Here is a 57,172-nt window from a genome sequence, read left to right as displayed (position 1 = left end):
GGTCTTGCCATTGCGAGGCAACTAGCAGAGCATCAGGGTGGTTGCCTTACACTCGAGTATGAGAATGGTCAATATGCGTTCACATTGGAACTCCCCCTTGCCTAGGGATGACAAATGGAACAGCCGATTATATGAAATCGGCTGTTGTTCATTTGCGAGTTATAATCAGCGCCAAAAAGTAATTTGCTCGCTGCCCAAACGTACAGATTCATGTCCCTCTTGCGAGGCTTTGCCGATTGAGAGGATCATAACCGGTACATAACGTTCATCGTCCAGATCGAATGCGCGGACAATCGTATCGCGTTCAAAGCCCGCCATAGGATTGGTATCATAACCATGCGCGCGGGCAACCAGCATCAGTTGCATGGCAAATAAACTTGCATCGATTTTGGCGACCTCGATTTTAATTTCTCTAGGGAGCAGAGGGAACATGTCCATAATTTGCGTGACTTGCTTATCGCGCAAATCCTTCGGCATTTTCCCTTGTTCTACAGCTGAATCATAAATTTCCTCTACGTAAAGTTCGCTTTGAGTGTCGCCCAAAATAATAAGCATAGCGGCTGATGTAATATTTTGCCCCGTATTGAATTGCACGAGTGGCCGAAGCTTGTTTTTACCTTCAGGGGTATGAACGATGATAACGCGCCATGGCTGCATATTCGCGGAAGAAGGCGCCAGGCTCGCTTCCTTGATGATATCCAACATTTCTTCCTTTGAAATCTTAATGTTCTCATCATAATGGCGTACTGACCGCCGGCCAGTGATGATGTTGTTAAAATCGTTGTTCGGTATTGGTTTCGGCATGAGATCTCTCCTTTTGATAGACCAGTAAAATTGACTTTCGTTATGTCACTGGTTAACATGTGCTTATTGTGAACTATGAACCTTGGTTCATAGCAAGTAAGAATTTATTTTAGGGTTCAGAGGGGGATAGGTAATGAAAGCGAGTGAAGTATCCAAGCTGACGGGGCTGCCGATATCCACCTTGCGCTTCTATGAACGCAAGCAGGTGATTCCGGTGCAATTTGTATCGAGGGATGAAAATAATTATCGCGTCTACGCTAAAGAAGTGGTGGGCTTTCTCGAAGATGTAAGAACGCTGCTCTCCGTAGGCTTTACGATTCAGGAATTAATCCTGCTCATCAATGAAAGCGAAAATTCGTATACGGAGAAGAAAGCCTTGGTACAGGAGAAAATTCAACATATTCAGGAGCAAAAAGCAAAGTTGGAATCATCAAAAATATTTTTAATGGACGTGTTGGAGGGTAAAGCGAGTTTTCAGACCCATTGCCAATCTTAAACCAGCGTGCTCGCCGCATCCTTGAAGCCATTAAAGGCAAGCGATCGTGAGGATCGCTTGCCTGTTCGGGTCATCCTATTTTAATTGATAGCTAGATTTGCTATGCACTTACCCCTTGACTCCATTTGAAAAAGCCGTATCCCAGCCCCTCATACAACTCTAAAAAACCATTTCCCGCTTGTATAGGTTCAAGTATTACCTTAATCGTTTTAGTGGTGTCACGCAAATGAATGAGCTTACCCACCCATTCTCCATTTAACATTTCTTCTTTCACCTGTTGCATCGTTTGACTTACGTACATGCAGTTCCACCTTCCCTGTGTCTCTTATTAGTGGCGGCAACTTTCAAATACACGCTACCTTGACTATCATTTCGGTATTCATAGTTTTTGCCGCTACTCGATTATATAGAAGGTGGCGGATAAATAATGTCACTTCCCGTTGTCGCATATTAGGTAGTTTTATCGACGTTTTTTGAAGAAGTTGGCGATATTGACATCTTCACTACTGCGTGTTACTTTATAGTGGTAGTAAGTATTGCTGAATACTGGCGGTGCAGAATAGCAAGGAGTGATTGTGCTGGAAAATCTAACGGAAATGCTTAAAGGCGTGCTTGAGGGGTCAGTCCTTGAAATTATAAGCCGCAAAGAAACTTACGGCTATGAAATCACGCGGCGGCTGAACGCACTTGGCTTTACGGATGTTGTGGAGGGGACGGTGTACACCATCCTGATTCGGCTTGAAAAAAACAAGCTGGTGGAGATTACGAAGAAACCCTCCGACATGGGACCGCCTCGGAAATTTTTCGCGATCAATGACGCGGGGCGCCAGGAATTGCGGAAGTTCTGGGATAAGTGGGAGTTCATATCATTAAAAATGAACGAGTTAAAGGAGGAGAAACGATGAATTTCTGGGAAAAAATCACGGGCAGCGACATGACTAAAGAATTCAAAGCTTTTGAATCGCGCGCCAAAAAGCTGCCGGCTGATTATCAAGCGGCATGGAAAGAAATTTTATCCAATCTATTTCAGTATTCCGATTTTACCGGTCGTAACCTCATGCCGATTCTTGATGGCGTTCTGGGGCTGCTTGAAGAAACGGCTGCGGACGGTCAGAGCGTTCGGGAGGTTTTGGGTGACGATATCAAAGGCTTCTGTGCGGCGCTAGCCGGCGAAGAAGGAGCAAAATCTTTCCGCGACAAATGGCGTGAGCAGCTGAACAATAGCATCGCCAAAAAACTAGGCAAATAGGAGGGTAAAATGAGCATACGGGATATTATCGAAGGCAAAAAAGAGTGGCGTGCGCACGTGGCGCGCATCAAAGCCCTCCCGCGTGATTATCAGATCGTTTATAAAGAGATCCAAAAGTATCTCTTTAAGGTCGGCCCTGTCGAGCTCACCGACTGGATGGGGGGGCTGTCGGGGATTATCGATCTTTTCGAAGAGGGGGCAGCCTTGGGGAAAGGCGTGCTTGAAGTGACGGGTAGCGACGTTGCCGCTTTCTGCGACGATCTGATTAAAAATTTAAAAACCTAAGCGGATAGCATTCAGTAGATGAAAGAAGCCGGTCAGCATGCGCTGAACCGGTTTTTTTCTTGATGATCGCGGATTAATCACGAAAAGGCGACTTATGAACTTGGCTAGGCAGCAGCGGCTTATAGGTACTGCAGAAACCAACCGCATGGGTGACGCTGCCGATATATACCCAACCGGTCGTCATAACGAGGTCCCCCTGCCGGCGGAAATGGATAATCTTGCAATGCATGCAGAAATAAGTATCGGTATTGACTAACAATCGTTTTAACCACCTTGTTCAATATATTTACAGAACTATACCATAATTAGTTTATGTTGGGATGTGGCTAGATATAGGAGTGAGGTAGAGAAAATTAAGATTGTTTGAAGCGTTAACCACAGCTGTGGAGTCATTCGGCAGAGATCACTGATTATGCTATGAGAACTGCACTAAAGGGTCTGCTGTTACCGGCGTATGCGCTCATGTTAAGATAGAAGTAAAAACTTTTTCGGAACGGAAGCAAATGGAGGAACCTATGGCAAATACGCATGTCTATTCGAAAAAAGAAGAAGCAGCTAACGCAATCACCCATGGCATTGGTGCCGGATTGAGTATTGCCGCATTGGTGCTGCTCATTGTCAGGGCGAGTTACATTGGTGAAGCATGGCATATCGTATCGTTTGTCCTGTTTGGATTTTTTATGTTTATTTTATATATGTCATCAACCCTTTTGCATAGCTTTCCGGAAGGAAAAGTAAAGGATTTGTTTGAAATTTTCGATCATGGATCGATTTATTTGTTTATTGCCGGCACATACACACCGTACTTGCTCGTTACGATACGAAGTCCGCTGGGTTGGAGCTTATTTGGCGTTGTTTGGGGGCTTGCGATCGGCGGCGTGGTGTTTAAATGCTTCTTTGTTAAGCGATTTCTATTCCTATCTACGCTTGGTTACGTCATTATGGGGTGGATGATCGTCTTTGCATGGGGAGCTTTAGTTGATCATTTAGCCTATGGCGGTCTTGTATTTCTGGTCATCGGCGGCGTGTGTTATACGGTAGGCAGCGTCTTTTACGTATGGAGAGGATTCCTTTACCATCATGCTGTATGGCATCTCTTTGTTATCGCCGGATCGATTTGCCATTTCTTTTCGATTTTCTTATATGTCTGAGAAACATATGAATTCATGAAAGCCGCGAAAATCGCGGCTTTTTTGTGTTGCTGATATTCGGTTTATTGGACTTTTCTAAAATACGGACTTAAATAGATCCCTACGCAACGAAACCCTATATTGGCTGCCAAGAACCAAAACATGCATGTTTGCAACCTGAGGAGGTATATTTTGAAGAAGAAAATTTCCTATATATTAATCGGTGCTTTAAGCACAATTATGCTTTCTTACGGCGTTGTTGCCTACGCAGACTACGATTCTTCCGCAATAAAAGAGGACAACCGTGCAGCAAGCGATTCATACGTTGTGCCGTCAAAGACGGCTGAGGCTGAAGTTAAGTTTGCATCAGCTCAACCGACCGCCAGCGAAGCTCCAATTCAGCTTGATCAGCTGAAAGCACTGGAGTTGAAAATCGATGGCAATAACGTGAAAGTTAAGATCGAGCTTGAAAAGGAAGAAGCAAAGACCGAGTCCAAGGTAGAAATTAAAATCGGCGAGGATCAGAAAAAATATTTGACGGGAAATGAAGCGACTCAATTCATCGAGCAGCTGCTCGCGGCACTCAAGCTGCAAGCAAACATGGACAAGCAGCAAGTAATGGATGCGTTGTTCACTCATTTTGCCGTCGAGCCTGCTAAAGTCGACATGAACATCGATATGAAATGGAAGGATCGTTCGGAAGAACTTAAATTCAAGGACGAGAAAGACGACGCTGACGATGAAGCTGACAAGGACGAGACTGAAGCTCAAACGGTAAAATCAACGGTGCAACATAATCAGAAGGCACAGCTTGCAGCTAAGGAGCAATCCGTGAAGCAAGAGCAGAAAAAGGCTTTGATTGCACAGAAAAAAGCGCTGCAGCAAGCTTGGCAGAAGGCTCATAAAGAGCAGCAAGAAAAGAAGAAACAGCAAAAGCAATTGAATCGCAGCGACCGGGACCACGACCAGAATAAAGGTCAAAAAGATGACGAAGACGATGATGATCAAGGCGAGGACCACGGCCATGACGGCAATCATGGTAAACACCAAGAACATGAAGAGCATGACCACGAGGATTAATACGAAACTCAAAAAAGAGCCGGAGTAACGATGTCCGGCTTTTTTTTGAAGCAAAAATGATCAATTTTCCGAGCGATTAGCGTCCGCCGCAAATTCCTTTTTGCACATCCGCATACTTATTCATATAGAATTCCTTGTTAGAAGTGATTTGTTGCAACGCCATTATTAGTCGATCGACTTCATCAGATGTATTGTAAAAGCTTAAACTAATTCGGACTAAGCCTGGAGAGGGAATGACGGGATCTTTCCGTATTTCATCCAGCCTCTCATCGCTTAGCCGAAGGAGCTTCTGCACATAGGGATACGCACAGAAAAAGCCGCTCCGGACGGAAATGCCCGCTTCTTTCGCTAAGAATTGCGCAATGTCCTGATGATGCAGCCCCTCAATGGTAAACGAAAGAACGCTCACTTGCGGCAGATTGTGGTTCGAAGCACGGGCTTCATTCCACTGAACTAAAGATTTCAAAGCGATTTGAGCGGTTCCTCCTCCTTTAAGCAACGGCTCCGCTTCTTGAAATTCATCTTTTCCTCCAATCAGCACAGCCGTTCCGACGCATCATTTCGATGGATTCAGGGGGAATGAGCTGGGCGGCATCGACGTGTAGTTTTGCTCCGTATCGGTGTGTCAGTTCGGCTGCCTCATAAATCGGGTTTACGCAGCCTGTCACGTTCGATGCCCCCGTTATGGAGACAAGCCCGATTTGTCCCCGCAATAGCTGAACTGCTCAGGATAACGGGTTGGTCAAATCCCTGTACGATACTTGCGTTCACTGGAGGAATCCCGTTTCGTGCGGTCTTTCTCCTTCTCGTCCTGCTCCTCAATCGTCTGGTCCTCGACCGGAATGGGATCAACGGTGCGTTCGCTGGCAAACTTGTCGAACAGACTCTCTTTCTCCGTTGGAACGCCCTCCGGATTGTCGCGCTTGCCCTGCTGTTTGCACCGGTGGTCGGCGCTGCGCTCGAATGGATTCATCGCCATCACCTCACATCGTTTATGATTATACTTACCCGCTTTTTCACTATTCTCAAACGATTGCAGGAAAAGCTTCCCTGTGCTTCACTAGCTTTCCCGGTTTATCGATTGCATCACTGCCTGGCGAATTCCAGTCGGATACGCATTTTTGTAGTGCTCTTAATTACTAAATGTGTTACTTTTATAAGTAATTTACATAAATGAATTGGAGGCAGAACGATGAATTTTGAATGGATGAATGAGAGCGAAATCATTGAAACGGATGGAAGAATAGAGATACTGGCGACAGAGAAGAGCGACTTTTTCATTAACCACGGGGCAGTAGCCGATGAAGGGATCACGCCGGAATCACTATGCAATGCGCCGTTTTATTATACGCATATATCCGGGGATTTTGTTATGCGGGTGAAGGTGTCGCATGATTTCAAAGATACATACGATTCTTCTTCCATTATGGTCATGAAGGATCTCACGCATTGGGCAAAGGCTTGCTTTGAATTAACGGATTTTGATACTCACGCGGTTGTTAGCGTTGTTACGAAGGAAGAATCGGATGATGCGAACGGCTGCAATATCGAGGATAACACGGTATGGCTCCAAGCGTGCAGAAGCGGGAATTCCTTTGCCTTCCATTATTCCACGGATGGCGAGAATTTTTATATGATGAGGTTTTTCGCCTTGCCAGCGGAAGAGACCCTCAAAGTCGGTTTATTGGCACAAGCGCCGTTAGGAAACGGCGGCAAAAGAATTTACGAGAATCTGACCATTGAAAGAAAAACGGTCAAAAATATTCGCATGGGTAAATAAGGTTTGGGACAAGACAGCAGCCGGGAATTTCCGGCTGCTGTCTTTGTATTCCTCGCTGCAGCATGGCAGGTTGATTAAGCCCAGTCGCGGACCCACTTTTTCATCTCGAGCAAAATGCCGCTGAATGCTTCTCCTTTGGCTGTCAGCCGGTATTCAACGGTTGGCGGGACGGTGGCATGGATCGAGCGAATGACGACCTGATTTTCCTCCAGGTGGCGAAGCGTCTCCGTAAGGGATTTGGAGCTGATCCCATGAATAGCGCTCTTAAGCTCGGTGAATCTTTTTGTTCCATGAAAGAATAGCTCGCGAATAACAAGAAACGACCATTTGCCGCCAATGATACGCAATGACTTTTCAATCTCGCATTCATAGATTTCAGGGTTTCCCATTGCTGATTGCCTCCTACGTTTAGGTGAACATTTCCTTGATAGTATTCGAAGAAGCGGGCCGGATTTCCTTCCAATAGTCACCGCAAGGTAACAAACTATGGTTAAAGTGCGTACTTACGGAAACGTTGAAGTTCGATTAAGATAGGGCAGAACGCTATCTTAAGGAGGTTTGTCATGTATACGAGAAAGCTGGGCAAAACGGGAATGGAAGTATCCGAGATCGGTTTTGGAGCCTATGTATCCGCCTCTCTGTTCGTCCGCTATTATCCGGGGATGATTTGAAGATCATCGAACAAATAAATTTAGCTACTTCATAGGGAGGAGCGTCACACGATGAAAGTACTAGTAACTGGCGCATCCGGCAATGCGGGACAAGCGGTATGCCGGGAGCTGCTGCAAGCGGGCCATCAAGTGAGAATGGCGGATGTTATGCCTTCCGGGGTAATAAATGAGGGAGCTGCCGAATTTGTCCGCTGCGATACGCGGACGGTCTCGGATGTTCAGCAGGCCGTGCGGGGGATGGACGGAGTTATTCATTTAGCGGCTTGGCATTGCGCCCATCAACCGCCTGTCAGCGACGATACGATTTTCGCGGTTAACGTGGACGGTACCTACAATGTATTGGAGGCATGCAGAAAAGAAGGCATTCGTTCCATTGTTTACGCGTCGTCGATGGCTTATGGCTGGGGGTCTGTCTATGGCGTCAGCAAAGTAATAGGCGAAGATCTGTGCCGGGCATATCATGAGATGACGGGTGCTTCCATCGCGATGCTCAGATACCATGAATTTATTCCTCGGCCGTATCTGGAGTTCGGAGCGAGACTGCTCCGCAACGGCGTTGACCGCAGGGATATTGCTTCGGCGACGGTTAAAGCGCTGGAAGCCGCGGCTGCGGAGAAATTCGGGCTGTTCCAGACGATTATCCATACGAGCCATGGCATGCCCGAGTCTATCCGGGCTGATTTTGCGCGATTAGGGGCGGGCTGGTGTGAACAGCAGGTTCCGGGCAGCGCCAAATTGCTGGACAGCTATGGCATCGAATTGCCGCAGGAAGTTGAGCAGCATGATCTATCCGAAGCCAAAAGAGTTATGGGGTGGCAGCCACGGGTTGGATTTATCGATTTCCTGCGGGATCTAAAGCTGCGGGATGAACAGGGGCTTCGAATACGAGGACTTGTCGTGCCTTCCGAGCTACCGAATTAATGGTTGAAATACGAGAATGGCAGCGGGACTCCTATCCGTTGCCTTTTTTATTTTATATGCAAGTTGCCTTGCCGCAATAAAAATTGCTTCAGTCAACATAGTTTGTCCGGGTTTACAATGTTCGCTTATTGAAAAAACGTTTCTCTAGACCCACTTGAACTTTGGCTGGTACGATTGAAAAAGTCATGGATGAGCCGAAGGGAGTTTTTGGAGAAGCATGGAGCAGCAGCAACGATATGAAAATCTTAAACTAGGCGAACGCGGAGCTATTGTCAGTATTATTGCCTACATCTGTTTATCCGCACTCAAGCTGATTATAGGGAATATATCGGGATCGGAAGCCTTAAAAGCGGACGGATTAAACAATGCGACGGATATCGCGGCATCTATAGCAGTGCTTATCGGTTTAAAGCTGGCTCAAAAGCCGGCCGATAAGGATCATCCGTACGGCCACTGGAAATCGGAGACGATCGCCTCCTTAATCGCTTCTTTTATTATGATGGCGGTTGGTATAGAGGTGTTAATAAATGCTGTTTCATCCGTATTTAGAGGCAGCGGGCAATCCCCGGACTTCATTGCGGTATGGACAGGATTATTTTGCTCAGCGGTTATGTACGTTGTTTATCGTTACAATATCAATCTGGCTAGAAAAATTAAAAGCCAAGCCGTTATGGCTGCCGCCAAGGACAATATCTCGGATGCTTTGGTGAGTATAGGCGCAGTAATTGGCATCGTGGGTTCTCAATTCAAACTGCCTTGGCTTGATCCCGTTACAGCCGTCGCGGTTGGTCTCCTCATTTGCAAAACGGCATGGGATATTTTCCGTGAAGCCTCCCACCACTTATCGGACGGTTTTGATGAGGCGGCTCTACGGGACTTTAGAGAAAAGGCAAAGCAAGTTGAGGGCGTTGAGGATGTTAAGGATCTGAAGGCGAGGAACTATGGCAGCAATGCAGTAATTGACGTGGTTCTGTCGATTGATAAGAACCTCGATTTCCATAAAGCGCATGATGTAGCGACAGAAGTAGAGAATGAATTGAAAAAAACGTCGGAAGTACTTGAAGTACACGTGCATTACGAGCCGGCGAAATAAGGGATGAATCGGCGGCTGAAAGAGATGAACTGCACTCTAACTAAGATACCGTGTTGTCATTAGAGAGCAGTTCATGAACAAGCCGTACTCACCTGATTGTGCCCATCGAAATGATTTTAACGTGAACGTCGAAATCAACCTCCGCATGCGAGAAGACCTCGCCCCATTCCTCCTCTAACGGTTTGAAATGCTGGTATTGGTATGCGCGCGCATAAATACCGAACCCCACCGGATCGATTCGATTACGCTGGAATTTGCGAATTAATTTCTCCAATTGATCCTGCATTTGCTGCGTGAGCTGCGCCTCAAGTATATCTGCGTGTTTTTGGATATCGTACTTGAACAGCTGTTCCGTCAAAGCCGCTGACACCTTCATTTGAACCCGGAAGCGAAACCGATTATCCGAATAGGAAGATACGATCTTTGTCTTAATCTTTCGAATTCCAAAGCTGGCCCTGTCCAATTCAAAGACGTCTGCATTAGGCTCCCCGGGAATGGCGAAGGAGAGATTAACCCCTTTGGTTGCCTTTTTCTTGAGCAGGTTTAGCAGTACGCTCTCTTGATAGCCGAGCGAGGCCGCATATTTCCCCTTATGGGTTAATAAGGCGGTTCCTAATAAACGAAAGCTTTTCTGCTTGGAGTCATAATCGACCTCGCTCAAAACGGGCGTAAGTCCTTCTTCGTAAATTTGCCGGTGCATGTCCTGAAGGGTGGTAAGGACCGTTGTTCCCCGTTTGCTTTTGGAATCAACCATCCCGCGCAATATTGCAGGCAAGGGAGGCTGCTCTTTCGGTTTTACGGCAAACATTTCTTCCACGGGGCCGTCGAACGCGACCATCCGGTCGAGAACGGTGTTCCGCGCATCCCGGAAAATGACATCCAAAATTTTAAACCAGTCCTCGTGCTGCAGCAGCTTTCGCCCTACGACATAAACCTGATAATTCCTCCCCTCCAGGGCACCCGAGGTGTATGCATCCTGCAAGCTTCTAGATTCGCGGAGGCTGGTTACCGGAATGTTGTATTGCTGAACGTCATTGCTCTTATCCCCGAATACCGGGTTGGAGACGTAAAACCGCAGCTTATTGTTCTCATCGAGATCAATGCCCGCTGCTAGCGGTACAGCCGCTTCTTCGAGATCAATCTTATCCCCGCACCCGGAAAGAAACAAAAGAAACAAAAGAAACAAAAGAAACATAAGAAGAATCATCGTTATCCTCATTGATTTTCTCATCCCGGCTGCCCCTCTTGTCGCATACGTTCATTGATGACGAGACAGATCCAAATCGCTATCGGGAGGATATACTCGACAACGATTCCGAAATTGGTCAAATGATGCTCCAGCCAATCGCTTTGGTTGAACGTCGGGATGAAGATGTAGGTTCCAATCCCGATAAGGATAAGCAGACCAATGAGGTATTTTCTCTCGCCGGAGCCGTTTCTCACCCAATTCAGGCAATAGGCCATATAGTAAAGACAAGGGATCCAAACCAAGGAATAGATCCCGATGTAGAGTGAGATAAAAATAACCTCGATCCTCTCCACGAACTTGAATTGAATCGTTTTGAGCACGGTAATGACGGGCTGATTAATCTCCACCATCTCGTTGGGACTGAAATACATGAAGCAGACGATCGCAATAAGCAAATTGGTAGCCATCGTAATCGTATTGGCAAGCAGAATCCCAACCCCGGCGTACTGTTTGTTCGTTAAGTGAGGATACAGGAAGAAAGCGACGCTAAAGCCCGTATAGGCAAAGAGAACGCCCGGAACCGCCGAAAGGATTGGCCCCCATCCTTCCTTTGCTATGGGAATAAGGTTTAACCATCGTCCCTGCTTCATTGGGAGTAAATAAACCAAAGGAAGCCAGAACAAAAAATAGAAAATCACCTCGGCATATCGTCCGAGCAGCTTGGGTCCTTCTCTCGCGACGATGTAAGTCGGAATAAACAGAAGCAGCAGAACGACGAAGGGTGACGTATTTTGTAATAACCATACGCGGATAATCAGCAAAGTTCGAAGTAATCCGATATAGGCCATAGCTCCGAGATATACAGCCATAATTAGAGTAAAGAGAATGGCTATCCACCTGCCGAGCTTCTTCCGAAGCAGATCCAGAATGGTGCCCTCGGAGCTGCGCTGCATAATCTTAAAGACCACAAAGCTGGGAATGCTCGTAATCAACCAACCAATGATAATCGTGATCCAGCCATCCGTCCCCGCGATAAGGGAGACTTCTCTTGGCGTCGAGAGAACGGCAATGCTGATTTGAATACCCGCGATGATGAATACGAATTGCAGGAACGACAAAGAGTGTTTTTCTAATTGGTTCATTTGCTCTTGTCTCCCTCCTGATGGCCGGTGTCGCCTTGCCTTTTGTCCTGTTGCGCGTTAGAACTGGTTGGACGATTCTTCATCAGCCACAGCGGCAGTCTCACCATCGTATCCTTCCAATCGCTGAATCGTACGGGACCAAACGGCGTGCTGTAAGGAACGCCAAGCGATTGAAGGGAGAGAAGATGGGCAATCAAGGTCAATAGTCCGATAACGATCCCAACGAAGCCGAACAGGGAAGCAAACAGCATCATCGCGAATCGGACAAGCCGAACCGCAGCACCCATATCGTAATTGGGCAGGATAAAGGAAGAAATGGCGGTAAAAGCGACAACAACGACCATAATATTGCTGATTAAGCCAGCCTGTACGATAGCCTGGCCGATGACGATACCACCCACGATTCCGACCGTTTGACCAACGGGCGCGGGCAGACGGACGCCAGCTTCCCGCAGCATTTCCAGAGTCAGTTCCATGAAGACGGCTTCCATGTAAGGAGGGAAGGGAACCTTCGCTCTTGACTGGCCAATCGTCGACAACAGCTTCATTGGAATAACCTCGAAGTGAAATGATACGACCGCGATGTAGATTGCGGGCAGCAGAATGGCTGCAAAGAAGGCGAGAAGCCGCAAAAATCGAATAAACGTAGCGATCGTCCAGCGCGTACTGTAGTCGTCCACACTCTGAAAGAAGGAAATAAAATTCGCCGGCCCAACCAGCACGCTTGGCGAACGATCCACGACAACGACGAATTTGCCTTGGAGAATCTGAGACGATGCGGCATCGGGGCGCTCCGTCAGGATGAGTTGGGGAAAAGGCGAGAAGGGAGAATCCTCGATGAGCTCCGCTAATTCCCCCGTATTAATAACGGCATCTACGTCCAGCTTGCGAATTCGGTCTTCCAACACGCCAAGCGTGTGGGCATTAGCAACATCGGACAGGTACAGGATAGACAGCCGGGTCTGGCTTCTGGCCCCAACGGTGAATTCTTTAATCTTAAGCTCTCTATTCTGGATATACCGTCGGATTAATGCGATATTGGCGCTTCCGGTCTCTACGAAGCCTTGATGGGCACCCTTCAGCGACGTTTCCAGCTGCGGATCCTCAATCGCTCGCTGCGGCCAGCCCTGCGTCCCGCAGCCGTATGCAAGGCTTTGCCCATCGACAAACAGAATGCTGTATCCGGCGAATAACAGGCGTTCGATCTGCTGCCAGCCGCTTACCCGATGGATCTCTCCAATGGTTGCGGGGAAATCATTCTCTTCATTTATTTCCGCAGCGCTTTGCTTAAGCGGATGAAGGATATCGCGATTTATGGCGTTTTTATCCGACAATCCTTCAAGGTAAACGAGAAGTGCCTGACATTGGTTAGCCTTTAGAATAAAATGCCTGTGGATCAGATCCGGGGTATTCGAGAATATTTGCTTAAGCCTTTCCTGATTAAGTCTTAGATTGGCCTCCAGCGAATCGGAATCCGCAGGTTGGATGCGAGCTTTCGGTCCGCGATACTTCCGAAATCCTCTCGTTAGAGATTTCCCGTACATAATGCCACCATCTCTTCCGTAATTTCCCTTATTGTTTCCGTCACGTGAGGGCATATGCATCCGGAATCGCAATGGCAGCAAAAAGTTAAATAGTCGGCCGGTTCATTTTCACGGGTATAAGTTTACTATTGGTTAAATAATAAATATAATCTATATTTATAGTTATTTTCATTACTAGAATAAATGAGTTTAGACCATAGGAGCGTAGACAAATGGAACTGACCCAATTGGAATATTTTTTGAAAGTGGCAAGAATGGAGCATTTAACAAGGGCCGCTGAATCCTTATCCATAACTCAGCCTGCTCTCAGCCATTCGATCTTGAAGCTGGAAGCGGAGCTTGGAGTTCCTTTATTCGAGAGGAAAGGTAGAAATCTAAAGATCAACCGGTACGGCATGATGTTCTCGAAGCATGTGGAGATGATTCTGCAGGAAGTAGAGCGCGGGAAAAAAGAGATCGAGGAGCATTCCAATCCGGAATCCGGCGTGATTCATCTCGCTTATTTGAATATACTCGGGGTTGATCTGATTCCTAAGCTCATCCGGGAGTATCAGCTTATAAACCCGGCAATCACCTTTGAATTATCGCAAGGCGATAAAGGCGCTATTCTGAACCAGGTGGAGGAAGGCTATTCGGATCTTATGATTACTTCCGAACAACCGGTAAACGAAACCTATGAGTGGGTACAAATGTTATCCCTTCCGCTATACCTTGTCGTCTCGAACGAGCATCGGTTAGCGGATCAGGCATCCGTTCATTTAAGAGAGATTACAGGGGAGCCGTTTGTCGGCCTGAAGCATAACTGCAGCTTGAAAAACTCGCTGCTGGCTCGGGTTCATCATGAGAATTTTACTCTTGCCGCCACCTATGACGCGGAAGATCTTCAGACGGTGGCTGGTTTTGTGGCGGCTGGACTTGGTGTATCCGTGCTGCCGAGAACGGCCGGTTTAAATCTCGAAGGGATAAAGTGGATTCCGATTGCTGAAGAGGGATGGCGCTGGGAGGTTGGATTGCACCTCAAAAAGGAACGATTCTTGTCTCCCGCGACTGCGCGGTTTGTCGCTTTTATTAAGGAAAAAGCCGGATTATAACGTTATGCGCCGGATTTATTCCTAAATAATTATAAATAAAATGAACTTTTTAAGCCTCAGCTTGCTCTTATCTATGAAAGGGGAGAGAACTTTGAGGGTAAGCCGGTTAGTCAGACAAGCCCAGAATGGCAATAAAGAAGCGTTATTGCAGCTAATCATGGCCGACCAGGACGCATATTATCGCCTTGCCTATACGTACATGGGGAACGAGCATGACGCGATGGATGCTATGGAGGATATGATTGTCACTTTATACGAGAAGATTGACCAGCTCCAAAAGAGAGAAGCCTTTTACAGTTGGAGCAAAACGATTCTGGTTAATCGATGCAGGGCCATGCTTCGCAAGAACGGGAAGTTCACGCCTCTTGAGGATGAGCAGGATGCGGTAGCCTATGAGTTAATGGCAGAAAATCCGTATCTCGGCACGGAAGCCGAGATGGATATGAAGACGCTGCTCTCCCATCTGAATGCCCATCAGCGGGAAGCTATAGAACTTCGGTATGTCCATGATTTTCCTTATCAGACGATTGCCGACATGACGGGTGCTCCGCTCGGAACCATCAAGTCAAGAATTTCGCAGGGCATAGAGAAATTAAAGGTCATTATCGGAGGTGATCGTTATGAAAGCGATTGAGGATAAAATCCAAAGGCATAAACAAAATTTGAATCAGATCCAGGCCCCTGCTGAATTGGAGGATCGGCTGCGGCAGGCTCTCCATCGGATTCCCGAGAAAAAACGCAAGAATAACAAGCCTCTTATGTGGAGCATTTCCGCAGCAGCGGCTCTGTTGATTATCGTATCCTCGTATCAATACCCGGCATTCGCATACATTGGAGGTAAGCTGCTTAACCGAATGGAATTAATCTCGCTTAGCTTCTCCGAAGTCGCGGAGCAAGGGTACGGACAGACCGTTAATAAGAGCAAATCGTTCAAAGACGGTACCGTTATTACAATTAACGGAGTTATTGCCGACGATAATGCCTTTTTAATGTATTACACCATCAAGCTGCCAGAGGGCTTAACCTTTAAGGAGGATGAATTTATCCGTTACGGCGTAACCAAAGTAAAAGGATTTTTGACCAATTCCAAAGTGACGGAAGGCGGAGGCAATTACAACAAGGATAAAACGCAATTCCAAGGGGTTTATAAATTCGAGCCCGTAAACCCGTTTTCCCGAACATTAACAGCGAACTTTAGTGAGAGGCTGGATAGCGGCGAACAAGAAATACAACCGGTCTCCTTCAAGTTTGAAGCCAACAAGGCTATGAAAAGCATCATTAACGAGAAAGTCTCGAAAGCGGTGCCTGTTGATACAGGAACGGTTCATTATGACTCCGTTATAGCTTCTCCGACTTCAACGGTCATTAGAGGACATTACGAACTGAATAATAACGGAGGGCACCCGATGTTCGCGGGGAAAACAAAGCTTTTTGTTAATGGTACGGAGGTGGAATACTTCGGCTACCGGTCGGGCGGGGTAGACGGAAAAAACAGTCCCACGTTTGAATTGAATTACGATGTGCTCCCAACGGATAAGATTGAGTCGCTGGAAATCGTACTCGATAAATTCAGCGGTTACGAAAAGATAACGGAACCGATTCCGCTTACGTCGCCTTCCGATCAATCCATTAAAATCAACAACGAGAAGTTATGGATTCGCAGCGTAACGCAAACCGGAAGCGGCTATGATATCGTCATCGCCAGAAAAGAATTTACGATCTTGGACACGACCCATATGCTTGTGCAAGCCGGCGGCAAAAAAGTTCCCATCGCTCCGGTATCCGCATCGCGTCCTTGGGATTTGGGGAACGGGAATGTTTTAAGAGAGCAGACTTACTCCGTTCAGACGCAGGACAAACCGGAATTTCTGCTGTTAGAAGGATTCCATTACATTAAGGAGTATAATACAAGGATATCCATTCCAATTGTTCATAAGTAAGGCCGTATTCGAGAAGGGAGAGGGAGGATTTGACTTCGTTTTTTGCCCGGTACGTGGAAGAAGAATTTATTCCCTACTCCACTTCACATACCGTTGTGCTTGCCGCATTGGTTGTGCTGGCGCTTCTTCTATATGGCTTTCGGGCGGGAATCCGGAGGAATACTCTCGTTAAAACCATGATCCGGTACGGCATCCTTGCGGGTCTCCTCGTACCTCAAATCGTTCTTTATTATTGGTACGCCAGCGTGGGCCTCTGGAGCGTTAAATATACGCTCCCGCTCGAGCTTTGCAGCATATCGCAAATGCTTGCGATTATCATGTTGTTTACGCGAAGCAAACTGTTGTATCAGATTGTATTTTTCGCCGGTATCGGCGGTGCGATGCAAGCAATGTTGACGCCGGATTTGGATTATCCGTATCCGCATTTCCGGTTTTTCCACTTCTTCCTTGTTCATATTGCCATTATCCTTGCCCCTCTTTATATGACTTGGATCGAGAGCTTCCGGCCGACTTGGAAATCCGTTTGGATTACGATGATTTTTCTGAACATTCTTCTCGTTGCGGTGGGAGGAACGGATTATTGGCTGGATGCCAACTACATGTTCCTGAGGGAAAAGCCGGAAGGCGCGTCCCTATTGGATGTATTGGGGCCCTATCCGTATTATATAGTTGCGGAAGAGGGGATTGCTCTTGTTCTATTCTCCTTGATGTACCTGCCCTTTATTCCATGGAGAAGAAAGCAGATGTAAGGTTTATCGAAAATGAAAGAACCCTTTAGCCCATCGCTAAAGGGTTCTGCTATTTAGTCTTCCTTAGGTATAAAATCGAATATTTCACCGGATTCGAAAGAATCGATTAAACGGTGCAGCCAGCGGTAGTATTTGAGAGCCTCGTTAATTTTCTGCTCGTCCACTGAAGTGATTTCCTGCAAGGTGTTGTTGTCGGGATCTGATGCTTGAAGCGCGTGTATCTCTTTTAATGACTTTTGCAGAGAGGCCATGTTGCTTTCCACGGCTTTCCGCCATTTAATCGAGAAGAAGTCCGTAAAGTTCTGGTACCAGTCGGGAACCACCTCGTAAAAGTCTTTCCTCGAGCCTTTGCCCCATACCTTATCGATCATCTTCAAATCCATTAACGTGCGCATGCCGGTGCTCATGGATGTTTTGCTCATTCCCATCTGCTGGCTCATTTGATCCAGGGTAATGGGATCGTTCTGAAAATACATATAACCATAAAGATGACCGATTGATAATGTTATGCCGTAAAGATCCATATTTTTACCGATTGAGTCAATCACACGCTGGCGGGATACGTGCAGCGACCGTGATTGCTCAGGCGTTAGACCGCCTATATTTTCGTCCATAATTGCCTCCTGGGTCACCTTGTCACACTTCATTTGTTATTGTAAGCCGATCTGAAATTAAAAGTAAAGCATTCATTTCCATAAGCATTATGGAGGAAATGGAAGGGATCAGGAGTATTCGCATCGTACAGTTTAAACTGTACGTAAATTACGTACGGATATTAACGTTGACTAATCGAGGTCACAAGGCCTAAACTGGCGTCAGACCAAAAAAAGTGAGCTTATGCTTACGAAGCAATAGGGAGGGAAAGTATGTCCATCATCGAAGCCAAACAACTGACTAAAATATTCGGGAGTCATCCGGAGCAAGCGATGCAGTTCCTCAAGCAGGGATGGACGAAAGAACGAATTCTAAAAGAAACAAGAATGACAGTAGGGGTAAACCAGGCTAGCTTCTCGATTGAAGCAGGCCAAATCTTTGTCATCATGGGTTTATCCGGAAGCGGCAAGTCCACCTTAATCCGCTTGTTGAATCGATTGATTGAGCCTACATCCGGTCAACTCTTGTTTGAAGGGCGGGATATCGTTCAGATGAGCGCCAAAGAGCTCAGGCAATTCCGCCGCAAAAAAATGGGAATGGTCTTTCAGAAGTTTGCTCTGTTTCCTCACCGGACGGTTCTGCAAAACGTAGAATACGGCCTTGAGATTCAAGGAATCGAGAAGCAGGCGCGCAAGGAAATGGCTGAGCAAGCTTTGCAGCTTGTAGGCCTGGGCGGATGGGAGAACAGCTATCCGGATCAATTAAGCGGAGGCATGCAGCAGCGTGTCGGCTTGGCCAGAGGGCTGGCCAACGATCCGGACATTCTGCTAATGGATGAAGCGTTTAGCGCGCTTGATCCGCTAATCCGCAAAGACATGCAGGATGAATTATTGCAGCTGCAATCCACCATGAAGAAGACGATTATCTTCATTACCCACGATCTTGACGAAGCGCTGCGCATCGGGGACAAGATTGCGTTAATGAAGGACGGCGTTATCGTTCAGATTGGCACGCCTGACGAGATTTTGATCAAGCCGGCTACCCCGTACGTTGAAAAATTTATAGAGGATGTAGATCTCTCCAAAGTGTTGACCGCTGCTCATGTCATGAGGAAGCCTGCAACGATTACTTTAGAACGCGGTCCGCGTGTTGCGCTTCAGCTTATGAAGGAGCAAGGGGTATCGAGCTTGTATGTGACCGATAAAGGGAAGAAGTTGCTTGGCGTCATTACGGCAGAGCTTGCTTCCGCGGCACTGAAAGAGAATTTGTCGATAGGAGATATTCTGATTAAGGAAGTACCGACTATAGACTCGGCAACACCGATTAATGAATTATTTGAACCTATGGCGGCCTCGAGCATTCCGCTCGCGGTAACGGATGACACGAACCGGCTGCTTGGCATCGTCATTCGCGGAGCCGTGTTTGCCGCACTTGCCGGAAACGCTATACCAGAGGCAGGTGGTGCAAATTGAATAACATTCCTAAGCTTCCGTTAGGCAATTGGATTGAATCGTTGGAAAGCTGGTTAGAAAATCATTTTACCCCTTTGTTTGACTTCATCCGCCTGATCATAGGCTCCATCGTTGATTTTCTGCATCATGTTCTTCTCTTCAGTCCTTCAATCCTTATGATTCTGATTATTACGGCATTAGCCTGGTTCCTCGGAAAATGGAAGGTTGCCGCATTTGCGCTTATCGGACTGCTGCTGATTGATAATCTAGGCTATTGGGAGCATGCCATGGAGACGTTAGCCATCGTGCTTACGGCATCTTTGCTCTCCATTATCATTGGCGTGCCAACCGGTATTTTGTGCGCGAGAAGTTCATTCTTGCAAGGTATTATAACTCCTTTGCTTGATTTAATGCAGACGATGCCCGCATTCGTGTATTTGCTGCCGGCCGTATCGTTCTTTTCGCTTGGAGTTGTGCCCGGTGTCATCGCATCGATTATTTTTGCGGTACCGCCAACGATTCGCCTGACGAATCTCGGTATCCGCCAGGTACCCTCGGAGCTGGTGGAAGCAGCCGACGCGTTCGGCTCCACGCCTAACCAGAAGCTGTTCAAGCTGCAGCTGCCTATGGCGCTTCCTACCATGATGGCGGGAATCAATCAGACGATTATGCTGTCGCTGTCCATGGTCGTTATTTCTTCCATGATCGGGGCGCAGGGACTAGGGGCCGACGTATACCGCGCGGTTACCCAGACCAAAACCGGTATCGGCTTTGAAGCGGGCATTTCCATAGTCGTATTGGCCATTTTACTTGACCGGATGTCTAACCATATCGTGAAAAAAAATAAACGCTAGAGGTGAAGCACGTTGAAGAAAAAATGGGGATTGGCATTAACTGCGGTAATCGTGTTGGCGGCTGCGCTGGCAGGCTGCTCACAGAAAACGGACTCGAAAAAGATTAAACTGGCATACGTGGCTTGGGATTCGGAGATTGCAAGCACGAATGTCGTCAAATATGTTCTGGAATCGAAATTGGATTATTCCGTTGAGCTCCTTCAGGTAGATGCGGGCCCAATGTGGGCGGGCATTTCGGACGGCAGCGCCGATGCGATGGTAGCGGCGTGGCTTCCGACAACGCATGCGTCGTATTTGGAGAAGTACGGCAGCAGCGTAGAGGATCTTGGTCCTAACCTGGAAGGAACAAAAACAGGGCTTGTTATTCCTTCTTATATGAAGGAAAACTCGATAGAAGATCTGAACAACGACGCCACCGGCAAATCGGTTGATTATCAGATCATCGGAATCGAGCCTGGGGCCGGCATTATGCAATCAACCGAACAAGCGCTGAAGGACTATGGCCTGGATGGCAAATGGAAGCTGATCGAAAGCTCCTCGGCCGCAATGGCAACGGAGCTGCAGAAGGCCTATGAAGCGAAGAAGCCGATTATCGTTACCGGTTGGACGCCGCATTGGATGTTCGCCAATATGGATCTGAAATATTTGGAGGATCCAAAAGGCGTGTACGGCGGTGAAGAAAGCATTCATACCGTTGCCCGCAAAGACCTGAAATCGGATAAGTCCGATGCTTATACGCTGCTGGACCAGTTCACGTGGACGGCGGACGATATGGCGGAGGTTATGGTTGCCATTCAGGAAGGGCAGTCGCCGGAAGAAGCAGCGAAAGCCTGGGCCGACAGCCATACGGAACAGGTCGACAAGTGGCTGGAAGGCATTAAGTAATCTTGGCGGCAAGGTTGCGGCATGCCCCCCTATCCATTATGATAATGGCAGACTTCAAAGGGGGAAAATGTCATGGCGATTCCATTTGACCGGCCGGAAGCGGTAATCTTCGATATGGACGGTACCTTGTTTGAAACAGCTACCCTGCTGGAAACGGTGCATGAGCGATTGTTCCGCACCTTGCGCGAGGAAGGGCTTTACGACCGGACGCCTCCGCTCGATGATTTGCTTGGCTGTCTCGGCATGCTGCTCGACGATATTTGGCGGAAGCTGATGCCAGGCAGCTCGGAAGCCGCGCGTCTTCGCGCCGATGAGCTGATGGTGCAGTATGAGCTGGAGGAGCTGGAAGCGGGAAGAGGCAGATTGTACCCTCAAACCGCCGAAACGCTGAAGAGCCTGAAGGAGCAGGGCATTAAGCTGTTTGTGGCAAGCAACGGGCTGGAGGCTTACGTGAAAGAAGTAGCGCGTTTCCAAGGCATTGCGGAGCTGTTCGACGGCTTGTACAGCGCAGGCGAATTCCAGACGGCGAGCAAGGTTGACCTCGTCGCCAAGCTTCTAAGCGACCATCAGGTTAAGACGGCGTGGATGGTCGGCGACCGTTCCTCGGACGTGGAAGCGGCCAAAGGAAACGGACTTGTCGCAATCGGCTGTGCGTATGCAGGCTACGGACGAGACTCCGAGCTGGCAGACGCGGACGCGTGCATTCAGGCTATGCCGGAACTTTTAGCCTTATTAAAATAACGAATAAGATGGCGTCACAGGGAATACATACTGTGACGCCATTTTTCTGATTATATCCGTTTATAAATTGTTTATATGTTGTTTGCGGTCTTGTTACACCTTTCTGTTATGCTTTAATGGGCACCATTCCTAAAATCGCGTTTAGGTTATGCCGAAATAGCTTACACTTAGCAAAAATAATACAGAGTGCGGTGATGTACATTGTCCTTGCGATTCAGACTGCTCCTATCGTTTACCTCGGTCGTCATTGTATCGGTTATTCTGTTTGTCTTGTCTTCCTATTTGCTGTCCGTTGCCGTAACGGGAGATGTGCGCAGCTTCAATAACTTCTACAAAATTCATTATTCGCTCCATCCGCTATCCGAAGAAGAGGAGAGCCTCTTCCTTGACCTGAAGTATTTGGCGAAAAACGATCCGGAGCAGTTAAAAAACATGCAGCTGCTGGAGAAGTACAATACCGATCTGAAGATGGAAAAGGCGGCGCTTGTTGTCCGCGTAAACGATTCGATTCTGTATGCGGCGCCTTCGCTTAGCAGCGTTGATTTTCCGTCTATCCTGCCGGAATACGATATGGGAAACAACGTGATCCGCAATACGCTTAACGCCGGAAGCCGGTTTTTCTCTTATTCCAAGTTTGATTTTTATTTTTCATCCGAAACGAAGGAGAAAGGCAGTATCTTTGTCATCCACGAGAGAAGCCCGTTCGCCCAGGTTATCCGCAGAATGCTTCCGATTCTGATCGGTTTGTTTGCGGTCATCTTATTGCTGACCGGCTTTCTGCTGTACCGTTACGTTACCCGGAAAATCATTAAGCCGCTGGACCAGCTTAGACGTTCCGCCGAGCATATCAAGGACGGGGATTTGACGTTTGAGCTTAAAGCGGCATCGAAGGATGAAGTGGGCCAACTGGTTCAAACCTTTGACCAGATGCGCCAAAGGCTGTACGAATCGATTCAGCTGCAGCTTCATTACGAGGAGAACCGCAAGCAGCTGATCTCGAACATCTCTCATGATTTGAGAACGCCGATTACAACTATTAAAGGTTATGCCGAAGGGATCCGGGACGGCGTCACCAACACGGAAGAGAAGCTGAACAAATACGTGTCGGCGATTCATACCCGCGCTTCGGATATGGAGCGGCTTGTAAACGAGCTTCTGTACTTCTCCAAGCTGGATTTGAAGAAGGAGCCTTTTTCGTTCCAGAAGCTGGAACTAAGCGCCTTCCTCTATAATACGGCGGATGACATGTCGATTGAATTCCATAATCAGCATGTGGATGTAACCTGGGAGAACATGCCGGAGCAGCCCCTGTTCGTGCTTGCGGACCGCGAGAAGCTGAAGCGGGTTCTGATCAATCTGTTTGATAATTGCCTCAAGTACATGAATCAGCCGCCAAAGCGCATAACGATTGCAGTTAATCACGATGAGGACGATGTGGTTATTGCGATAACCGATAACGGACCCGGCATTCCCGAGGAAGCCATTCCTCATATTTTTGAACGCTTCTACAGAGTGGAGCCTTCGCGGAATCAGGCGGTCGCCGGAGGGAGCGGGCTTGGCCTTGCCATTGCCCAGCAGATTATAGAAGGACATGGCGGCAAGATCCGGGCGAGCAGCGAGCTTGGCCGGGGGACAAGCATTTCTTTTACGCTCAAACGAGTGCGATAACGATAACAGGCGGTGACGGCATGACGCGCATTTTAATTGTGGAAGACGATCCTTATATCGCGGAGCTGCAGAAGGACTATTTTGCGCTGCACGGGTATGAGGCGGAGATTTGCCATGACGGGCAGGACGGACTCAATCAGGCTTTAAGCGGGGATTTCGATTTGATCATACTGGATATTCAGCTTCCGGGCATGAGCGGGTTCGAGATTTGCAAGACGATCCGGGAGCGGCTGGATGTGCCGATTCTTATTGTGTCCGCCAAAAACGAAGAGCTGGATAAGATCCGCGGCTTTGGCTTTGGCGCGGACGATTTCGTGACCAAGCCCTTTAGTCCCAACGAGCTGGTGGCAAGGGCCAAGGCCCATCTGGCACGGTACGAACGGTTCAAGAGCGGGCAGAAAATGAATCCTGACGATAGCCTGCGCATTCGCGAGCTGACGATTAATCCATCCTCCCATCGCGTATTTGTGCACGAGCAGGAGGTATTTCTTACGGCGAAGGAATTTGAAGTTCTCGTCTTTATGGCGACGAATCCGAACCGGGTATTCAGCAAGGATCAGCTGTTCGAGAAAATTTGGGGGCTGGATTCGAATGGCGATATTGCGACGGTGACCGTTCATATATCAAGGATTCGGGAGAAGCTTGAGGCCGATCCGTCCAATCCCCAGTTTATCGAGACCGTGTGGGGAGCGGGGTACCGCTTTACGGTCTAACGTCATTTTGTAAAAAGTTATCGAACAATTTATAGTTTGTTTATACTTTCTTTTCAGCGAATTTAGAGCGGCGGCCTAAGATAGATTCAGGAACAGGCCATCACTTTAAACGGGAAAGGAAAGATGAGTTATGAAGAAGATCCAGCAAAAGGCGGCTATCGCGGCGCTAACCGTACTTATTGGAGGGGGAGCTTTGCTTCCGGTTCAATCCGCGAAAGCAGCTTCCTTCGATCAGCCTTTGGAGCAAGCCATCCAGCAGCTCGTCAGCCAAAAGGTGCTGCAAGGCTATGAAGACGGAACGATGCGCGCGGAGAAAAAGATAACGAATGCCGAGCTTATCAAGATGATTGTGCTTGCGCTTGATTTGGAGACGACTTCGGATTCCAAGCCCGCTAATCCTAAATGGTATACCCCTTATGTCGACGCGGCCGTAGCTGCCGGACTGCTCGAAAGCGCGCAGGGCTTCCAGCCTAATCAGCCGGCATCCAGCGCGGATGCTGCCCAGTATATTGCCAAAGCGCTGCAGCGGGATGCGAAATCGGTTCAATACTGGATGTCGGGCATGAAGATTGACGGCAAGCAATTGAACCGGGGCGATGCGGCCAAGCTTCTCGTCCTGTCGGAGCAAGCGATCCGTTCCTCTAACGCGGAGATTGTATCCATCAAGGCTCTTAATAAAATCACCTTCGAGGTCACCTTCACGGCCCCTCTTACTATCGCGGACGAAACAACGGACCAAGCCAATGCCAATTTCGCCTTTAGCGATGGCATTAAGCTGGTTAACCAGCCTCGCCTGAAGACCGGAGCGATCGCGACTTATATTATTCCCGTTCAGACGATGAAGCCGGGTACAACGTATTCCTTGAACTATAAAGGCAAGCAGGACTTTACGGCTCTGGCAAGCGATGAAAGGATTCAGCTTCAAAATGCACGCCAGGTTACTTCCGATACGTTTGAAGTCGAGTCGTTCCGTACCGATGGCGTTATTGATTACGGCTATCTGATTTCGGCTTATGCCGGCGGCCGCGGTGCCGATGCCGTTGTATTGGATGACAACAATAAGCTTAACGGCCAGCAGATGCAAATTATTTCGTCGCTTGCGACAAGACAAGCTGTCCTTACATCCGAGACCGGAGAGCAGATGTCGGTTAATTACGTTGGCTTTACGCAATCGACCGACGGCAAGCAAGAGCCTAAATTCCGCCTGCCGGCGGGCAAGACTTTGCAGCCGGGCGTGAAATATACGGTCACTTCGGACTGGTTCGCCGTGAAGAACAGCACGTTTACCGCGCAGAGCATTGCGCCTCTTGAGATTGGAGCCGTCGACAAGGTGAACGACACAACCTTGAACGTTACGCTGACGGCGGATCCCGGCGACGAGCTGTTTGCTTACCGTTCCATTGCCCTTAAAGGCTCTGACGGGACAACCTTGACGGCGCAATACAAAGTGCAGACCCGTAAAGGCGCCGTTGGCGTGTTTGAGCTTCAGAATAACGGCAAGCTTGGGGCTGGCGTTCAGTATGAGGTTGCTCCTGTCGGTAACTGGGCAACGGCAAACAACGTAAAGCTAAGCTCGAATTAATTGGACGGTGAAGTCCGAATAACAAAAGGGGCTATCCCACGTCATATTAATGACGGCGGGATAGCCCCTTTTTTCTCTTCTTGCGACCACTCGAAACGCAGCGTTGGCTTGCCGGTTGGTCCGGTCGACATGGATACCGCCTTCATGCCAAGGCGGAAGAAGAGAGTTAGGCTTGGCACGTTGTCGAGCGCAACCTGACAGGTCAATTTCCCCAGCTTCTTCATAATGGTGTCCATCACCGCGTACCCGATCCCAAGGCCGCGAGCCTCGGGATGGGTTACGATGACGCAGCATTTTTCGCCTGCTTCCTCGGCATAACCAAGTCCTACTATTCGGCTGCCAAGCCGCGCGACCGCCATAACGGTCCCGCTGTCCTTTTGCGAGAGCAGCTCGGGTGGCAGGCGACGAAGGGAGTGGATGGCTGCAACCGTCAGCCGCTTCTCCCCGAAACGGACGGCAAAATCAATCAGTCTCTTCCGTTCTTTCGCCCACTGTTCCGGGGTAAGCAGCTGCAGTTCCATTATCTCGTCGCCTCCTGCCTTATTCGTTCGTTTCTCATTCTGGCCAGATAGGTGCTGTATTGGAATATCCGCTCAAGCGACTTTTGCCGGATATGCGGCTCGTCGAACTTCATCGGCTTCGAGTTGGCTTCGAAAAACCAGATATGTCCCTGGCTATCGATGCCTAGGTCCATGGACATCTCGCCGAGCATAAAGCCGGAGCCCTTCTCGATCTGTCTGGCGATCATAATCGAGGTTTGCTTCGCTTTAATCAGAATCCTTCTCGCCTGATCGGCATTGAAGGAGCTTTTCAGCAGCTTCTCGGGATCCTCGATGGAACCGCCCCTCGGGACATGGGTCGTAATGCTGGAGGAGCCCGCTACCCTTGCGCCAATGCCGGTCAAATCCCATTTGCCGCGATCGTTTTTTTGCACGAGTGCCCTGAGATCGAACCGGCGGTCGTTAAAGGAAGCAAGCTGAATGCCTTGCTGGGCGATATAAGGCTCGCTACCGCATTCCTTCTTGATTCGGTTCCACAGCTTTTGAAAATCCGCGCAGCTAAAGGTAGAGCTTTTTTTGTTCTCCTGCACCTTAAGCAGATACGGGAGTGGCTTGTCGGGCTGCACCATGACGGTCATGATGCCTTTGCCGGCTTTGCCGCTTTCCGGCTTCAGGTAGAGAAAGGGATGCTTTTGCAGCATTCTCTCCAGCCTTGCGGCCGTTAGCAGCTTGCGGGTTGCCGGGATAAAAGGTTTGGTCGACTTGCTGCCGCGCAGCCATTCGAACAAATACCATTTGTTGAAGAAGGAAGGGTTGAACAGTTTGATCCGCGGATCCCGCATGCATGCGGCAATTTTGTTCCGGACGGCAGGAAGCATCTCGTCTTCGCGCTGCGGAATCCGGTTGTAGATAATATCCGGGAAAGGCAGCAAACGCTGCTGCCATGTATCCTTCTGTTCAATATAGACAAATCCCCGCAGGGTGGAACGGTTCAAGACCAGGTTTTTTACGGTGAGCACATAAACAAGAAATCCCTTTTCTTGACCCGTTTTTATAATGTCCGCGAAGTTATTCCGGTTGCCCCGGAAAAATTGTTCGTCGTTCTCAATCGTCAGTATGGCGAGTACCAGGCGTCCAGCCGGCCGATCATACACCTCTTCTTTCTTCGATGCTCTTAGCTCCATTAGCTGTTCCCTCCTTGAAACTTGCTGAGGTACAAGCAATGATCAACGATGCATTCTACGGATGCACGGCCTTCCGCTTCAAGGGAAGGGTGCTTGAAGATAGAGCGTCCCGGCTTTGCGTTGGCTTCAAACATCCAGATGTCGTTATCTTTGTCGATGCCGATATCGAGGCCCAGCTCGCCAAGCCGGTGCGGATAGTTACGCTCAATCGCCTCAGCCATTTTGATGGAGACCTTCTTCGCATTCTCCAAGATTTCTTTGCCCTTTGCGCCAAATGCGCGGCTCAACGCCTGCTCAGGCGTCATAAGCGAACCGCCGTTTTTCACATGGGTCGTTACGCTGCCTTTGCCGGCTTTTTTCGCGCCGATGCCTGCCGGTACCCATTCGTTCTTGCCGTTCTTATGCATATGAAAGCGGAAGTCGAGAGGGCAGCCGTCAATCTCCACCAGCCTGATGCCCTGCTGCGCGACATAGCTGCTCAGAGTTGCGCCATGACGCGCCTGAAGCATCTTATACAGGCTGTTGAAGGAAGAGAAGCGCAGCAGGACGTTTTTTCCGCTCTTCCGGTAGCGGGCGAAATAACCGCGCTTCGGATGGTAGGTGAGCCGGTAGATGCCGACGCCAAGGCTGCCTGCCGTTGGTTTGAAATAGACGAAATGATGCTTCTCCAGAAGCTGCTTCAGCTTCTCGCTTGTTGGCGCGGCTACGGATTCGGGCAAATGCTGAAGAGCCTCCGGATCGTTATCCAGCAGCTTATACACATCCGATTTGTTAAAGAAGCCCCAGTTGAAGAAAGGAATTTTTTTGCGAAGCAGCCTTTCGCGGAGCGAACCGATATAATTGGACGTTTCCGCTTTGCGGCTCCGGAGCCGGTTATAGATGACATCGGGGAGCGGAACGGTCTTGCGGTACCAGCCGCCCTGCGAGTTAAGGAAGTAACCGAGCACCGTCTCCTGCTGCCAGTTAATATCCTGGGGGGTGAAACCGAACAGGAAAGCTTTCCGATCCCCCGACCGGATGATCTGCTTGATAAAGTTTGTTCTCATGCCAAAGGGCTGGCTATCCGACTGGCTATAGCCCGCATCGCTCAATACGCCGATAAGCGGTCCGATCTGCACTTCGTTTTCGCCGTTTTTATGGACGAAGATGCTGCCGGTTTTGGGTACCCGGATGTATTGCCTGACCCCGGCGGACAAATAAAGATGATTGCCTTGGCGCCTGACAGGCCGGACGGCTGTTGTTATCACTTCTTTGCCAAGCTTCAGGTGAACGGTTTTTTTGCCGGACAGCTTCAGCTCCTTGAGAAGCGTGTTGGATAAATAAATGACTTTATCCGATTGTTGCGAGAAATGGACGTTACAAGTTGTCAAGCTCATGGGTGAACCTCCTGAACGTTATCAGACCGGATCCTCTTGTCTACCTGACAGTCCTGAATCCGACCTGTTGCGGAGTCGTTTATGATCAAAGGTTTGTTAAGCCGCTGCGTAAGCAGGCGGGCATATCGGAGCGGCAGCTCGACGGACAGACGCTCTGCCTGGTTGTCGCCGGACTGCCGGAAGGAGGAACGTCCCGGCCTGGAGTTTACTTCCAGCAGCCATATCCGTCCGTCCGGTTCGATTCCGAAATCAATGCCCAGCTCGGCTAATCGTCCGTAGTTGTTTTCCAGCTTCTCTGCTGCCCGCAGGCTGGCATCTATTATTTTATTCATCATCCGCTTGGCTTTTGCTTCGCCAAACAGACGGGACAAGTAATCGGAGGGCCGGCTTGCCTTGCCGCCGCCATGAAGATTGGATGTGACGGTTCCGGAGCTTCCGGCACGGACGGCGGCGCCGGTGATGCCCCAGCGTCCCTTCCCGTTTTTCTGCGCAAGCACGCGAAGATCAAACGGATTGCCATCCGGGTCTGTCAGCTGCAGATAAGGCTGGGCGATATAAGACGCGTTTCCCATAAATCGAATGATCCATTGCGACAACGAAGAATAGTGGTTGAAGCGATGCCGGAACGGGAGATTGCTTCCGGTTCGCCCGGCAGCAACCCATTCGTGGGTTAGAGGGGAGTGCTTCAGATGAATAGCCCCTTTGCCTTGCATGCCCGCCGAGGGCTTTAAGAATAATTCTCCGTTATTACTCTTTAGAAGGCGCAATAGGGTGTCCGAACGGTCCAGCCTGGTTGTGGAAGGAAGAAGCGGAGCCAGAAGAGCGTCCTGGCGAAGCGTACCGTATACCTCCCATTTGCCGGGAAGACTTCCGTTTAACATCGTCACGGGCTTTTGTTCCCGGATGGCCGCAAGTACCGCTTTGCAGAGCATGCGTTCTTCCGCCGTTCGATAGAAGCAGCGGTCGTAGAGGATATCCGGGAGCGGGCAGGGTTCCTTTACCCAGCTGCCATGACGAAGCCGGAAGGCATTCAGCTGTCCGGTTTTTTTCTCGTATTCGGCTGGGGAGAAGACATACAGGTCAATGGCCAGAGTGCCGGCCGTTTCGCTGAGCATTTGAGCAAATGCCGGCTCCGGCAGCTTTATGCTGTTCTCCTGCCCTGCGCCGGCTTCTATGGAAGCGACATACAGTCCTACTCTCACAAGCTCAGCCTTCATAAGGGCCTCCGGTTAGAATCCCGACAGGAAGCGGGAGTATTGAATGACATTTCGGACCGATGGACGAATCTTGTTGTCATTTTCCTGGTTGAGAGGCGTGTTGTCGCTTTTCGAAGGCTTGGAGTTAACCTCCAGCAGCCATACGCGGCCATTGGTGTCCAGCGCCAAATCGATTCCAAGCTCGCCGAAATGCGCCGGGATATGCTTATCGATTCCTTCGGCAATCGTCAGGGCGGCCGTTCGAAGACGTTTGGAGGCCCCTTCCTTGCCGGCAAAAATATTGGAGCGCGCGACAGCCTCGTTAACGGTGCTGAGCGTTCCCCCGCGTGCGAGATTGGAGACGAAATGCTGGCTGCTCGCGGTACGCGCAACTACGGAAGTCAACGTCCATTTGCCTGTTGCGTTCTTCTGCACCACTGCGCGGAAGTCGACCGGCCGCTTCTGGATCTCAATCAGATTGAGTCCTTGCTGGGCTTGATATTTAATGGTTTTCATCTTGGTCGAAATGCTCGAGAACAGCTTCACAAGGTTCGGGTATACCTGCCGCCTTGTTCCGGTGCCGGTTGTAAAATGCGCCTGATAGATGTCTCCCTCGAGCTTTGTCACGCGGATAATGCCTTTGCCGAGACTGCCTTTGGAAGGCTTGAGGAATACGTTGCCGTAACGGGAGCACATTGATTTCAGCGTGGTATAGTTGCGGAGGAAGTGGGATTCCGGCAGATAGCGACGGACGCTTTCGTCTTTTTTCAGCGCATCGAAGACTTCCATTTTGTCCAGGAACTTTTCGTTAAAGACGCTGGCATGATGAGTACTCTTTATTTCCTTGAAAAACTGCTGCACAAGAGCGCGGCTTTCCAGCTTGCGAGACGTCAGACGGTTGTTCACGACATCCGGCAGCGGAAGCTTTGCCCGCTTCCATCCGTTCGCAAAGGTCCAACCCTCGATTTGTTTGTCGCTGCTTCCCGAGACATGGTTCGGAGTGAAAAAGTATACATGCGCCCCCTGATTCGCGCAGCCGTCGACCAATTCCTTGCAGAACATCGTAATCGTGCCAAACGGTTTGTCGGGCGTACTCGGATAATCCCGGCTAATCAGAACGCCGATCAGAGGCCCAAGCCTAAGCGTGGAAGACGAGGAATCGTAGCTCAGGCGAAGGGAGGTGCTGCTAAGAATGCCCATCTGTCTGGCAAGCGATTGGTTGATGCGCATTCCGTCGTACTTCGGTACCGGAATGACCTTCACCGTCTTCTTGAATGTTCCGAACCGCAATACGATCGACACGCTGTGAGAAATATGCCATTGCTTCAGGTAGGCTTCACCGAGCATAATCGTATCTTCCGGAAGCATGCCGGAGCTGATAAGCTGAACGGCTACTTTCGATTTTTGCATTGTGTAAATCTCCTTCCAAGCAGGAGGATGACGAAAAGCGGATAAAGGCCCATAGGTGTTTTACACGAATTACTTCATCATATGAGGACATCTATCCCTTGGTGATTGGCCAAAGAAATTAGTGGAGCGGTCATATCCGGCGGTTTGTCTTCATAGGATAGTGGTGCGGACAAGCAAAAGCTATTGAAGCGGGAGTTGATTCGAATGAGGGGAAAAGCCCGGCATATTATGTATCTGGCAGTTGCTTTGGCGATGCTGTTCTACGGGGTAACGAAACTGGATCTTACGGGTCCATGGAATGCTGTGACGATATTCGGCGTAGTGTGGACGTTGTTTGCGCTGCTCGTTATTGCCGCTCATTTAAATGCGCTGCTCTGGATGAACGAGCAGAGGAAGAAAGAACTGGACCGCATCAAGCGGATGAAGAGAAATACCTGGGAGCGCAGGCTGCAGCAGGCGGTGGACAGGGGTTCGAACCGAAGTGCAAGAGGTTAAGGCATGGACGAAACGCGCTGGCCCCCGCAAGGGGGCTTTTTCATTTGCTAAGCTTTTTGAGGATGGGGGGAATCGTGCATGCCTGTTAATCGATTTCTTTGAACTGAACAAGCTGCTTGACGAATTTATATACCGCTTCTTGTTCCTTGACGGATAGACCTTGAAGCTGAGATGCGATTTTCTCCGCATAGGTGCTTTCTTCGTGAGGTGTCCCGGGCATATGGACCAGCTGCTCAAGCGGACATTGGAGGGCGTGGGCAATTTTGCTCAAGACATCGACCGTAGGACTTTTCTCGCCTCGTTCCACTTGGCCCATATAAGAGCCGTTGATTTCGGCCCGCAGAGCAAGCTGCTCTTGGCTGAAGCCCTTTTTTTTGCGTATTGCCCGTATATTCTCACCGATATTTCGGCTGATTTCGTTCACATTCGTCACCTCAGCCTTAAGATAGAGCTTTCCTATCCCGGCAACAACGTCTTATAGTCCTTATTAAAAATAGTGCCTATAGTCATTGACCAAAGGTTATGCTTTTTATTATAATTGTGTAAAAAGGTTCTACCTATTAACATCATTTCCTAAACAGGAACTTTTTAACAAGGAGCAACGCTTATGGTTGATGAGTTTGAGTTTTTTCGAAACGTACAGACTTACTATCAGCATATGCGGTTTCAGGTGCAGTTCACGTACCGCATTTTACATAAGACCAATAAACCGGCGAAGGCGCACGGCAGCTTTAATTGCAGGGTGAATCCCCGCACGCAGCATGTGGAGTATCAGATGAGCCTGCGGTCGGAGACGATCGCAAGGCCTTTTAGCGAGAAGGGTTCCTTTTTATTTTCCAGCCAATATCCCGAGATCCCGCCTCAATCGGTCGTCCTTGAGAATTATCCGATTCTGAAGCTCAAGTATCCCGTACCTATCAATTATGATTGGTACTCCTTTATATTTAAAGGAACGCAAGAAGCATTTACGGTGCAGTCCCTCCAGCAGGTGTTCGACAAATATCGTTGTACCGGGGCAGACGGGGAAGATGTGGATGCAGGACTAAAGGTCGCAGCCGTCTCTATCGACTGGTATAATGGAATGAAACGAACGAAGGTTTAATTGGGGGAGGGCGGTGCCGGTGGCATCCGTTTCCGGAATGGATACAAGCACGAAGCGCGAACAAATTCTGCAATACATAGAGACGCTCGATATAGGCGAGAAAATCTCGGTAAGGGCAATCGCCAAGGCGCTTGGCGTAAGCGAAGGAACCGCTTATAAAGCGATTAAGGAAGCGGAAGCTTCCGGACTTGTAAGCACGAAGGAAAGAATCGGGACGGTCCGAATTGACCGGAGAAGGCGCGAGGCGCTGGATCAGCTCACCTTCGGCGAAGTGGCGGAGATTGTCGAAGGGCATATATTCGGAGGCACTTCGGGGCTGGACAAGTCGCTCCACAAATTTGTAATCGGCGCAATGGAGCTGGACGCGATGCTCCGCTACATCGATGAAGGCAGCCTGCTTATTGTAGGCAATCGGAGCGGCGCGCACCGCTGTGCCCTGGAGCAGGGAGCCGGCGTTCTGATTACGGGCGGATTCGAGCCAAGCGAGGAAGTGAAGGCGCTGGCCGACGAGAACGGACTGCCGATTATTTCATCCCGGCATGATACGTTTACCGTAGCTTCGATGATTAACCGGGCGATGTACGACCGGCTTATCAAACGCAAAATTATGCTTATTGAAGATCTGATGACGTTCAGCAAGCCGGCAGACGTGCTGCGTTCCGGCAATACGCTGCTCGACTTTCACAAATTAAGCCGGGAGACCGGCAATTACCGATTCCCGGTTATTGATGACAGAGGCAGGGTTGTCGGGATGATGACCTCGAAGGATGCAGCCGGTTCATCGGATGAAAGTTCAATCGACAAGCTGATGACCCGTCATCCGATCACGGCCGCGCCTAACATTGCGGTGACTTCGGCCGCGCATACGATGGCTGCCGAAGGAATTGACCTGCTGCCGATCGTTGACCGCCACCGGAAGCTGCTTGGGGTCGTCACCCGCCAGCAGCTGCTGGACGCTCTCCGTTTTGCCGGCAAGCAGCAGGAGATCGGAGAGACCTTCGACGATCTCATCTGGTCCGGCTTTGACGCGGATGAAGCGGATGGCGTTCCGCTCTACAAAGGAGCCATTACGCCTCAGATGTCCGGATCTCTTGGCATGGTGTCCGAAGGAATATTGGTTACCCTGATGACCCTGGCCGGACGCCAGATGATCCGGGACGCAGGCAAGCGGGACTATCTCATTGACGGCATGACCGCGTTCTTTGTAAAACCGGTGCAGATCGACAGCCAGATTACGATCGTCCCCCGCGCGCTCGAAATGAGCCGCAAAGCGACCAAGCTCGAGATCGAGCTGATCGATCAGACGGGGTTGGCGGCGAAGGCTATGATGACGGCGCAGATGATTGATTCGTATTAGGGAGGGCATGGGGATTACAGGAATGTATCTCCTTCCGCTGCTGTTGTGATCGTGAATTTTGAATCAACTCGCTTATGCGAGAATTCACGATTCACAAAGGCAGGCGCTACGCTCTTCAGGAGATACATTCCCTCCACCCCCACTTTCAAACTCCCTAATACTTTAGGGGAGACAGCTTAAAGGGCTGCCATTCGTTTGGCAGCCCTTTTTAATGTTTTTAGTCACTTATCTGGACTCTTCACTTTGGTTCTGCTCTGTCTCTCGGCTACGTTGCACCAAATACACTATAAAGGGGCGAATCTGTCCATTGGTTCCGAATATCCTGCACAGAATGCAGCATATTGAAGGAAAACAGTCCCTATTGGTTCAAATCGGTACAATATCCTGCATTCTATGCATTATAACTCTTCAGCTACCTTCCAAAATGGCTAATATACTGCACTTCATGCAGTATATTTCATTTTGATACACCTGAAGGGGGGGGGAAGCAAGTTAATCGTAGTCCCAATCGCCGGCTTTTCTGCGCTCGCTCCTGCGGGAGGAGGAGCCGGCTGCTTTTTTTGCTTTTTTCGCAAGGCTGTTTTCTTTGCGCGCAAGATGGGAAAGCTCTTTGGCCGTCTTCCTGTAGTTATGAAGCCGTTTCGCTTCAAGCGTTCCGTCTTGAATCGCTTGAAGGACCGCGCAGCCGGGGTCGGATTCATGTCGGCAATCCCGGTAACGGCAGCCGGCAGCTAGAGCTTCGATATCGGAGAAAGCCTGTTCCAATCCGTCCTGCGCATCCCACAGCTGAAGCTCGCGCATGCCCGGCGTATCCATGACAAGCGTTCCGTTCGGCAGAAGGAACAGCTCCCGATGCGTTGTCGTATGGCGGCCGCGGGCATCGTTTTCTCGGATGCCCTGAGTCTCCATAATGTTGTCATCCGCAAGCCAGTTCAGCAGAGTAGACTTGCCGACACCGGACGAGCCTGTGACGGCAATGGTTTTGCCCGGCTGCAAATAAGGAAGAAGCTGCTCTTTGCCCTGGTTTTGCAAGGCGCTGATGAGGTGCACCGGTACGCCGGGGGCCGCGCTCTCCATTTGTGCGGCGAAAGCCTCCGGATCACCGCATAGATCGGCTTTGGTCAGCAGAATAACCGGTGAAGCGCCGCTTTCCCATGCGGCAATCAGGTAACGTTCCATTTTGCGGACGTTAAAATCCTGGTTCAGTGCGTTTGTAATAAACAAATAATCCATGTTGGCGCCAACGACCTGATCATCCACGGTGCTTCCGGCTGCTTTGCGGATCATTGCGCTTTGACGCGGCAGTAGGCGATGAATAACCGAACGTGTCTCGCCGGGCAGTTTCTCGGCCATAACCCAGTCGCCCACGGCGGGAAAATCGCTTTTGAGCGCCGCATTAAATTCGTATTTGCCGGTAACGGTTGCCGTGTGCTCGCCGTCTGGCGTCATGATCTGATAAGAATGGGAATGCTGGGCGATCACCCGCGCGGGCACGAGCTCTCGCGTGCTTTCCGGCATTTGCTCCATTTTATGGTTCCAATCGGTATTCCAGCCGTAGGCCAGATGTTGTTGATGGTGGTGCAAGGTATCGGTATTGTTCAAATCGGATGCTCCTCTTTAATCGTATTATTGGATGGTGTAAAACAAAAAAACCGCAGGGATTCCCCTGCGGAAGGCACAAAAAAACCGCAAGGACCTCTCGGTCCCGCGGCGCGTCTCTAAATGGTTAGAAGGCGTTCCGAATAGGCCGAGATACATGAACAGCGCAAACAATCGATAGGTTCATCATTTAACATCAGCCTCCTGTAGTAAGATGTGCTTAGTATATGCAAAAGAAGACCGTATTCTCTAGGCCAACTTTGAGTAAAAGAAAACTTTCCGTTACCCAAACAAAAAAGCCGACCCGCGAAATGCCAGGTCGGCTCAATCTGCTGCCCCAAAGGACGGGCAGCAGTAGACTTTTGTAAAAGGTGAACGGAGTGAACAAATGTCTCTGGAGAAATGTAATGCTCGCCTTTGGTTGCCGGATTCCTACCTTGTGAAACATCTAATAAAAGGAATCCGGAACCAACAGCGATTGGAAGAGACATTTGTTCATGGAGAGAATGTTTTTACAACCGCATTACTGCTGCATCGTCCGAAAAATACTATGGTTACGCAGCCCCGCAAACAAATTGAAAAATCCGATCACGAGGAAAATCGCCCCGATCACGATACGGGCCGTCGAAGTGCCGGAGAGGAACAGCTGAACGCCGGCGATAAACATAAGCATAAAGCCCATGCTGATGTTCATCCGGGAAGCATGAAGGCCGCGGGCTCGCGTGTCCGTCGAGCGTCGGGATCTAAAGCTGAAAAAGACGGTAAGCGCGAGCGTGATCATGATGCCCGGCGCAAACACCCATTGCAGGAGTGAATCCATGTTTGCTACAGCTCCTTTTGTAGTCTCAATGGCGTTATTGTAGCATGAATTCACCCAAAACCGGAAATAAATGCGATTAAGAAGGAGGTCTCGAGTAGAGCCGGACCTTCACCCATACTTGCAGCCTGTTTTCCACGACCAGAATGGTCGTGATGTCGATAGAATAGTCTTTTTCAAGGACATTGGTATAAATCTTGTTGCTTAATAGTCTGCGCGCAAGCTGGGCGTCCGTGTCGATCTCATAAATGCTTTGCCCGAGGAAAACGGAAAGATCGGCTTTAATCCGCTTGATTAATTCCGCTTCGGTTACTTTATCAAGCTTGGGGCGGTCGGTATTTTGGCCGGCTTCCTCTTCGATCCGCGGCACGACGCTTTTGATGACGGTATGCTGATTTTTGAACATCGTTAAATTTTTTATATCCGTTTCAGATTGCTCCAGCTTAACCTCCAGATCGCTCTTCAGATTCACTAACGCCTCGAATTGGGCGTGGTACATGGAATTGTAAATGATTGCGCCAAGCAGCATGCCAAGCAGCAATACGCCAAGCATCTGCACCCCTTTGACATACCGCTCAAACTGAGGTACGCGCATGCATCAAGCCGCCCCCTTGCAAATGAGCTTGACCAATTCCGTTCCCATATGGGCGCCTAGAAAAGCGATGGCAATATAAGCAATCTGAAGGACGGCCGGCGACAAATGCCCTTCTACGATATTACTTTCGATAACGCGCATCGGATCGATAGAGCCTCCGACGGCTGCGACAATCGCCCATATTTTGAGATTGCCGGCCGTGCTCAGCATCATGGAAGTAGGCGGGAGCAGCAGAAAAACCGAGCCGATTCCAGCCAGCATGGATCCTCCGACGACAACGCCAAAGGCAATAAAAAAATCAAGCCCGGCCTTGGATAAAATGACGTTCACAACGTACACCTGCCTTTTAGCGCATAGTCCAGCCTGTCCGGCTGCCTCACTACCATTCTATGGGCGCTGTGCGGTCTATTATGATAAAATAGAAGGAATAAGAACCGAAAGAGGGTGCCAGCGGATGAACAACATAGATTCCTCGTTTGTGCATTTGCACGTGCATAGCGAATACAGCTTGCTTGACGGCGCAGCCCGGATCCGCGATTTGGTGGCAAGGGCTGCCGAGCTAGGGATGAAGTCGCTTGCCCTTACCGATCACGGAGTCATGTACGGAGCTATTCCTTTTTATAGAGCATGCCTGGCACAGGGCATCAAGCCGATTATTGGCTGCGAGATGTATTTTACGGCGGGTTCCCGTTTCGAGAAGGGATCGCGCAAGGACAATCCGATCTATCATTTAATTCTTCTAGCGAAAAACGAGACCGGTTACCGCAATCTGATGAAGCTGGTCTCGATTGGCCATCTGGAAGGCTTTCACTATAAGCCGCGGATCGACCCGGAAGTGCTGGAGGCCCATTCCGAAGGACTGGTCTGCTTGAGCTCTTGTCTGCATGGGGAGATCTCGCAGCATCTGCTTCACGACCGCCGGGAGGAAGCGCTGGCGGCAGCTTTGCGCTACAAGCGGATCTTCGGGGACGACTTCTATCTGGAGCTGCAGGATCACGGCATGCTGGATCAAAAAAAAGTAGCGGCAGCCATGATCGAATTGGCCCGGGAAACGGGCATTAAGCTTACGGCAACGAACGACGTACATTATTTGACGCCGGAGGATGCCGCCGTGCAGGATGTTCTGATTTGCATCGGAACGGGCAAGTCGGTAGACGATACGGACCGGATGAAGATAGGGACGGATCAGCTGTATATGAAAAGCGGCGAGGAGATGGAGCTCTTATTCCGCCATGCGCCTGAAGCGATTCGTCATACTGCCGAGATTGCGGACAAATGCTCGCTGGAGCTGACGTTTGGGCGGGCAGCGCTGCCGGTCTTCCGTCCGGTGCCAAGCGGCATGAGCTCGTCGGCGTATTTGGCGGAGCTTTGCAGAACCGGTCTTGCTTCCCGTTACGCCAGTCTGCCGCAATGGTCGGAGGATCCGGCTTTCCGGGAGCGGGCGGAGGGAAGGCTTGCTTACGAGCTTTCCGTTATTGAAAATATGGGCTTCAGCGATTATTTCCTGATCGTATGGGATTTCGTCCGCTTTGCCCATGAGCAAGGCATCCGGACCGGCCCGGGACGGGGCTCGTCGGCGGGAAGCCTGGTTGCTTACGTGCTCCGGATTACCGACGTGGATCCGCTGAAGTACAAGCTCCTCTTCGAGCGGTTCCTGAATCCGGAGCGGATTACGATGCCGGATATCGATATCGACTTCAACGACGAGCGCCGGGACGAGGTAATCGCTTATGTCTCGGCCAAATACGGCGATGAGCATGTGGCGCAGATCATTACCTTTGGCACAATGGCCGCCAAAGCCGCGGTCAGGGACGTCGGGCGCGCGATGAATGTGCCGTTCGCGGAGGTGGACCGGGCGGCGAAAATGATTCCGAATCAGCTCCACATTACGCTCGAGGAAGCTCTTCGGATCAGCGAAGGCCTGCGCGAAGCCTGCCAGCGGCAACCGAGGACCGACGCCATGATCAAGATGGCGCTGAAGGTGGAGGGCATGCCGCGCCACGCTTCTACCCATGCGGCCGGCGTTGTCATCTCCGGCGGTCCGTTAACCGATTACGTCCCGCTGCAGGCGGGAAGCGAGCGGACGGCGCTGACCCAATATTCGATGGAGCATCTGGAAGCGGTCGGCCTTTTGAAAATGGACTTCCTCGGCCTGAGAACGTTATCCATCGTGGAGCGTTCGCTTGCCTGGGTGAAAGGCTTATACGGCAAGGAGATTGATTTCCGCAAAGTGCCGGATAATGACCCGGACACCTACGCGATGCTCGGGCGCGGCGAGACGATGGGGATTTTCCAGCTGGAGTCGTCCGGCGTCAGGCGTGTACTGAAGGAGATGAAGCCAAGCGAATTCGAAGACATCGTATCGGTGCTCGCTTTGTACCGTCCGGGTCCGATGGAGTTTATTCCGAATTACATTCAGGGCAAGCATGGGCTTGCTCCCGTCAAATACCCGCATCCCTCTCTCGAGCCGATTTTGTCGGATACGTACGGCATTATTGTGTACCAGGAGCAGATCATGCAGATTGCGTCGGCCATGGCCGGCTTCTCGCTTGGCGAAGCGGATTTGCTGCGCCGCGCCGTATCGAAGAAGAAGCGGGAGGTGCTCGACGAGCAGCGCGCGCATTTCGTGAAGGGCAGCGTAAGCGAAGGGTATAGCAGCGAGGATGCCAATCTGGTTTACGATATGATCGTCCGGTTTGCGGACTACGGCTTCCCACGCGCCCATGCCGCGGCTTACGGCGTGCTCGCTTTTCAGACGGCATGGCTGAAGGCTCATTATCCGATTCCGTTTATGGCGTCGATGCTTGCTTCCGTTACCGGCAATCAGCGGAAAACCGCCGAATACGTGGACGAATGCAGACGGATGGGCATTGAGGTGCTGCCTCCCGACGTGAACGAAAGCGGCATTACGTTTACGCCGGTGGAGGGAGCCGTCCGTTTTGGCCTTGCGGCTATCAAAAACGTTGGTACTCAAGCTATCGAGGCTATCGAGAAAGAGCGCCGGGAACGGCCTTTCGACAGCCTGCTTGACCTATGCCGGCGCGTGGATCTGCGCGTCGTCAACAAGCGTGTGCTGGAATCGCTTATTCAAGCCGGAGCGATGGAATCGCTGCCCGGCCACCGGGCGCAGCAGCTTGCCGCTCTCGAAGAAACCGTTGATGCCGCTTTGAAGTGGCGCAAGGAGCGCGAGGAGCTGCAGATCGAGCTGTTCGGTTTTGACGAAGTGCAGAACTGGGATGTCGAGCTGCCGGATATCAGGCCGTATTCGACGGGCGAACAGCTGGAGCTGGAACGGGAGCTGCTTGGCCTCTATTTGTCCGGCCATCCGCTGGATGCGGTAGAGGAACAGCTGGAGCCGCTTGGCCTTGACCGGTTCGTAGAGCTTGGGGAGGCCGCTGAAGGGGCTGCTGCCGTTATCGGAGCGAGAGTGGTTTCCCTTAAACCGTTTACGAATAAAAAAGGAAATGCGATGGGCTTTATTGAAGTAGAGGACAGGGTTATGCGTGCTGAGGGAGTTGTATTCCCGGCTGTATGGAAGCGCTGCGGGGATCGTCTTGCGAAAGGCGGGCTCGCGATTATTCACGCTACCGTCCAGCATCAGGACGAGGACTTTAAGCTGATCATCGAGGATGTTGTGCCCATTCAGGAAGGAACGGCAACGGCGGAGCAGCTGGCCGAGCATGTCAGGCGGATGCGGAAGCATGCGAGCTCCCGTGCTTCGAGACCGGCAGGAGGCGCCAATCAGCCGCCCGCTCATACTTCTTCGCAAGGCAAAGCGGCAGGAGCCGGCACGGCTCAGGCTGCAACGGCGGCACCCGCAGTCCGGAAGCCGCAGCCTGCAAGGCAATCGGCGCCGGCCGAGCGCCCGAACCAGCCTGCCGAGAAGAAGCGCCAGCGCGTCTATATCAAGATCATCGCTTCGCGCGAGCATCCCGACGTGCTGGAACAGCTGAAGAAGCTGCTCGCCGACCATCACGGCCAGCTGGATACTGTGCTGTTCTATGAACGGGAGCAGCGTTCGCTTGCTCTGAGCGAAACGTACCGCACCAAGCCTTCTCCGCAATTATTCAGCGCCATTGAGCAGCTTCTTGGGCAAGGAGCCGTAATTGTCAGATAATTTATGCACAACTCTATCGCATCCCGCATACATTTAATGTTACAAGTGGGATTAAGCGGCTGCTGCCGCTGCTTTTTCCCGGCTTACGTTGCATGAAAACGTACAAGCATATGCGGGAGGGATGGACATGACGTCCGGAATCGAAAAGTGGTTGCAAAAGCGTGGAGTAAGCGTGGATGATATTGCGGAAATTGTATATACACTGCAGCGTCCTTACAATGCGGATTTGACCGTGGCCGAATGCGAAGAGAGCGTAAGAGCCGTTTTGGAAAAGCGCGAAGTGCAGTATGTCCTGTATACCGGAATCGCTCTCGACGAGCTGGCCGAACGCCGTTTGCTGCCGGAGCCTCTTCAGGCTATCATGGAAACCGACGAGTCCCTGTATGGCGTAGATGAGACTTTGGCACTAGGAATAACGAATGTTTATGGGATGATCGGCTTGACGAGCTTCGGATATTTGGATAAAGTAAAGCCCGGCATTATTCGTCAGCTGAATCTGAAAGGCGAGAAAATTCACGTGTTTCTCGACGATCTTGTCGCAGGACTGGCGGCGGCGGCATCAGCAAGGATCGCGCATCAGGACCCAAAAGCCATCCGATACCATTTGCCCGATTCGCCATGACTGTGGTATCATTATGACATCATATGGCCTTTAACGGGATTGACTTGTTAGAAGATGCGAACTTTGCTATGGGCAAAGTTTTCAGGAGGTACCATAATGTGGACGGTCATTTACATCGCTCCAACCGCTAGAATCGCGGACAACATCAAGAAGCGGCTTACGGAAGAAGGCTTTCTCGTAAAAGTCCGTCCAGTTAATCTGTCTAAACAGCAATATGAGATTTTGGTTCCTTCGGGTGAATTGGAGGAAGTACAGGAAGTATTCAACTCCATTATGCAGCCGTAATACCTTATACTATTGCGCCTTGAGAGGTGTCACACATTGCAAATTAAGGACTTATTTTCAAAGAAGAAGTATGCGACCATCCCTTCTGAGCGGCCTAAACGCGACATACCGGAAGGTCTAATGAATAAGTGCTCCAAATGCGGCACCATTCAGTACAGCAAAGAATTGGATAAAAACTTGAAGGTATGCTCGTCATGCGGGCATCATTACCGTCTGAGTGCTTGGGAACGGATTGGAATGACGCTTGATGACGGGCGTTTGTTTGAATACGATGCGGATATGGAATCCGTCGACCCGCTCGAATTCCCCGGGTATAAAGGGAAGCTCGAGCAGCAGCGGCAGAAAAATCCGAATCTGCGCGAAGCCGTTGTAACGGGCGAGGGCACCATTAACGGCCATCCGGTTGTTGTTGCGGTCATGAGCTTTGACTTCTTCAGCGGAAGCATGGGATCTGTCGTTGGCGAGAAAATAACAAGAGCAATCGAAGCGGCGCATGAGAAAAAGCTGCCCCTTCTTATTTTCTCGACATCGGGCGGCGCCCGCATGCAGGAAAGTATACTTAGCTTAATGCAAATGGCGAAGACAAGCGCCGCTCTTTCCATGTTTCAAGGGGCTGGAGGCTTGTTCATTTCGGTGTTTACGGATCCTACGATGGGTGGGGTTTCCGCGAGCTTTGCGAGTCTTGGCGACTACAATTTGGCCGAGCCCGGCGCACTTGTCGGTTTTGCCGGCCGTATCGTAATCGAGCAGACGATTCGCCAGAAGCTGCCGGACAACTTCCAGACAGCGGAGTTCAACATGCAGCATGGACAGCTTGACCTGGTTGTTCACCGCAAGGATATGAAGACAACGCTTGGCAAGCTGCTGGATATGCATACCGTAAGGGAGGGATTATCCCATGGCGGCTGAACAGATGCTTCCGTTCGAGAAGCCGATCAGCGATTTGCGCGAGAAGATCGCAACGCTGAAGACGCTGGCTGAAAGCAACGGCATGGACTTTTCCGAAGAGATAACGCGTCTTGAAGAAAAGTGCAAGCAGATGGAAGAAGAGTTGTACAACGAAATGACCCCGGCGCAGAAGATGCACATTGCGCGTCTTCACCAGCGTCCGACTTCGCTTGATTTCATTCAGGCGGTATTTACGGACTTTATCGAGCTGCATGGCGACCGCTTGTTTGCCGACGATCTGGCGATTGTCGGCGGCCTGGCGAAGCTGAACGGCTTGCCGGTAACGGTAATCGGCCATCAGCGCGGCAAGGATACGAAGGATAATATTGCCCGTTTCTTCGGCAGCCCCCATCCGGAAGGATTCCGGAAAGCGCTGCGTCTTATGCAGCAAGCGAACAAATTTAAACGCCCGATCATTACTTTAATCGATACAAAGGGCGCTTATCCAGGCAACACGGCCGAGGAGCGTGGCCAATCGGAAGCGATTGCCCGCAACTTAAGAGAGATGGCCGGATTTGGCGTGCCAATCGTCTGCATCGTTATCGGTGAAGGCGGCAGCGGCGGGGCTCTAGCCCTTGGCGTAGGCAACCGGGTATTGATGCTGGAGAATGCGATTTACTCTGCAATTTCCCCTAACGGCGCGGCTTCCATTCTGTGGAAGGACGCATCCAAAGCGGATATTGCGGCCGAAGCGATGAAAATTACGGCGAAGGATTTGCTCGAGTTCGAAGTGATCGAGGACATCATAGAAGAGCCGCAAGGCGGCGCGCATCGCGATCTAGCGTTCACGGCGGAACGGATGAAGGAGAAATTGTGGAAGCATTTGGCGGAACTTCTGCCGATGACACCCGAGCAACTCATTGAAGACCGTTACCATAAATTCCGCAAGATTGGCGAATTCCAAGTAGCGGAAGCCGCAGCGCAGGAAGCTGCAGAGGCCCCGCAAGAGGCTGAAGCTCCCGAAATGACGGAATCGGCAAAGGTATAAAATTTTTACACTGTCGTACAAGCTGCGGCTCAAGATCTTGATTATTGACTATAATGACTATAGCAGGCACTAAACGGAGGATACTTAAACATGCGTAAAGCTAAGATTGTATGTACGATTGGACCTTCCAGCGAATCGTTGGAAAACACGAAAAAACTGATTAAAGCGGGTATGAACGTTGCCCGTCTGAACTTCTCCCACGGCGACTTTGAAGAGCATGGCAACCGGATTAAAAACATCGGTATCGCAAACAAAGAGCTTGGAACTAACGTAGCGATTCTGCTCGACACCAAAGGTCCGGAAATTCGTCTCGGCAAGCTGAAAGAAGAGCCGATCGAGCTGGTAGCAGGCGAGCGCGTTGCTCTGACAACGGAAGAGATTCTGGGCGACATTAACCGTGTGCCTATTACTTACGACAACCTTCCTAACGATGTTTCCGTAGGTTCGACTATTCTGATCGATGACGGCTTGATCGGCCTGACGGTTGAAGAAGTTCAAGGCACTGAAATTATTTGCCGCATCAACAACAGCGGTCAAATCAAGAGCAAAAAAGGCGTTAACGTTCCCGGCGTTGCGATTTCCCTTCCCGGCATTACGGAAAAAGACGCTAACGATATCATCTTCGGTATCGAAATGGGCATCGACTTCGTAGCGGCATCGTTCGTTCGCAAAGCAAGCGACGTGCTTGAAATTCGCGAGCTACTTGAGCGCCACAATGCAAGCCACATCCAAATCATCTCCAAAATCGAGAACCAACAAGGCGTTGACAATCTCGATGAGATCCTGGAAGTTTCCGACGGCCTGATGGTTGCCCGCGGCGACCTTGGCGTTGAGATCCCGGCTGAAGAAGTACCGCTGGTACAAAAAACAATGATCGAAAAATGTAACCGTGCCGGCAAACCGGTTATCACGGCTACTCAAATGCTGGATTCGATGCAGCGCAACCCGCGTCCTACACGCGCTGAAGCAAGCGACGTAGCGAACGCGATCTTCGACGGCACGGATGCAATCATGCTCTCCGGCGAAACAGCTGCCGGTAAATACCCGGTTGAAGCGGTAACAACAATGTCCCGTATTGCCGAGCGTGCGGAAGCGGCTCTGGAATACCGTGAAATCTTCACGAAACAAGCTAACGCTCAACAAACTTCCGTAACGGAAGCAATCAGCCAAGCGGTTGCGGTATCCGCTCTGGACCTGAACGCTGCGGCTATCGTGACTTCGACGCAAAGCGGCTTCACGGCTCGCATGGTATCCAAATACCGTCCGAAAGCGCCAATCATCGCGGTAACAAACGATGAAAAGGTTATGCGCCGTCTGGCTCTGATCTGGGGCGTTAAACCGGTTCTTGGCGAAATCGCTGAAACAACGGACGCCATGTTCGAGAACGCGGTTGATGGCGCAAGAAGCACGGGCTTGATCAGCCTTGGCGACACAATCGTTATTACGGCAGGAGTTCCGGTTGGCCGCGCAGGTACAACGAACCTGATCAAGATCCACCATGTTGGCGAGCTTCTGGCTCAAGGACAAGGCATCGGCAGCCAAACGGCTACAGGCCGCATCGTTGTTGCCCGCACGCCTGAAGAAGCAAATGCACGCGTAACTTCCGGTTCGATCCTGGTTACGGTATCGACGGATAAAGAATATATGCCTGCTTTCGAAAAAGCGGCTGCCGTTATTACAGAGCAAGGCGGCATTACAAGCCATGCGGCTGTATGCGGCATTAACCTGGGTATTCCGGTTATTCTGGGCATCTCGAATGCAACGGAATTGCTGATGGACGGTACGGAAGTAACGGTCTACGGCGAGACTGGCGTTGTTTACTCCGGACAAGCTAAAGTCCTGTAAGAACGAATTTCATATTTCTCTTAAGAAGCAGAGAAGAACAGAAGCGAGGGTGAGCATTCACCGTCGCTTTTGTTTCACGTATAGGGAAATACAAATACATATGCACGGTTTATTGCACGATTTATGTTTGCGTTTTGTAAAGAAAGCTAATTTTTTTCGCCTCAAGTTCGTAATAATATAGGGGGTAGCTTCATCATGCCGTCACAGCAATGGTTCCTTCATCCTCTGCGCGTTCGTTATCAGGAAACGGATCAAATGGGGGTTGTTTTTCATGGCAATTACATAACCTGGTTTGAAATCGGCCGTACCGAGCTGATCCGTTCAGCGGGGTATGATTACAAAACCATTGAGCAGCAAGGCCTGCTGCTTCCGGTGGTGGATCTTGAGTGCCGATACGCGCTGCCGGCCCGTTATGACGATACGGTGCTGATTTGCACTCGTATTTCAGATTTTTCGCCCGTGCGTCTTTCCTTTGAATCGGAAATCCGCAAGGTAAACCTGGAGCAATTCCATCCCGCTATTGTCAATCAATACGAGGATCTTCCGGGGGAGAGGCTGGTAGCCGGCGGAACGAAGCATGTCTGGGTAAACGAAAAATGGCGGCCTGCAAGACTAGACAAGGGCCTGCCTGAATTATATGCTTTGCTCCAGTCCATGGCATAGTTCTTCTCATTTCTTTGTTTCCTTAATCAATTCGCTGTAAGCGGAGGTTGTTTCGAGCCCTAGTGCAACTATTGCGAGCAATCGACCGAAACAACCGGAGCGTTAACCTGATCTTTACAAATCGTTAATATTCCTATAATAGTCATCAGTCATAATAGGGGCATAATTGGGGAGGCGTGAGGAATGACAAGACAATTGTCCCACTATGTGAACCGGGATTTAAGCTGGATTGAGTTTAACCGCAGAGTGCTCCAGGAAGCACAGGAGTCGAATAATCCACTGCTTGAACGCGCCAAATTTTTATCCATTGTATCCAGCAATCTGGATGAATTCATGAGTGTAAGGGTAGCCGGCATTCAGGACCAGATCCGCGCGGGCTATACGAAGATGGATTTCACGGGCTATACGCCAGCGGGACTCTGGAAAAGGCTGATCAAACGGACGACCCAGATGGTCTATGATCAATACAAAACGTACCGGGAAGTGTTCCGCTCTCTCGGTCGGGAAGGCATTATTATTTCATCCGTCAAGGAACTGAACGTCAGCCAATCCAAGGCGGTGTCGGAATATTTTCAGGAAATTGTTTTCCCCGTGTTAACCCCGATGGCCGTTGACCAGAGCCGCCCGTTCCCCCTCGTACATACGAAGGAGCTGTATCTGGCGGTGCTTTTGCAACGGGAGGATTCGGACAAGGATGATGAGCCGCTGTTCGCCATCGTGCAGGTTCCTTCGATTCTGCAGCGTTTCGTGCCTGTGCCAGGCCGGACAAACAGCAAAAAGATGGAGTTTGTGCTGCTCGAGGATCTTATCGAAAATCATATTACGACCTTGTTTAACGGTTACGTTCCGTTCGCCGTTCATGCGTTCCGCATTACGCGCAATGCCGATCTTACGCTGAATGAAGACGGGGCGGAAGACCTTCTGGAGGAGATCGAGAAGGAGCTGCGCAGAAGACGCTGGGGCATTCCGGTGCGGCTGGAAGTCGCGAGAGGCATGCATCCGATGGCGCTTGAGATTTTGAAGGAAGAACTGGAGATTGAAGATAACCTGATTGAGATTGACGGGCCACTGGATCTCAGCTTCCTGATGAAATTCGCTAACTCGCTGCCGGGCTACGACAACCTTCGCTACAGCCGTCTTGAGCCGGTGTACCCGCATGAATTCGACGAGACGGACGATATGTTCGAAGTGATCCGCCAGCGCGACGTGCTGATGTATCACCCTTACGAATCGTTTGAAGCGGTTAATGATTTTATCGATCTGGCAGCGGAAGACCCTAACGTACTGGCTATCAAAATGACCTTATACCGCGTCAGCGGCCAATCCGCGCTTGTACAGGCTTTGTCCAAGGCGGCGGAAGCCGGCAAGCAGGTCACCGTCGTTGTGGAGCTTAAGGCAAGGTTTGACGAGGAACGGAATATCGCCTGGGCACGCCAGCTGGAGAAATCGGGCTGCCATGTCGTTTATGGCCTTGTCGGTCTCAAGACGCATGCCAAGATATGTCTCGTTGTCCGCAGGGAGATGGGTACGCTGCGCCGTTACGTCCATGTCGGAACCGGCAACTATAACGACAGCACGGCCACTTTGTATACGGATATCGGTCTATTTACTTCCCATCCGATTATCGGCAGCGATGCCTCGGCCTTATTTAATGAAGTGACCGGCTATTCTTCGCCATATGAATGGAAGGCGTTCGGCGTTGCTCCGACAGACTTGAAGGAGAAGCTGTTCCGGTTAATCGACCGCGAGATTGCTAACGCCAAGCAGGGCAAAGGGGCTCATATTATTGCGAAGATGAATTCCCTTTCCAACCAGGAAATGATCGATAAGCTGTACGAAGCTTCGCAGGCCGGGGTCAAGATCGACCTGATTGTCCGGGGAGTATGCTGCCTGAGACCGGGCGTGGCCGGACGCAGCGAGAATATTCGCGTAATCAGCATCGTGGACCGGTTCCTGGAGCATGCGAGGGTGATGTACTTCCATAACGGCGGAGATGAAGAAGTCTACTTGTCGAGTGCGGACTGGATGACGAGGAATTTGACGCGCCGGATCGAGCTGATGAGTCCGGTATTTGACGAGAACCTTCGCAAAACCTTGATCAATATGCTGCAGCTTAATTTGGACGATAACGTGAAAGCCCGCGAGCTGCAGGCAAACGGCACCTACGTTCATGTGAAGAACGAAATGATGCCGTTCCGCAGTCAATTCGAAGCCAGATCGATTCCGCAGTGGAAAAATTACGTATAGTCGGGAAGGGCCAGGACGGGAGTTAGTCCCCAGAGCTTTTTGAAATCGGAGGACAGCTCCTCGACTTCCCGGGCTTCAACCGCCAATGTTCCTTCGGAACGCACAGGATTAAGCAAAAGCTGGCTGCCGGACTGGACCGCTTCCAGCCGGCCGATGGCTTGCGTCTCGCTGCGGTCAAGCGCTGCCGCGAGCTGAAGCAGAATGCCAAGCTTATGGATGCTATCATAATCGGATTCGCCCAGCAGTTCCTTGTACTCAAAAAGCTGCTGGCGGGTCCGGTTTTTGCTTTTATAAGAGGCAATAGCCGCAATCATGAGAATTTCCCGATGGGCAAGCCCGTTCAAATGGGAATTCACGATGAGATAAAACGTATGCTTCGCGTATTCATAATAATCAATGGAGGCGCCGATCCGGAACAAGGTGGAGGCGGCATCAAGCAGCACTTTTGCCCGGTTCGGAAGCAGATGCACGGGTCTAAGCTCATCGTAGAGCTGCAGGGCCAGACGGTTTACCTGCATCACATGCTGTTTCGGCGCGGCCGGATGCAAAGCGCTTACGTTCTGAAGGCTGAATGCGAGCACATCCTGATGAATGGAACGCCCGGGAAAACGGGTCGCATAGAACAGACCGTCGCGAAGGCCGGAGCCGCAGATGCGGTAATGGCTGGTCTTCAGCAGGCGGAACAAGGTGCGGAGCACCGCAATGCCGGGCACGATGACGTCTGCGCGGTCCTTGGACAGACCCGGGAATTTCTTGCGTCTGTCGAGCGGCGTTAGGTACAGCTCCTGGAACAGGGCATCCGCATCGGGCCCCGTCATCGGATAATTGTGTGTTTGGGTAAAAGGATACTTCGTCGCAGCTTGATGAGTTTTACCCATAGCGCGTGCGGTTCCGCCAACCCCGATCAGCGGCAGGGAGGGGGATTTCGTCAGCCAAGGCTCGTTTTTGACGGCTTCGGAGACCAGCGCTTCAATGCTTTTAAGTCCCTCTTCGTTCAGCGTTCCTTTTACCGCGTACTTCCGGTTGAGGCTGACGCAGCCAAACGGGAAAGATACCGATTGGACAAGATGACGGCCGCGGAATAGGGATACCTCCGTGCTTCCTCCGCCGATATCAACAAGAAAGCCGTCCTGCACATCCATGGCGTTAATCATGCCAAGAAAGCCGAAGGAGGCTTCTTCTTCGCCGCTTAGCAGTTCTATCGTAAGGCCGGTTTCGGATTTAATCGTTTCCAAAATATCTGCCTGGTTTGCCGCATTGCGGATAGCGGCCGTGGCCACCGCGCGGATATGTCCGGTCCGGTTATGAGCGCAGATCATCGTAAAATGGTTTAGCGTGCCGAGCAGCTCGGTAATCGCATCCGTTGCCAGAATGCCGTTGTCATCAACCCGCTCCGCGAGACGGGCAGGACGCTTGCCTCCGTCAATGACGCGATGCGCGCCGTTAGCGGTCCGCTCATAGACGACAAGGCGGACTGAGTTCGAGCCGATATCAATGATGCCAATTCGTTGTTCTGTCATCGTGGTCCTCCGTGCTAGTTATTTCTTCTATTCTATCACATTGAAATATGATTACGTTAAGCGAGTATTTTTGCGCGGAATAGGGAAAAATGCGTCTGGAGCAATTCGTGCGAAATTTGTGGAAGAAAGGGAATGAAAAAAAACTTTATAGCGCTGATAAAGCATTTCTATGTCCGGTTTTGTTCACTTCGCTGATAAAATCATTTATGATTAATAGCGACGAGAGGTTTACTATTTTTGGCGAATAACTTTTCAAGTTAGAGGAGAGAGAACGAATGACAGCAACTAAAGGTCTTGAAGGAATTGTGGCCGCTTCTTCGTCGATCAGCTCCATTATCGATGGAGTCTTGACATATCGCGGTATTAATATTGATGATCTTGCAGAAAATGCGACATTTGAAGAGGTTGCCTACCTGCTGTGGTACGGCAAGCTTCCTAATCGTTCCGAGCTCGAAGGCTTGCAGCAAAAGCTGGATCAACACGCGGCTATCCCTGCGCAAGTGATCGAACAAATAAAATTGTATCCGCAAGGCACTAACTCGATGGCAGCGCTTCGCACAGCGGTATCGAGCCTTGCTCTGTACGACGAATCCGCAAACGACATGTCTCCCGAAGCGAATCAGCTGAAAGCAATCAAGCTGCAAGCTCAGCTTCCGACAGTTGTTGCCGCTTTCGCCCGCATCCGCGAAGGCAAAGAGCCTATTGCTCCTAAAAAAGGCGTATCGATCGCTTATAACTTCCTGTACATGCTGACTGGCGAAGAGCCGGCTGAAGTAGCGATCAAAGCATTGGATCAAGCATTGGTCCTGCATGCCGACCACGAGCTTAACGCTTCGACATTCGCAGCACGCGTAACCGTTGCGACATTGTCCGATATCTACTCCGGCGTAACTTCCGCAATCGGCGCGCTGAAAGGCCCTCTGCATGGCGGCGCTAACGAAGCGGTAATGGTCATGCTCGAAGAAATCGGTTCGATGGCGAACGTTGAAGGCTACATCAACAACGCGCTTGCGAACAAACAAAAAATCATGGGCTTTGGCCACCGCGTCTACAAAGACGGCGACCCGCGCGCGAAGCACCTGCAAAAAATGTCCCGCGAACTGGGCAAACTGACAGGCAACATGGAGCTGTACGAGATGTCCATTAAGATCGAAGACATGGTTACCGGCCAAAAGGGTCTGAAACCAAATGTTGATTTCTACTCGGCATCGGTTTACACTACATTGGGTATTCCTCGCGACCTGTTCACGCCGATCTTTGCAATCAGCCGCGTTTCGGGATGGAGCGCGCATATCCTTGAGCAGTACGAAAACAACCGTCTGATTCGCCCTCGCGCTGATTATGTCGGCCCGGTTAACGCGAAATATATTCCAATCGAGCAGCGCTAATTACAAGGCGCAGCTTACATACCTTAAGGAGGATTTATTCTAATGGCACAATTCGAGAAATACGCCCTTCCAACAGAAGGCGAGCAAATTACAATTGATAACGGTACTCTCCAAGTACCTAACAACCCAATCATTCCTTTCATCGAAGGCGACGGCACGGGCCGCGACATCTGGCGCGCATCGAAACGCGTTCTTGACGCAGCTGTAGAGAAAGCATACGGCGGCAGCAAAAAAATCGCTTGGTACGAAGTATTCGCAGGCGAAAAAGCATTCAACGAATTCGGCGAATGGCTGCCAGCTGACACGCTGACTGCAATCCGCGAATACATCGTTGCAATCAAAGGTCCTTTGACAACTCCAATCGGCGGCGGTATCCGTTCCCTGAACGTAGCGCTTCGCCAAGAGCTTGACCTGTACACTTGCCTTCGTCCTGTTCGTTACTTCGCTGGCGTACCATCCCCGGTTAAACGTCCTGAGCTGGTTGACATGGTTATCTTCCGCGAGAACACGGAAGACATCTATGCTGGTATCGAGTACCAAGAAGGCTCCGAGCAAGTGAAGAAAGTGATCGCGTTCCTGCAAAACGAAATGGGCGTTAACAAGATCCGTTTCCCTGAAACTTCCGGTATCGGCATTAAGCCAGTATCCAAAGAGGGCTCCCAACGTCTTGCCCGCGCTGCGATCGAATACGCGATCAAGCATGGCAAGAAATCCGTTACTCTGGTTCACAAAGGCAACATCATGAAATATACAGAAGGCGCGTTCAAGAACTGGGGCTACGAAGTGGCTGAGCAAGAGTTCGCGGACAAAACTTTCACTTGGGGTCAATATGACCGCATCAAAGAAGCAGAAGGCACAGACGCTGCTAACAAAGCACAAGCGGAAGCGGAAGCTGCTGGCAAAATCGTCGTAAAAGACGCGATTGCCGACATCGCTCTGCAACAAGTTCTGACTCGTCCTACTGACTTCGACGTAATCGCTACATTGAACCTGAACGGCGACTACCTGTCCGACGCTCTGGCTGCTCAAGTTGGCGGTATCGGTATCGCGCCAGGCGCTAACATCAACTACCTGACTGGCCATGCGATCTTCGAAGCAACTCATGGTACAGCTCCTAAATACGCAGACAAAGACGTAGTTAACCCAGGTTCCGTTATTCTGTCCGGCGTTATGATGCTTGAGCATCTGGGCTGGCAAGAAGCGGCTGACCTTATCTACAAAGGTATGGAAACTTCGATCAACAACAAAACTGTTACTTATGACTTCGCACGCCTGATGGAAGGCGCTACTGAAGTGAAATGCTCGGCATTTGCTGACGAAGTAATTAAAAACATGTAGTTTACACAAAGCGGGGGCATTTTTGCCCCCTCTTTTTTTTCCATAAAACCAGCCTTTTACGCTTATCTTCTATCTTATTTGGATGACTTTTGGCAATAATGCAGATGTTAATACAAGTATAGGAGGGTTACATTAATGGCTATTAAACGCAGAAAAATTACAGTTGTAGGCGCAGGCTTTACAGGTGCAACCACGGCTCTGATGGCCGCTCAGAAGGAACTTGGCGATATTGTGCTGGTCGATATTCCGCAACTGGAGAATCCGACAAAAGGCAAAGCGCTTGATATGCTGGAATCCACGCCCGTTCAAGGCCTGGATGCCAACATTACGGGTACATCCAATTACGACGACACGAAGGACTCCGACGTTGTTATTATCACGGCCGGCGTTGCCCGCAAGCCCGGCATGAGCCGCGATGACCTGGTTAACACCAATGCCGGAATCGTCCGCTCGGTATGCGAAAGCGTAAAGGCGACAAGTCCAAATGCTTATGTCATTATTCTCTCTAACCCGGTGGATGCCATGACTTACGTGGCTTACCAGACGCTTGGTTTTCCTAAAAATCGCGTGATCGGCCAATCCGGCGTTCTGGATACCGCGCGTTATTGCACCTTTATCGCGCAGGAGCTGAACGTCTCGGTAGAGGATGTGCGCGGCTTTGTGCTTGGCGGACATGGCGACGATATGGTGCCGCTCGTTCGTTACTCCAATGTCGGCGGTATTCCGATCGAGAAGCTGATCGCGGCTGACCGCATTGAAGCGATCGTGCAGCGTTCCCGCGTTGGCGGCGGCGAGATTGTTAACCTGCTTGGCAACGGTTCGGCCTACTATGCGCCTGCGGCATCGCTTGTACAAATGACGGAAGCGATCCTGAAAGACAAGAAACGCATTCTGCCGGTCATTGCCCTGCTTGAAGGCGAGTACGGCTATAACAATCTGTTTATGGGCGTGCCTACGATTATCGGCGGAGACGGGATCGAGAAGGTTATCGAGCTTGAACTGACCGCGGAAGAAAAAGCGGCTCTGGACAAATCGGCCGAATCCGTTCAAAATGTAATTAAAGTAGTGACGGGCTAACCGATAGGCCATACACTCATAAAGTTTCGTTTGGGAGGACCCTGACACTTAGCTGCCAGGGTCCTTATTGTGATTACGGAAGGGGGAATCGACGTGCTTCAGCAGGCACGGAGCGAGCTGAAAAAGGTCTACGGATACGATACGTTTCGTCCAGGCCAAGAGGATATTATCGAAGGAATATTGGAGGGGCGCGATACGCTTGCCATTCTGCCAACAGGCGGAGGGAAGTCGATCTGTTATCAGATTCCGTCATTGCTTATGCCCGGGACCTCTATCGTTATTTCGCCGCTCATCTCGTTAATGAAGGATCAGGTGGATGCTTTAAACCGGCTTGGCGTGCCGGCGGCGTTTCTGAACAGCTCTCTTGGGGCGGAGGAGTACCGGACCATCCTGCGTAATGCGCTTCGAGGCGAGTACAAGATGCTGTACGTGGCGCCGGAGCGGCTGGATGCTCCTATGTTTACGACCTTGTCCGAGCAGCTCCACATCCCGATGATTGCGATCGACGAAGCCCACTGCGTGTCGCAGTGGGGGCATGATTTCCGTCCAAGCTACCGGCAGCTGGCCGGCTGGATCGGAAAAATGCCTAACCGTCCGCTAGTGTCGGCATTTACGGCAACGGCAACGCAGGAGGTAGCTGCAGACATTACGGCGATGCTTGGTTTGCGGGAACCGAATGTTTTCGTGACCGGCTTTGCAAGGCCTAACCTGTCTCTCTCGGTTGTAAGCGGAGGGGACAAGAAAAACTTCCTGCAGCAGTTTTTGCGCGAGCGCGAGGATCAATCCGGCATTATCTATACGGCTACGAGGAAAGAAGCGGAGCAGGTGCAGGAGCTGTTGGTTCGAAAAGGGATTGCGGCGGGTAAATATCATGGCGGGCTGTCCGATACGGAGCGGGCGGAGACGCAGGAGCGCTTCCGGTTTGACGAGCTACGCATTATGGTAGCAACCAACGCTTTCGGCATGGGGATCGACAAGCCCAACGTCCGTTACGTGATTCACTGGCAGATGCCGGGCGATATCGAGTCTTACTATCAGGAGGCGGGACGTGCCGGCCGGGACGGCGAGGAGAGCGAATGCGTGCTGCTGTTCGAACCGCAGGATGTCCAGGTACAGCGTTTCCTGATTGAACAAGGCATGGGCGATGAATACCGGAAATCGGTCCAGCTGTCCAAGCTTCATAACATGATGAACTACAGCCGCACGCAGCGCTGCCTTCAGCAATACATCGTTGATTATTTCGGCGAAAAGGGCGTTGAGCCTTGCGGAAAATGCAGCAACTGCCTAGATAAAAGCGAGCTGGTTGACCGGACGGCCGAAGCCCAGAAAGCCTTATCCTGCGTAGGACGGATGAAAGGGCGGTTTGGCGTTACGATGGCGGCCAAGGTGCTCAAAGGCTCGAGGGATAAACGTCTGCTCGAGTTCGGTCTCGACCGACTGACCACTTACGGGCTCTTCAGCAATTGGCCGGAGAAGGAGATTGCCGATTGGCTGTATTGGCTGGTAGCGGAAGGGTATCTCCGGATGAGCGAAGGGCAGTATCCGACCGTATCGCTTACGGCAAGCGCCCTGCCGATCCTGGAGGGCAAGGAGACCGTGATGCAGCGCCTGCGGACCAGCGTTCGCCGAAGCGCCTCGGGAGACGGCGGAGCAGCTTCTTCTCCGCTGTTTGACGCCCTCAAGCAATGGCGCAAAGAAGCGGCGGCAAGAGAGAATGTGCCTCCGTTTATGCTGTTCTTCGATGCGACGCTGAAGGAACTGGCCGATGTCCGGCCCGTTACGGAGGAGCAGCTGATGCAGACGAAAGGGATTGGCGCAGCCAAGGCAAGCAAATACGGCGAGGAAGTGCTCGCCATTATCCAGGCTCATGCCGGAAGCGAGGGCGGTACCGCTACGGCTAGCATCAGCGCAGCGCCAAGGCGGCAGCCGGCAGCGCGCCCTCCGGCATCCTGGGAGGAAACGCCAAGCCATGTTCAGACGCTGGAGCGGTTTAATGCCGGCCTGGAGACTGCGGCTATCGCGGAAGAACGTGGACTCAGCCGGGTAACGATAGAGGGCCATTTGATCCGCTGCGCGGAAGAAGGGCATGAGCTCGATTGGAGCCGGATCATTCCGGAGCAGTACGAGGACCGGATTGTACAGGTCATCGGGGAGCTGGGCTGGGACAAGCTGAGGCCTCTTAAAGATGCTCTTCCGGAGGAAGTCGACTATTTCGCCATCCATGGAGTAATCGCCAAACACGGCTTTAAGACGAAATCTTGAACATTGCCGAAAATGCCCTTGAAATGCCGTATTCCTTAAGGCTCGGCTTTGTGTTTCAGACAGGCATTTAGTATACTTATTGGTAGATTACGCATATGCAGGAGGGTATTTCATGAATGATGTGTTTTTCTTTTTACACTTGCTAGGGGCAGTCGGGATGGGCTTTTATATCGTCCTTCCGATCATGATTGGCAAAGCGACTAAGCTTGCCGGCCTCGGACAAGGCGGACTGGCTGACGGTCTCGTATCGGCAAACCGGATTGTGCAATATGCGCTTATTATTCAGCTGCTGACGGGCGGTTACCTGATGTCCCAGGCGGATTATTCCGTTGCCTGGATGATTATCGTAACGATCCTGTTCCTTGCGATCGCTGCGATCTCCGGCATTATGTCGAAGCCGCTTAAGCGTATCGTATCCTCGATTCAGGACGGACAAAGCGCGACGGGTCATATCGCGAAAGCACGCACGTTCAGCTTGATCGTATTGGTTCTTTACGTGGTTGTAATTTATTTCATGGCTTTCCCTATGTACAAGTAACAATCCACGCTTACGAAGTAAGAATTACTACAGTAGTCAGAGAACGACTAT

At 50.6% G+C, this 57,172-nt stretch carries 58 protein-coding genes (1 of these 58 cut by a window edge); 37 read left to right on the top strand and 21 right to left on the bottom strand.

Translation table 11 applies throughout. From position 1 onward, the window contains the following. Positions 1-105, top strand: the end of a protein-coding gene (locus tag PGL01S_RS15360; RefSeq protein WP_244935598.1) for a HAMP domain-containing sensor histidine kinase. Its footprint begins 999 nt before the window's first position; only the last 105 of its 1,104 coding nucleotides appear in the window; its start codon lies beyond the left edge, outside the window; its stop codon occupies positions 103-105. A gap of 60 nt (positions 106-165) precedes the next feature. Here the strand turns inward: PGL01S_RS15360 and PGL01S_RS15355 are convergent, their stop codons facing one another. Then, positions 166-804 carry a nitroreductase family protein gene (locus PGL01S_RS15355; protein ID WP_127495492.1) on the bottom strand — a complete coding sequence of 213 codons (639 nt, stop codon included), beginning with the start codon at positions 802-804 and terminating at the stop codon, positions 166-168. Between the two features lie 133 nt (positions 805-937). Here PGL01S_RS15355 and PGL01S_RS15350 point away from each other — a divergent pair, with 133 nt between their 5' ends. Then, entirely contained in the window at positions 938-1,300 is a 363-nt protein-coding gene (locus PGL01S_RS15350) for a MerR family transcriptional regulator (protein WP_127495491.1), read from the top strand. Between the two features lie 100 nt (positions 1,301-1,400). Here PGL01S_RS15350 and PGL01S_RS15345 read toward each other — a convergent pair whose 3' ends face one another. Next, positions 1,401-1,601, bottom strand: coding sequence for a hypothetical protein (locus PGL01S_RS15345; RefSeq protein ID WP_127495490.1), 201 nt, complete (start codon positions 1,599-1,601; stop codon positions 1,401-1,403). Between the two features lie 295 nt (positions 1,602-1,896). On the opposite strand from PGL01S_RS15345, the gene PGL01S_RS15340 reads away from it, so the two are divergent. The 5 genes from PGL01S_RS15340 (at position 1,897) to PGL01S_RS15320 (ending at position 5,044) form a co-directional block, all read left to right on the top strand. Further along, entirely contained in the window at positions 1,897-2,205 is a 309-nt protein-coding gene (locus PGL01S_RS15340; RefSeq protein WP_280525711.1) for a PadR family transcriptional regulator, read from the top strand. Next, complete coding sequence (locus tag PGL01S_RS15335; protein WP_127495488.1) at positions 2,202-2,549, top strand: DUF1048 domain-containing protein; 348 nt, start codon at positions 2,202-2,204, stop codon at positions 2,547-2,549. The genes PGL01S_RS15340 and PGL01S_RS15335 overlap by 4 nt, the downstream gene beginning before the upstream one ends. Before the next feature lie 9 nt (positions 2,550-2,558). Then, on the top strand, positions 2,559-2,834 hold the full coding sequence (locus PGL01S_RS15330) for a DUF1048 domain-containing protein (RefSeq protein ID WP_127495487.1): 276 nt from the start codon (positions 2,559-2,561) through the stop codon (positions 2,832-2,834). Between the two features lie 515 nt (positions 2,835-3,349). Next, positions 3,350-3,985, top strand: a complete 636-nt coding sequence (gene trhA, locus PGL01S_RS15325; RefSeq protein ID WP_127495486.1) for a PAQR family membrane homeostasis protein TrhA — start codon at positions 3,350-3,352, stop codon at positions 3,983-3,985. 171 nt (positions 3,986-4,156) lie between these two features. Further along, on the top strand, positions 4,157-5,044 hold the full coding sequence (locus tag PGL01S_RS15320; RefSeq protein ID WP_164775486.1) for a YusW family protein: 888 nt from the start codon (positions 4,157-4,159) through the stop codon (positions 5,042-5,044). 76 nt (positions 5,045-5,120) lie between these two features. On the opposite strand, the gene PGL01S_RS15315 is transcribed toward PGL01S_RS15320, so the two are convergent. The 3 genes from PGL01S_RS15315 to PGL01S_RS15305 are packed head-to-tail and all read right to left on the bottom strand — an operon-like array spanning position 5,121 to position 6,017. After that, complete coding sequence (locus PGL01S_RS15315) at positions 5,121-5,585, bottom strand: aminotransferase class V-fold PLP-dependent enzyme (RefSeq protein ID WP_127495484.1); 465 nt, start codon at positions 5,583-5,585, stop codon at positions 5,121-5,123. Then, complete coding sequence (locus tag PGL01S_RS31615) at positions 5,563-5,757, bottom strand: aminotransferase class V-fold PLP-dependent enzyme (RefSeq protein WP_127495483.1); 195 nt, start codon at positions 5,755-5,757, stop codon at positions 5,563-5,565. The genes PGL01S_RS15315 and PGL01S_RS31615 overlap by 23 nt, the downstream gene beginning before the upstream one ends. Positions 5,758-5,786: 29 nt before the next feature. Continuing rightward, positions 5,787-6,017 (bottom strand): YczO family protein, encoded by a 231-nt coding sequence (locus PGL01S_RS15305; RefSeq protein WP_127495482.1) that lies wholly within the window; start codon positions 6,015-6,017, stop codon positions 5,787-5,789. Between the two features lie 219 nt (positions 6,018-6,236). On the opposite strand from PGL01S_RS15305, the gene PGL01S_RS15300 reads away from it, so the two are divergent. Next, complete coding sequence (locus PGL01S_RS15300) at positions 6,237-6,824, top strand: DUF1349 domain-containing protein (RefSeq protein ID WP_127495481.1); 588 nt, start codon at positions 6,237-6,239, stop codon at positions 6,822-6,824. A gap of 74 nt (positions 6,825-6,898) precedes the next feature. On the opposite strand, the gene PGL01S_RS15295 is transcribed toward PGL01S_RS15300, so the two are convergent. Continuing rightward, entirely contained in the window at positions 6,899-7,213 is a 315-nt protein-coding gene (locus tag PGL01S_RS15295; RefSeq protein ID WP_127495480.1) for a winged helix-turn-helix transcriptional regulator, read from the bottom strand. Positions 7,214-7,546: 333 nt separating this feature from the next. Between PGL01S_RS15295 and PGL01S_RS15290 the strand changes: the two genes are divergently transcribed. Together PGL01S_RS15290 and PGL01S_RS15285 are read left to right on the top strand one after the other, a co-directional pair. Beyond that, positions 7,547-8,416, top strand: coding sequence for an NAD-dependent epimerase/dehydratase family protein (locus tag PGL01S_RS15290; protein ID WP_127495479.1), 870 nt, complete (start codon positions 7,547-7,549; stop codon positions 8,414-8,416). Between the two features lie 217 nt (positions 8,417-8,633). Next, positions 8,634-9,509 (top strand): cation diffusion facilitator family transporter, encoded by an 876-nt coding sequence (locus PGL01S_RS15285; protein WP_127495478.1) that lies wholly within the window; start codon positions 8,634-8,636, stop codon positions 9,507-9,509. Positions 9,510-9,597: 88 nt separating this feature from the next. Here PGL01S_RS15285 and PGL01S_RS15280 read toward each other — a convergent pair whose 3' ends face one another. The 3 genes from PGL01S_RS15280 to PGL01S_RS15270 are packed head-to-tail and all read right to left on the bottom strand — an operon-like array spanning position 9,598 to position 13,384. Then, complete coding sequence (locus PGL01S_RS15280; RefSeq protein WP_127495477.1) at positions 9,598-10,740, bottom strand: Ger(x)C family spore germination protein; 1,143 nt, start codon at positions 10,738-10,740, stop codon at positions 9,598-9,600. Beyond that, complete coding sequence (locus PGL01S_RS15275) at positions 10,737-11,840, bottom strand: GerAB/ArcD/ProY family transporter (protein ID WP_127495476.1); 1,104 nt, start codon at positions 11,838-11,840, stop codon at positions 10,737-10,739. The genes PGL01S_RS15280 and PGL01S_RS15275 overlap by 4 nt, the downstream gene beginning before the upstream one ends. Further along, positions 11,837-13,384, bottom strand: coding sequence for a spore germination protein (locus tag PGL01S_RS15270; RefSeq protein ID WP_127495475.1), 1,548 nt, complete (start codon positions 13,382-13,384; stop codon positions 11,837-11,839). The genes PGL01S_RS15275 and PGL01S_RS15270 overlap by 4 nt, the downstream gene beginning before the upstream one ends. 212 nt (positions 13,385-13,596) lie before the next feature. Here PGL01S_RS15270 and PGL01S_RS15265 point away from each other — a divergent pair, with 212 nt between their 5' ends. The 4 genes from PGL01S_RS15265 (at position 13,597) to PGL01S_RS15250 (ending at position 17,164) form a co-directional block, all read left to right on the top strand. Continuing rightward, positions 13,597-14,475 carry a LysR family transcriptional regulator gene (locus PGL01S_RS15265; protein ID WP_127495474.1) on the top strand — a complete coding sequence of 293 codons (879 nt, stop codon included), beginning with the start codon at positions 13,597-13,599 and terminating at the stop codon, positions 14,473-14,475. Positions 14,476-14,566: 91 nt separating this feature from the next. Then, a complete protein-coding gene (locus PGL01S_RS15260) occupies positions 14,567-15,109 on the top strand; it encodes an RNA polymerase sigma factor (RefSeq protein ID WP_127495473.1) in 543 nt (180 codons plus the stop codon). After that, positions 15,096-16,415: a DUF4179 domain-containing protein gene (locus tag PGL01S_RS15255; RefSeq protein WP_127495472.1), complete on the top strand. Its 1,320-nt coding sequence runs from the start codon at positions 15,096-15,098 to the stop codon at positions 16,413-16,415. Before PGL01S_RS15260 ends, PGL01S_RS15255 begins: the two co-directional genes overlap by 14 nt. Positions 16,416-16,444: 29 nt before the next feature. Further along, a complete protein-coding gene (locus PGL01S_RS15250; RefSeq protein WP_127495471.1) occupies positions 16,445-17,164 on the top strand; it encodes a YwaF family protein in 720 nt (239 codons plus the stop codon). A 53-nt stretch (positions 17,165-17,217) separates the two neighbouring features. On the opposite strand, the gene PGL01S_RS15245 is transcribed toward PGL01S_RS15250, so the two are convergent. Continuing rightward, positions 17,218-17,778 carry a GbsR/MarR family transcriptional regulator gene (locus PGL01S_RS15245; RefSeq protein ID WP_116394403.1) on the bottom strand — a complete coding sequence of 187 codons (561 nt, stop codon included), beginning with the start codon at positions 17,776-17,778 and terminating at the stop codon, positions 17,218-17,220. 252 nt (positions 17,779-18,030) lie between these two features. Here PGL01S_RS15245 and PGL01S_RS15240 point away from each other — a divergent pair, with 252 nt between their 5' ends. The 7 genes from PGL01S_RS15240 (at position 18,031) to PGL01S_RS15210 (ending at position 25,652) form a co-directional block, all read left to right on the top strand. Beyond that, complete coding sequence (locus PGL01S_RS15240; RefSeq protein ID WP_127495470.1) at positions 18,031-19,230, top strand: quaternary amine ABC transporter ATP-binding protein; 1,200 nt, start codon at positions 18,031-18,033, stop codon at positions 19,228-19,230. After that, entirely contained in the window at positions 19,227-20,063 is an 837-nt protein-coding gene (locus PGL01S_RS15235; protein WP_127495469.1) for an ABC transporter permease, read from the top strand. The genes PGL01S_RS15240 and PGL01S_RS15235 overlap by 4 nt, the downstream gene beginning before the upstream one ends. A 12-nt stretch (positions 20,064-20,075) precedes the next feature. Continuing rightward, on the top strand, positions 20,076-20,948 hold the full coding sequence (locus tag PGL01S_RS15230) for a glycine betaine ABC transporter substrate-binding protein (RefSeq protein ID WP_127495468.1): 873 nt from the start codon (positions 20,076-20,078) through the stop codon (positions 20,946-20,948). A 72-nt stretch (positions 20,949-21,020) separates the two neighbouring features. Beyond that, positions 21,021-21,689 (top strand): HAD family hydrolase, encoded by a 669-nt coding sequence (locus PGL01S_RS15225; RefSeq protein WP_127495467.1) that lies wholly within the window; start codon positions 21,021-21,023, stop codon positions 21,687-21,689. Between the two features lie 201 nt (positions 21,690-21,890). Beyond that, positions 21,891-23,357: a sensor histidine kinase gene (locus tag PGL01S_RS15220; protein WP_127495466.1), complete on the top strand. Its 1,467-nt coding sequence runs from the start codon at positions 21,891-21,893 to the stop codon at positions 23,355-23,357. Positions 23,358-23,377: 20 nt separating this feature from the next. Beyond that, positions 23,378-24,070 carry a response regulator transcription factor gene (locus PGL01S_RS15215; protein WP_127495465.1) on the top strand — a complete coding sequence of 231 codons (693 nt, stop codon included), beginning with the start codon at positions 23,378-23,380 and terminating at the stop codon, positions 24,068-24,070. A gap of 130 nt (positions 24,071-24,200) precedes the next feature. Next, positions 24,201-25,652, top strand: a complete 1,452-nt coding sequence (locus PGL01S_RS15210; protein ID WP_127495464.1) for an S-layer homology domain-containing protein — start codon at positions 24,201-24,203, stop codon at positions 25,650-25,652. A 41-nt stretch (positions 25,653-25,693) separates the two neighbouring features. Here PGL01S_RS15210 and PGL01S_RS15205 read toward each other — a convergent pair whose 3' ends face one another. Genes PGL01S_RS15205 through PGL01S_RS15185 form a run of 5 tightly spaced genes read right to left on the bottom strand, consistent with a single transcriptional unit; the run spans position 25,694 to position 31,318 of the window. After that, positions 25,694-26,173 (bottom strand): GNAT family N-acetyltransferase, encoded by a 480-nt coding sequence (locus PGL01S_RS15205; protein ID WP_127495463.1) that lies wholly within the window; start codon positions 26,171-26,173, stop codon positions 25,694-25,696. Next, the gene (locus PGL01S_RS15200; RefSeq protein ID WP_127495462.1) at positions 26,173-27,336 is read right to left on the bottom strand and encodes a YheC/YheD family endospore coat-associated protein; all 1,164 of its coding nucleotides are present in this window, start codon (positions 27,334-27,336) and stop codon (positions 26,173-26,175) included. The genes PGL01S_RS15205 and PGL01S_RS15200 overlap by 1 nt, the downstream gene beginning before the upstream one ends. Beyond that, positions 27,336-28,712 (bottom strand): YheC/YheD family endospore coat-associated protein, encoded by a 1,377-nt coding sequence (locus PGL01S_RS15195; protein WP_127495461.1) that lies wholly within the window; start codon positions 28,710-28,712, stop codon positions 27,336-27,338. The genes PGL01S_RS15200 and PGL01S_RS15195 overlap by 1 nt, the downstream gene beginning before the upstream one ends. Further along, positions 28,709-29,929 (bottom strand): YheC/YheD family endospore coat-associated protein, encoded by a 1,221-nt coding sequence (locus tag PGL01S_RS15190; RefSeq protein WP_127495460.1) that lies wholly within the window; start codon positions 29,927-29,929, stop codon positions 28,709-28,711. The genes PGL01S_RS15195 and PGL01S_RS15190 overlap by 4 nt, the downstream gene beginning before the upstream one ends. Before the next feature lie 12 nt (positions 29,930-29,941). Beyond that, on the bottom strand, positions 29,942-31,318 hold the full coding sequence (locus PGL01S_RS15185; RefSeq protein WP_127495459.1) for a YheC/YheD family endospore coat-associated protein: 1,377 nt from the start codon (positions 31,316-31,318) through the stop codon (positions 29,942-29,944). Between the two features lie 204 nt (positions 31,319-31,522). On the opposite strand from PGL01S_RS15185, the gene PGL01S_RS15180 reads away from it, so the two are divergent. After that, entirely contained in the window at positions 31,523-31,813 is a 291-nt protein-coding gene (locus PGL01S_RS15180) for a hypothetical protein (RefSeq protein WP_116394420.1), read from the top strand. 85 nt (positions 31,814-31,898) lie between these two features. Here the strand turns inward: PGL01S_RS15180 and PGL01S_RS15175 are convergent, their stop codons facing one another. Then, complete coding sequence (locus PGL01S_RS15175) at positions 31,899-32,237, bottom strand: helix-turn-helix domain-containing protein (RefSeq protein ID WP_164775485.1); 339 nt, start codon at positions 32,235-32,237, stop codon at positions 31,899-31,901. 183 nt (positions 32,238-32,420) lie between these two features. Between PGL01S_RS15175 and PGL01S_RS15170 the strand changes: the two genes are divergently transcribed. Together PGL01S_RS15170 and PGL01S_RS15165 are read left to right on the top strand one after the other, a co-directional pair. Further along, positions 32,421-32,915 carry a hypothetical protein gene (locus PGL01S_RS15170; protein ID WP_127495457.1) on the top strand — a complete coding sequence of 165 codons (495 nt, stop codon included), beginning with the start codon at positions 32,421-32,423 and terminating at the stop codon, positions 32,913-32,915. Between the two features lie 19 nt (positions 32,916-32,934). Further along, positions 32,935-34,272, top strand: coding sequence for a DRTGG domain-containing protein (locus PGL01S_RS15165; RefSeq protein WP_244935597.1), 1,338 nt, complete (start codon positions 32,935-32,937; stop codon positions 34,270-34,272). Positions 34,273-34,764: 492 nt separating this feature from the next. On the opposite strand, the gene rsgA is transcribed toward PGL01S_RS15165, so the two are convergent. The 4 genes from rsgA to PGL01S_RS15145 all read right to left on the bottom strand — a co-directional run bounded on the left by rsgA (position 34,765) and on the right by PGL01S_RS15145 (position 37,613). Then, a complete protein-coding gene (gene rsgA / locus PGL01S_RS15160; RefSeq protein ID WP_127495456.1) occupies positions 34,765-35,874 on the bottom strand; it encodes a ribosome small subunit-dependent GTPase A in 1,110 nt (369 codons plus the stop codon). A 520-nt stretch (positions 35,875-36,394) separates the two neighbouring features. Then, positions 36,395-36,691 carry a YtpI family protein gene (locus PGL01S_RS15155; RefSeq protein WP_127495455.1) on the bottom strand — a complete coding sequence of 99 codons (297 nt, stop codon included), beginning with the start codon at positions 36,689-36,691 and terminating at the stop codon, positions 36,395-36,397. A gap of 76 nt (positions 36,692-36,767) precedes the next feature. After that, positions 36,768-37,283 carry a sporulation membrane protein YtrI gene (locus tag PGL01S_RS15150; RefSeq protein WP_127495454.1) on the bottom strand — a complete coding sequence of 172 codons (516 nt, stop codon included), beginning with the start codon at positions 37,281-37,283 and terminating at the stop codon, positions 36,768-36,770. A gap of 3 nt (positions 37,284-37,286) precedes the next feature. Continuing rightward, positions 37,287-37,613 carry a YtrH family sporulation protein gene (locus tag PGL01S_RS15145; protein ID WP_127495453.1) on the bottom strand — a complete coding sequence of 109 codons (327 nt, stop codon included), beginning with the start codon at positions 37,611-37,613 and terminating at the stop codon, positions 37,287-37,289. A gap of 124 nt (positions 37,614-37,737) precedes the next feature. On the opposite strand from PGL01S_RS15145, the gene PGL01S_RS15140 reads away from it, so the two are divergent. The 8 genes from PGL01S_RS15140 to PGL01S_RS15105 all read left to right on the top strand — a co-directional run bounded on the left by PGL01S_RS15140 (position 37,738) and on the right by PGL01S_RS15105 (position 48,998). Next, a complete protein-coding gene (locus tag PGL01S_RS15140) occupies positions 37,738-41,400 on the top strand; it encodes a DNA polymerase III subunit alpha (protein WP_127495452.1) in 3,663 nt (1,220 codons plus the stop codon). Between the two features lie 127 nt (positions 41,401-41,527). Next, entirely contained in the window at positions 41,528-42,022 is a 495-nt protein-coding gene (locus tag PGL01S_RS15135) for a phosphatidylglycerophosphatase A family protein (protein WP_015846042.1), read from the top strand. 96 nt (positions 42,023-42,118) lie between these two features. Next, positions 42,119-42,307 carry a hypothetical protein gene (locus tag PGL01S_RS15130; RefSeq protein ID WP_015846041.1) on the top strand — a complete coding sequence of 63 codons (189 nt, stop codon included), beginning with the start codon at positions 42,119-42,121 and terminating at the stop codon, positions 42,305-42,307. Between the two features lie 36 nt (positions 42,308-42,343). Then, complete coding sequence (gene accD / locus PGL01S_RS15125) at positions 42,344-43,216, top strand: acetyl-CoA carboxylase, carboxyltransferase subunit beta (RefSeq protein WP_127495451.1); 873 nt, start codon at positions 42,344-42,346, stop codon at positions 43,214-43,216. Next, positions 43,206-44,243, top strand: a complete 1,038-nt coding sequence (locus PGL01S_RS15120) for an acetyl-CoA carboxylase carboxyltransferase subunit alpha (protein WP_127495450.1) — start codon at positions 43,206-43,208, stop codon at positions 44,241-44,243. Before accD ends, PGL01S_RS15120 begins: the two co-directional genes overlap by 11 nt. 90 nt (positions 44,244-44,333) lie before the next feature. Next, the gene (gene pyk, locus PGL01S_RS15115) at positions 44,334-46,088 is read left to right on the top strand and encodes a pyruvate kinase (RefSeq protein ID WP_127495449.1); all 1,755 of its coding nucleotides are present in this window, start codon (positions 44,334-44,336) and stop codon (positions 46,086-46,088) included. Positions 46,089-46,283: 195 nt separating this feature from the next. Beyond that, on the top strand, positions 46,284-46,751 hold the full coding sequence (locus tag PGL01S_RS15110; protein ID WP_127495448.1) for an acyl-CoA thioesterase: 468 nt from the start codon (positions 46,284-46,286) through the stop codon (positions 46,749-46,751). Between the two features lie 183 nt (positions 46,752-46,934). Next, positions 46,935-48,998 carry an RNA degradosome polyphosphate kinase gene (locus PGL01S_RS15105; RefSeq protein ID WP_127495447.1) on the top strand — a complete coding sequence of 688 codons (2,064 nt, stop codon included), beginning with the start codon at positions 46,935-46,937 and terminating at the stop codon, positions 48,996-48,998. On the opposite strand, the gene PGL01S_RS15100 is transcribed toward PGL01S_RS15105, so the two are convergent. Then, complete coding sequence (locus PGL01S_RS15100) at positions 48,989-50,518, bottom strand: Ppx/GppA phosphatase family protein (RefSeq protein WP_127495446.1); 1,530 nt, start codon at positions 50,516-50,518, stop codon at positions 48,989-48,991. The genes PGL01S_RS15105 and PGL01S_RS15100 overlap by 10 nt on opposite strands. A 275-nt stretch (positions 50,519-50,793) precedes the next feature. Here PGL01S_RS15100 and citZ point away from each other — a divergent pair, with 275 nt between their 5' ends. From citZ to PGL01S_RS15075, 5 genes are all read left to right on the top strand, one after another. Further along, positions 50,794-51,906, top strand: a complete 1,113-nt coding sequence (gene citZ / locus PGL01S_RS15095) for a citrate synthase (RefSeq protein ID WP_127495445.1) — start codon at positions 50,794-50,796, stop codon at positions 51,904-51,906. A 42-nt stretch (positions 51,907-51,948) separates the two neighbouring features. Next, the gene (gene icd / locus PGL01S_RS15090; RefSeq protein WP_127495444.1) at positions 51,949-53,244 is read left to right on the top strand and encodes an NADP-dependent isocitrate dehydrogenase; all 1,296 of its coding nucleotides are present in this window, start codon (positions 51,949-51,951) and stop codon (positions 53,242-53,244) included. Positions 53,245-53,379: 135 nt separating this feature from the next. Continuing rightward, on the top strand, positions 53,380-54,321 hold the full coding sequence (gene mdh / locus PGL01S_RS15085) for a malate dehydrogenase (RefSeq protein WP_127495443.1): 942 nt from the start codon (positions 53,380-53,382) through the stop codon (positions 54,319-54,321). Positions 54,322-54,414: 93 nt separating this feature from the next. Further along, positions 54,415-56,583, top strand: a complete 2,169-nt coding sequence (gene recQ, locus PGL01S_RS15080; protein ID WP_127495442.1) for a DNA helicase RecQ — start codon at positions 54,415-54,417, stop codon at positions 56,581-56,583. 112 nt (positions 56,584-56,695) lie between these two features. Continuing rightward, positions 56,696-57,121 (top strand): hypothetical protein, encoded by a 426-nt coding sequence (locus PGL01S_RS15075; protein ID WP_127495441.1) that lies wholly within the window; start codon positions 56,696-56,698, stop codon positions 57,119-57,121. Positions 57,122-57,172: the final 51 nt, after the last annotated feature.

It is taken from the genome of Paenibacillus glycanilyticus NBRC 16618 (assembly GCF_004000805.1).
Taxonomy (GTDB): domain Bacteria; phylum Bacillota; class Bacilli; order Paenibacillales; family Paenibacillaceae; genus Pristimantibacillus; species Pristimantibacillus glycanilyticus.
This window is presented reverse-complemented; position numbering and strand designations above follow the sequence as displayed.

Bases quoted from the DNA above. Each gene is read 5' to 3' on its own strand.
- PGL01S_RS15245 (WP_116394403.1), bottom strand. From the start codon at position 17,778: ATGGACGAAAATATAGGCGGTCTAACGCCTGAGCAATCACGGTCGCTG.
- PGL01S_RS15350 (WP_127495491.1), top strand. From the start codon at position 938: ATGAAAGCGAGTGAAGTATCCAAGCTGACGGGGCTGCCGATATCCACC.
- PGL01S_RS15335 (WP_127495488.1), top strand. From the start codon at position 2,202: ATGAATTTCTGGGAAAAAATCACGGGCAGCGACATGACTAAAGAATTC.
- PGL01S_RS15120 (WP_127495450.1), top strand. From the start codon at position 43,206: ATGGCGGCTGAACAGATGCTTCCGTTCGAGAAGCCGATCAGCGATTTG.
- PGL01S_RS15330 (WP_127495487.1), top strand. From the start codon at position 2,559: ATGAGCATACGGGATATTATCGAAGGCAAAAAAGAGTGGCGTGCGCAC.
- PGL01S_RS15255 (WP_127495472.1), top strand. From the start codon at position 15,096: ATGAAAGCGATTGAGGATAAAATCCAAAGGCATAAACAAAATTTGAAT.
- PGL01S_RS15290 (WP_127495479.1), top strand. From the start codon at position 7,547: ATGAAAGTACTAGTAACTGGCGCATCCGGCAATGCGGGACAAGCGGTA.
- PGL01S_RS15285 (WP_127495478.1), top strand. From the start codon at position 8,634: ATGGAGCAGCAGCAACGATATGAAAATCTTAAACTAGGCGAACGCGGA.
- PGL01S_RS15225 (WP_127495467.1), top strand. From the start codon at position 21,021: ATGGCGATTCCATTTGACCGGCCGGAAGCGGTAATCTTCGATATGGAC.
- PGL01S_RS15270 (WP_127495475.1), bottom strand. From the start codon at position 13,384: ATGTACGGGAAATCTCTAACGAGAGGATTTCGGAAGTATCGCGGACCG.
- PGL01S_RS15170 (WP_127495457.1), top strand. From the start codon at position 32,421: ATGGTTGATGAGTTTGAGTTTTTTCGAAACGTACAGACTTACTATCAG.
- PGL01S_RS15345 (WP_127495490.1), bottom strand. From the start codon at position 1,601: ATGTACGTAAGTCAAACGATGCAACAGGTGAAAGAAGAAATGTTAAAT.
- PGL01S_RS15105 (WP_127495447.1), top strand. From the start codon at position 46,935: ATGACAAGACAATTGTCCCACTATGTGAACCGGGATTTAAGCTGGATT.
- trhA (WP_127495486.1), top strand. From the start codon at position 3,350: ATGGCAAATACGCATGTCTATTCGAAAAAAGAAGAAGCAGCTAACGCA.
- PGL01S_RS15205 (WP_127495463.1), bottom strand. From the start codon at position 26,173: ATGGAACTGCAGCTGCTTACCCCGGAACAGTGGGCGAAAGAACGGAAG.
- mdh (WP_127495443.1), top strand. From the start codon at position 53,380: ATGGCTATTAAACGCAGAAAAATTACAGTTGTAGGCGCAGGCTTTACA.
- PGL01S_RS15295 (WP_127495480.1), bottom strand. From the start codon at position 7,213: ATGGGAAACCCTGAAATCTATGAATGCGAGATTGAAAAGTCATTGCGT.
- PGL01S_RS15110 (WP_127495448.1), top strand. From the start codon at position 46,284: ATGCCGTCACAGCAATGGTTCCTTCATCCTCTGCGCGTTCGTTATCAG.
- PGL01S_RS15340 (WP_280525711.1), top strand. From the start codon at position 1,897: ATGCTTAAAGGCGTGCTTGAGGGGTCAGTCCTTGAAATTATAAGCCGC.
- PGL01S_RS15210 (WP_127495464.1), top strand. From the start codon at position 24,201: ATGAAGAAGATCCAGCAAAAGGCGGCTATCGCGGCGCTAACCGTACTT.
- PGL01S_RS15075 (WP_127495441.1), top strand. From the start codon at position 56,696: ATGAATGATGTGTTTTTCTTTTTACACTTGCTAGGGGCAGTCGGGATG.
- PGL01S_RS15195 (WP_127495461.1), bottom strand. From the start codon at position 28,712: ATGAGCTTGACAACTTGTAACGTCCATTTCTCGCAACAATCGGATAAA.
- PGL01S_RS15265 (WP_127495474.1), top strand. From the start codon at position 13,597: ATGGAACTGACCCAATTGGAATATTTTTTGAAAGTGGCAAGAATGGAG.
- PGL01S_RS15100 (WP_127495446.1), bottom strand. From the start codon at position 50,518: ATGACAGAACAACGAATTGGCATCATTGATATCGGCTCGAACTCAGTC.
- PGL01S_RS15355 (WP_127495492.1), bottom strand. From the start codon at position 804: ATGCCGAAACCAATACCGAACAACGATTTTAACAACATCATCACTGGC.
- PGL01S_RS15215 (WP_127495465.1), top strand. From the start codon at position 23,378: ATGACGCGCATTTTAATTGTGGAAGACGATCCTTATATCGCGGAGCTG.
- icd (WP_127495444.1), top strand. From the start codon at position 51,949: ATGGCACAATTCGAGAAATACGCCCTTCCAACAGAAGGCGAGCAAATT.
- citZ (WP_127495445.1), top strand. From the start codon at position 50,794: ATGACAGCAACTAAAGGTCTTGAAGGAATTGTGGCCGCTTCTTCGTCG.
- PGL01S_RS15305 (WP_127495482.1), bottom strand. From the start codon at position 6,017: ATGAATCCATTCGAGCGCAGCGCCGACCACCGGTGCAAACAGCAGGGC.
- PGL01S_RS15180 (WP_116394420.1), top strand. From the start codon at position 31,523: ATGAGGGGAAAAGCCCGGCATATTATGTATCTGGCAGTTGCTTTGGCG.
- PGL01S_RS15280 (WP_127495477.1), bottom strand. From the start codon at position 10,740: ATGAGAAAATCAATGAGGATAACGATGATTCTTCTTATGTTTCTTTTG.
- PGL01S_RS15130 (WP_015846041.1), top strand. From the start codon at position 42,119: ATGTGGACGGTCATTTACATCGCTCCAACCGCTAGAATCGCGGACAAC.
- PGL01S_RS15200 (WP_127495462.1), bottom strand. From the start codon at position 27,336: ATGGAGCTAAGAGCATCGAAGAAAGAAGAGGTGTATGATCGGCCGGCT.
- PGL01S_RS15185 (WP_127495459.1), bottom strand. From the start codon at position 31,318: ATGCAAAAATCGAAAGTAGCCGTTCAGCTTATCAGCTCCGGCATGCTT.
- PGL01S_RS15275 (WP_127495476.1), bottom strand. From the start codon at position 11,840: ATGAACCAATTAGAAAAACACTCTTTGTCGTTCCTGCAATTCGTATTC.
- PGL01S_RS15300 (WP_127495481.1), top strand. From the start codon at position 6,237: ATGAATTTTGAATGGATGAATGAGAGCGAAATCATTGAAACGGATGGA.
- PGL01S_RS15150 (WP_127495454.1), bottom strand. From the start codon at position 37,283: ATGCGCGTACCTCAGTTTGAGCGGTATGTCAAAGGGGTGCAGATGCTT.
- PGL01S_RS15155 (WP_127495455.1), bottom strand. From the start codon at position 36,691: ATGGATTCACTCCTGCAATGGGTGTTTGCGCCGGGCATCATGATCACG.
- PGL01S_RS15240 (WP_127495470.1), top strand. From the start codon at position 18,031: ATGTCCATCATCGAAGCCAAACAACTGACTAAAATATTCGGGAGTCAT.
- pyk (WP_127495449.1), top strand. From the start codon at position 44,334: ATGCGTAAAGCTAAGATTGTATGTACGATTGGACCTTCCAGCGAATCG.
- PGL01S_RS15190 (WP_127495460.1), bottom strand. From the start codon at position 29,929: ATGAAGGCTGAGCTTGTGAGAGTAGGACTGTATGTCGCTTCCATAGAA.
- PGL01S_RS15140 (WP_127495452.1), top strand. From the start codon at position 37,738: ATGAACAACATAGATTCCTCGTTTGTGCATTTGCACGTGCATAGCGAA.
- PGL01S_RS15135 (WP_015846042.1), top strand. From the start codon at position 41,528: ATGACGTCCGGAATCGAAAAGTGGTTGCAAAAGCGTGGAGTAAGCGTG.